This is a genomic window from Glycomyces sp. TRM65418 (genome assembly GCF_019710475.1).
In the GTDB taxonomy this organism is placed as follows: domain Bacteria; phylum Actinomycetota; class Actinomycetes; order Mycobacteriales; family Micromonosporaceae; genus Glycomyces.
Window position 1 is genome coordinate 1 of sequence record NZ_JAJFAX010000006.1, and the last position, 57,671, is coordinate 57,671.

Genomic DNA, 57,671 nt, shown 5'->3' on the forward strand with positions numbered 1-57,671 from the left:
ACCAAAGGCCCGCAACGGAAACCGGCCGCAGCCCGCCCCCGCGGCCCGTGCCCGCGACCCGACAACCGCACGACTGCCCCGACGCTCGGCTCGCCTCGTTGTCGCCGCCTGCCCGAACCTCGACCACCGCTCCGCCCGACAGTCGAGCACCGACACCGACTATCACTCACCCTGTTGTCGCCGCCCGTCTGAACCTCACTCACCGCCCCACCAGGCAGGCAATACGGTTGCAGCGGCCAAGTGCGAGCGCCTCAAGCGCTTCGCCCCCACCGAGCACCTCAACCAGCGCGGTCATCACCGCCAACCCGAACTCCTACGCCCCCTGAAGCCCAATCACATCGGGCACCCGAGCGGCGTGGATCTTGATGTCGAGGGTCGGCATCGCGGGTTGGCCGGACGCTGTCGTTGCGGCGTGGCTAGCGTTCCACCGGCGTCGTAGGAGCCGGGGCGCCTTCCGGAGCGGCCAGGATCTTCTGCCAGATCCCCACGTCGTGCCACTCGCCGTGCTTGTAACCCGCGGCCTTGATCGTGCCCACCAACTCGAACCCGCACGCCGCGTGCAGCGCCTCGCTGCCAGGGTTGGGACTCGTCACCTGCGCCATGACGCTGTGGAAGCCCTGAGCCTCGAGCCGCTTGAGCAGCTCCCGATAGAGCGTCGAACCGACGCGCCTGCCGCGCTGCCCGGCCGCCACGTACACGGTCGCCTCGGCGGTCCAGTCGTACGCCTGCCGGGCGTTCCACGGCTTCGCATAGGCCACGCCGACCGCCTTGCCCCTGACCGTGCCGTCCGCGACAGTCGCCAGCAGCCAGGGATACCGGCTGCCGTATGCCGCGATGTCGTGCTCCCACTCGGCGGGGGTCTGCGCCTCGGTGCGGAAGTTCGCGGTGCTCTCGGCGATGTAGTGGTTGACGATCGCGGCGATCTCCGGGGCGTCCTCGGGCTCGGCGAAGCGAACGGCGACCAGGTCAGTGCTGCTCATGGGCGAACTGTATCCAGCGGCGGGAACCATGCCGGGCCGCGATCCCGCCAGACGGCGATGCACCACACCGAGCTCGCTGCGCCTGCTCCGACAGGCCGTGCTCACCAGACCGTGCTCGGCCGCCACATGCAGATCGCCGGTCGCAGACCGCCCGAGGACCGGAAGTCCTCCACCGCACGCGCCAGCGTGCTCAGCGCGATGTGCGCGTCCGAAGGGAACACGCTGGCCGTGTCCATGTCCCGGTAGAGCGGGATGTCGGGGGACAGCGGCTCCTTCGAGTAGGTGACCCACGCGCCCGGGCCGTAGTCCTCGCCGCCCGGGCCGTAGTACGCCAGCGCGCCGACCTCGTTCGCCTTGTCGGCGACGATCTTGAGCCCGTGGTCGGGCCGTCCTCCCGGTTCGTACCCGGGCCGGTCGCGCACGAGCGCGGTCGCCACCTGCACCAGGTCGGCGGACACGATCGTCGCCACGGCGGCGGCCACGCCGTCCGGGTCCTGGGCGAGCAGCACCTGGGTCCCGTAGTCCCGGGTCTCGAGGGTGAACTCGACGCAATAGCCGGCGACGTGCGCATGTGCGGGTCCGGCGCTCATGGGTGGTTCTCCTTCCGCGTCAGGAGAGGCGGACGTGCGGAACTGGGAGTCGTGGGGATAGTCGAGGCTGATCGCCATGGCGGACACCGCACCTCACATTGTCGGGGTGTTTTGAGCATCGACAGTACGTCCGCCATCGGCCCGTATGGCCGATCAGTCGGGAAGTTGACAGAAAAGCACTGATATGCCGTGACAATCTGTCCATGCAACTGGCAGATTCCAATCAGGAGCGAGCGCGCCACCCCCACCGGGACCGGCTCCCTCCGCGGGGCCCGAGCGCGGCAAGATGGAACCCATGCGTGTAGAGCTGCTGGGGCCGTTGCGGGTGCTCGACGACTCGGGAGCCGAGGTCGCCGTCCCCGCCGGTCGCCAGCGCGCCCTCCTGGCCCGGCTCGCGCTCGAACCGGGGCGCGCCGTCTCGTCCGACGCGCTCGTCGACGCCCTCTGGCCCGCCGCGGCGCCCGTCAACGCCGCCGGCGCGCTCCACACCCAGCTCTCGCGGCTCCGCCGTCGGCTCGGCGACCGCGTCGCCACGGAAGCGAACGGTTACCGGCTCACCGGAGTCGCCGTCGACCTCTCCGAATTCGAACAACTTGCTGCACAAACCGAAGTGGCCTCTAGAGAGGACGCTCCCGCCGTCGTCCGCGACCGGGCCGAAGCCGCTCTCGCGCTCTGGCGCGGTCCGTCCGAACTCGAACGCCACGACTTCGCCGAAGCCGTCCTCGTCAGACTCGCCGCTCGCCGCGAGGCCGTCGCGGCCCTCCGCGCCGACGCCCGCCTCCGACTCGAAGGCGCCGAGGCCGTCTTGGCCGAATTCGCGGCCGGGCACGCCGCCGATCCCATGAACGAACCGCTCGCGGCCCGGTACATGCGGGCCCTGGCCGCGGCCGGCCGCCAGGCCGAGGCCCTCGCGGTCTACGACCGGGTGCGCACGGCGCTCGCCGACGAGCTCGGCGTCGACCCCTCGGCGCAGCTGCAAGAGGCCCGCCTCGACGTCCTCCGCGGCGTCGAACCCGCCCCCGCCCCGGCGAACGCGCGTCGCCTGCCGCAGCCCTTGACCGCCTGCATCGGCCGCGAATCCGAACTGGAGGCCCTGCCCGCGCTGCTGGCCGCCGACCGGCTCGTGACCCTCACCGGACCCGGCGGCACCGGCAAGACCCGCCTCGCCGTCGAGACCGCCCGCCTCCTCGAAGCGCGCGGGACGACGGCGCGCCTGGTCGAACTCGCACCCGTCACGGACGCCGCGCGCCTGCCCGAAGTCGTCCTCGACGCGCTCCGCCTCACCGAATCCCCGACCTCCCGACGCATCGGCGACCCGCTGGACCGGCTCGTCGAAGCCCTCCGCGCCGCCGACATGCTCCTCGTCGTCGACAACTGCGAGCACGTCATCGCCGCGACGGCCGACCTCATCGCGTTCCTCCTGCCCCGCGCCCCCGGCGTCACCGTCCTCGCCACCAGCCGCGAACCCCTCGGCATCACCGGCGAGCACGTCTTCGCGCTCGCCCCGCTCGCCCTTCCCGGCCCGGACGCCGAACCCGGCCCCGCCGTGCGGCTCTTCGCCGAACGCGCCGCCCGAGCCGACCGCGAGTTCACAATGGACGCATCCGGCGCGTCCCTGGTCGCCGAGATCTGCACCGCGCTCGACGGGCTGCCGCTCGCGATCGAGCTCGCCGCCGCACGGCTGCGGACCATGAACCTCGCCGACCTCGCCGCGCGTCTGCACGACCGCTTCGGCCTGCTCACCCGCGGCGACCGCACGGCGGCGCCCCGCCAGCGCAACCTCCGCGCCGTCGTCGACTGGAGCTGGGACCTCCTCGACGACGCCGAACGCCTGGCCCTCGCCCGCTTCTCGGTCTTCAACGGCGGCGCCGACCTCGACGCCGCCTGCGAAGTCTGCGAGACCGATGTGGACATCATCGCGAGCCTGGTCGACAAGTCCCTGGTCCAGCGGCTGCCGAATGGCCGCTACCGGCTCCTGGAGACCATCCGCGCCTACGCCGCCGGGCGACTCGCCGAACTCGGCGAGACCGCCGCCCGCCGCGTCGCGCACGCCCGCTGCTTCGCCCGCCGCGCCGAGCGCGCCGAACGACACCTCATGCGCGCCGAGCAGGTCGCATGGCTCGACCGCCTCGCGCTCGACCACGGCAACTACACCGCCGCGATCCGGCGCATGATCGCCGCCGGGAACACCGAACTCGCCTACCGCACCCTCGCGCCGCTCTCCTGGTACTGGTGGATGCGCGGCCACCGGCGCGAAGGCCAGGAACTCGCCCGGCAGGTGCGGGCCATGCCGATCGACGGGGGGATCACGCCGCTCCAGCGGGCGAGGCTCGCGCTCGCCGGCAACTGGGGCATGTGGTCCGGTTCGCTCGACCCGTCCGTGGTCGGCGCCGAGTACGAAGCGGCCCAAGCGCTCATCGAGGAGCACGACCTCTACGAGGCCGAGCCCGTCCTGAGGATGGTCCCGGTGATCCGGGCGCTGCTGGCCGGGGACGGCGACACGCTGCGCGCGATCGCGGCGGGGCTCGACCCCGATCGCGACGCGTGGGTCAGGGGCATGACCCTGCTGTTCCTCTCCGACGTGTCCGTCAAGGCGGGCGACCTCGACCGGGCGGCCGCCGAGATCGCCGAGAGCCATGCGATCTTCGAGCGGCTCGGCGAGCGGTTCGGCCTGGTCATGTCGCTCCAGTCCCTCGCGGCCGGACGCATGGCCGTGAAGGACTACCTCGGGGCGCGCGGGCTGCTGACCCGGGCGCTCCAGGCGGAGTCCGAGTTCGGGGCCGACCTGGCGGACTCGGTGATCGTGGAGCACCTCTGGCGGCTCGACGCCGAGTACGGTCCGGACCCGGCCGCATTGCTGGAGGAGCTGCGCGAGGCGGCCGGGCGGGCGAGGCGGATCGGCAACATCGAGAACGTCGTCGGCGCGGCCACGGCCGCGTCGATCTGCCTGCGCCGCCTCGGGAAGCTCACCGAAGCGCGCGACCTGCTGCTCGACGCGGAGTCCGAGCTGCCGAGGTACCTGAGCTTCTCGGAGAGTTCGCTGCACCTGTTCCGGCAGGCGGCGGCCGTGGCGCGCGAGATCGGCGACCCGGACCTGGAGGCCCGGGCGGCCGCGCGCCTCGCACAGAGCGCCTGGCCCTTCAGCGCCTAGCGCTCAGTCGCCGAGCCGTCTGCGGTAGGCCCGCAGCGACAGCGGCACGAACACCGCGACGATCGCCGCGCACCAGCCGAAGAGCGCGAGCACCTCTCCGCCCGGCGTGCCCCCGTCGAGGAACACCCGCATCGAGTCGGCGAGCGCCGACAGCGGGTTGATCTCGGCCAGCCACTGCACCGCGCCCGGGAGCGTCTCGATCTCCACGAAGATCGTCGAGGTGTAGGCCAGCGGCATGAGCAGGCTGATCATCCAGGTCTGGATCTGCTCCTCGCTCTTGGCGGTGAGGCCGGCCAGGGCCATCGTCCAGGAGGCGGAGAACAGGAACAGCAGGAGCACCCCGGCCGCCGCGGCGGTGCCGAGGACGCCGCCCTCGGCCCGGTAGCCGATCGCGAACGCGACGCCGCCGACGACGAGCAGCGCCCACGCGTGCTTCGCCATGTCGGCGCCGATCCGCCCGGCGAGCAGCGCGAACCGGGAGACCGGCATGGCCGTGAGGCGGTCGAACACGCCTTCCTTGATGTCGCCGTAGAGTCCCAGGCCCGTGGCGACGATGGCGAAGAACAGGCCCATCGCGATGATCGTCGGCCCGGCGTACTGGAGGAAGTCCTGCCAGGACCCCATCATCTGGCCGCCCATGAAGAACGTGATCGACAGCAGGATCATCAGCGGGATCATGAAGAAGTCGATGAGCTGGGCGGGCTGGTGCCGGATCGAGGCGAGCGAGCGCGCCGCCATCGACGCCGATTGGGCCAGGGCTCCGCGCTTCGTCGTCCAGGTCGTGTCCGTGGCGGCGTTCGTGTGCAAGGCGGTCATGCGGCCGGCTCCTTCGTGCGTTCGTCGTCTCGGGCCTCGGCCCGGTGTCCGGTGAGGGTCAGGAAGACCTCGTCGAGGGTCGGCTCGTCGAGCCCGAAACCCGCCAGGTCGATTCCGGCCTGCCCGACGCGGGCCATGACGGCCTGCGCCTCGCCCGCGTTGGCGACCGGCACGACCACGGTGCCGTCCTCGTTGCGGGCCTTGACGTCGATCGCCCATTCGGCGAGCTGGACCAGGCGCTCGGCCGCCTCGGGCCGGGCGGGGGACAGGCGCAGCACCTGCCCGCCGACGGCCTGCTTCAACTGCGAAGGCGTGCCGGACGCGATGACGCGGCCGGCGTCGATGACCGCGATCGAGTCGGCCAGCTGGTCGGCCTCCTCCAGGTACTGGGTGGTGAGCAGGACCGTCGTGCCCGCGGCGACGAGCTCCCGCACGACCTCCCACAGGCCGCCCCGGCTCTTCGGGTCCAGGCCCGTGGTCGGCTCGTCGAGGAACAGCACCTCCGGGCGGCGCACGATCGAGGCCGCGAGGTCGAGGCGGCGCCGCATCCCGCCGGAGTACTTGCCCGCGGCGCGCGTGGCGGCATGGGCGAGGTCGAACCGCTCGAGGAGCTCGTGGGCGCGGGTCCTCGCCTGGCGGCGCGAGGCCCCGAGGAGCCGGGCGATGAGGACGAGGTTCTGCTCGCCGGAGAGGTTCGGGTCGAGCCCGGCGTACTGGCCGGTGAGGCCGATGCGCTCGCGGACCTGCGCGGCCCGCGTCGTGACGTCGAGGCCGAGCACGTGCGCGGTCCCCGCGTCGGGCCGGGTGAGGGTGGACATGACGCGGACGGCCGTGGTCTTGCCCGCGCCGTTGGGGCCGAGGACTCCGAGCACGGTGCCGGGGGCCGCGGCGAGGTCCACGCATCTGAGCGCCTGGACCTCGCCGAAGGACTTCTTCAGCCCCCGGACTTCGATGGCGTATCGCATGGGGTGCGCCTTTCTGGTTCGCTTCCTGTGGAACCAGCGTGCGGCCCTCGCCTGTCAGTCCGCTTTCACGCGGCTTTCACGGCCCTCGGGCCGGCTTTCACGGCCGAAGGCGGAGTGAACGGTCAGGCCGGGTCCGGGAGGGCGGCGATGAGGCCCGCGGCCACGGTGTTCATCTCCTCAGCGGACTGCTCCTCACCCACCTTGCTCTCGTCCCAGGCGCCGAAGATCGCCGCGATGTAGCGGTGGTCCGGCCCGAGGGTGCCGGTCGAGACCAGGAAGCGGTCCGGTTTGCAGCACCCCCAGCCCTGCTTGACCGCCCAGTCGAGGTCGCCCGCGGCGGTGGGGATGCCGAAGGTCTGGTCGTAGCCGTCGGCTCCGACCGCCGTCGTCGCCTCCATCGCGTCGACGATGACGGTGCGCTCGCTCTCGGGCAGTTCCGCGAGGACGTGTTCGTACATGCGCACCACGTCCGTGGCCGAGATCAGGATGTCGCCCCAGCGTCCCCACTCCGGTGAGGGCGTCGTGTGCCGGAGTCCCATCTCCTCCGCCAGCTCCTCGATGAGGACGGGACCTTCGACGCGGCCCCACAGCTCGTTGGCGATCGGGTCGTCGCTCCAGGAGATCATCTCGGCCACCACGGACGGGTCGACGCCGCGTCGGAGCGCGCCGACGGCGATCATGACCTTCGAGACCGACATCGTGTAATGGACTTCGTCGGGACGGTAGCTGAGCAGGTACCGGTCCTCGACCGAGTCGTAGAGCACGAAGCTGAACTCGCCGGCGAGACCGGCCTCTTCGACGAGCTCCGCAGCGGCCAGTTCGGGGTCCTGCTCCTGCTCCGGGCTGGGCGAGGGGGCCGGCAGGAAATGGATCTCGGCCTTCGGTTCGGGAGTCAGTGCGACGATGCCGACCGTCAGCGACAGGACCGCGATCACGGCGAGCGCCGTGATCGCGAGCGGTTTCCGACGGACGACGGCGCTGAACCGAGGAGGCATGCGGAACCCATTTCCGTCGTAGGGGTGAGCTGAGGGGGCAGTCGGGAGTCTAGCAATTTCGCTCGCCCGGGAAGGAGGTGAAGGGGCCGCCTCCGCGATGCGGAGGCGGCCCTTCTCGGGAGGAGTGCCCGGCCGGTGACGACGACGCTTGCGAGCCGTAAATCAGCCGGTCACGGCGACGCTTGCGGGCCGTAAATCAGCCGGTCACGGCGACGCTTGCGAGCCGTAAATCAGCCCTTGATCGCGCCGGTGATCACGGCCTTCGTGAAGTGCTTCTGGATGAACGGGTACATGATCACGATCGGGATGATGGTGCAGACCACGACGGCCATCTTCAGCGCCGCGGTCGGCGCCGCGGCCGTGGACTGGTACTGGGCCGCCTGCGAGGCCGCGCCGGGCAGGCCCTGGGTCGACATGAGCATCCGCTGGAGCACCACCTGGATCGGCTGGACGTCCTGGCTCGGGATGTACAGCACCGCCTGGAAGTAGATGTTCCAGTACATGACCGCGTAGAACAGCGCGATGACCGCGAGGATCGCCTTCGACATCGGCAGCACGATCTTGAACAGGGTCCGGAACTCGCCGGCCCCGTCCATCTTCGCGGCGTCGAGCAGCTCGCCCGGCACGCTGTTCATGAAGAACGATCGCAGCACGATCAGGTTGAAGGCGTTCATCGCCATCGGCAGGATCAGCGACCAGTAGCTGTTGAACAGGCCCAGCGACTGCACCACCAGGAAACTCGGGTACAGGCCCGGCGCGAACAGGAAGGTGAAGAGGACGAGCATCAGCAGCGGCCGGTGCAGCAGGGTCCCCGGACGCGAGAGCCCGTAGGCCGCGCCGATGGTGATCACCATGCTGATCGCGGTGCCGCCCAGGGTCAGGCCCATGGTCAGCAGCAGCGACTCGGTGAGCGCGCCGCCCGAGAAGATCTCCTCATAGGCCTTCAGGCTCACGTCGGTCGGGATGAGCAGCAGGTTGCCGCCGGCGCGGGAGAGCGCCTCCTCGCTGGCGAAGCTGGTCGCGACGACCGCCCAGATGGGGAGCACGATCGCGGCCGCGTAGCAGACGAGGAAGGCCGCCTTGACGAACTTGCCGAGGAACGAGGGCTCCTCGTCCCAGGAGGGGCGCTTGTCGCCGCGGCGCCGCGGTTGGATCCGAATGTCGGTGGTGGTCATGACTTCTGGTAGATCCCTTGCTCTCCGAGGCGGTGCGCGACGTTGTTGGCGATGAGGATCAGGATGAGCCCGATCACGCCCTTGAACAGACCCGCCGCCGTGCCGAAGGATTCGGACTGGGGCCCGATGATGCTGCGGTAGTAGACGAAGGTGTCGAGCACCTCGGTGGCGCCGAAGCCGACCGAGTCGCGCTGCAGCTGGTACTGCTCGAAGCCGACGGTCAGGATGCCGCCGAGCTGCAGGATGAGCAGCAGCACGATGACGGGCCGGATGCCCGGGAGCGTGATGTGCCACATGCGCTTCCAGCGTCCGGCGCCGTCGACGGCCGCGGCCTCGTACAGGCTCGGGTTGATCGAGGCGAGCGCCGCCAGGAAGATGATCATGCCCCAGCCGGCGTCCTTCCAGGCCCACTGCATCCAGGCCAGGAACACGAAGGAGTCGCCGTCGGTCATGAAGGTCAGGCGGTCGCCGCCGGACTGCAGCAGCAGGTTGGAGACCAGGCCGTCGGAGCCGAGCATCTGGACGAAGACGGTGACGACCAGGACCCAGGAGAAGAAGTACGGCAGGTACACGACCGACTGGAACAGGCTCCGGATCTTGGTCGAGACGACGCTGTGCATCACCAGCGCCAGCACGATCGACAGCGGGAACACGAACGCCAGTTGCGCCAGGGCGAACTTCAGCGTGTTCCCGAGCGCCGGGAGGAAGTACGGGTCGGAGAACAGCCGCCCGAACCAGGCGAAGCCCACGATCGGGTTCTCCCAGAAGGGCCGGTGCGGGCTGTAGTCCATGAACGCGATGACGTTCCAGGCGCTGGGCCAGTAGAAGAAGATCGCGAGCTGCGCCATGGCGGGCAGGGTGAGCAGGAGCAGAGGCCAATCGTGGCGGAACCGCTGGCCCACCGTTCGCTTCCGCTTGACGCGGGGACGCTCCGTGGGGGCCTGCGCGGCTCCCGGAACTGAAGTCTGGAGTGCTGCCATCGTGATTCTTGTATCCGGTCCGGTTCGCAGTCAGAGGGACAGGGAGCGAGTGGCCGGGCGGCCCGCCCGAGCGGGCCGCCCGGCCATCGGATTACTCGCCGTGGAGGGACTCGTAGACGGCCGTGAAGTGCTCGCGGCCTTCTTCGCCGCCGTTGTTGAGGAAGGTCTCGACCATCGCCGGGATCTCCGAGAGTTCGGCGCGGCCGTAGGCCACGTCGTTCTCCTGGTCCTGCAGGTTCTGGGCGGCGGCGGTGAAGGCCGCCGGGGCCTCGACGCGGACGCCCGCCCAGATGTCCTCCTCGAAGTACTCCTTGAGGGCGGCGTTCTGGTCGAACAGGGCCTGGACCATCGCGGGCGGGCCGGTCAGGAACTTCTGGACCTCGCCGGAGAAGGTCTTGTAGTTGACGGGGGCCTGGACCACGCTGACGCCCAGGTCGGTGTAGACCGGGGTGCCGTCCTCGCCGTAGTTGAAGTGCGTGCCCTCGACGCCGTACTCCAGCAGCTCCCACTCCTTGGTGCCGTACGGGGCCGAGCAGAAGTTGGCGACGTCGAGGAGCTCCTCGACCTGCTCCTGGGAGAGGTCCTTGTTGAGGAAGACCCAGCCTTCGACGTCGGCCTTGGCGTGCACCAGCGGGGTGCGGCCCTCGACGGCGATCGCGCCGAGGGTGCCGATGCCGCCGGGGGCCTCGCCGCTGTTGACCCAGTCGGTGTACTCGCTCCAGAAGGTCATGCCGTCCTGCTGGAACAGGCTGGTGCCCGCCTTGAAGAGCTGCTTGGTGTCCAGCGTGCCGCTGGCGATGTCCGGGTGCTGCAGCTTCTCGTCGTGCAGGATGCGGCGGAACTCGAGCCACTCGGTGTACTCGGGGCGCTCGGAGTTGTGGACGAGCTTGCCGTCGATGTAGGCCCAGCCGTCGCCGCTGGCGAGGCCGAACCAGGCCGGGGTGAGCCAGTCGGAGCCCAGGAACGCCCACTTGCCGGCCGCATCGTCGGAGAACGCGCGGGCGACCTCGAGCACTTCGGCGGTGGTGGTCGGGACCTCCATGCCGAGCTGCTCGAGCAGGTCGGTGCGGTAGAACATGGCGTTCTGGGTGCCGCCCAGCATGGAGCCGGGGATGCCGAAGATGCGGGCGGACTCGGGGTCCTCGGGGTCGGTCGACCAGACGGCCCTGGCCCAGACCTCGTCCCCGAGGCTGGCCAGCAGCGGCCAGCGGTCGGAGATGTCGCCGGAGAGGAGGTCGGTCAGATCGTAGAACGAGTTGACGACCGTCTCGCGGAAGTTCGGGTGCGCGTAGAGCATCCAGCTGAAGATCTGGATGGCGTCGCCGAACTCGTTGGCCTGCAGCCACTGCTGCGAGGTCTCCGCGTAGGTGTTGCCGTCCGAGTGGCGAAGGTGCACGACGGTGCCGCCCCAGGCCTCATTGACGGTGGCGTAGTACTCGTCGTCCCTGGAGGGCGCCTCGCCCCACATCGGGACGGTGAGTTCGTACGTGCCCGTCCCGGAGGGCAGGTCGGTGACCGCCTGGACGGTCTCGGGGTAGCTGGTGAACCCGGAGGGGTGGTTCGGCGGCTCGCCGACCAGGTCGGGCTCCAGCGGCAGCTTCCATTCCTTGTATTCGGGGAGGAAGTCGAATCCGGTCTGGACCTGGGCGGTGCCGCTGCCCGACTCGATGTCGCTGCACGCGGCGATGAAGGGAAGTCCCGCGGCGCCGGCCGCGCCGAGGCCGGCCGCCTTGAACAGGGAGCGGCGCCGGAAGATCGACCCGTCTGAGGGAGTAGCCACGTTGCTGGTCCTTTCGGTCGTACTGCGTTGTGAGGGTTTTTGGGAGGGGGTGCGGCCGATAATTAGTTCGGCTATTCGATAAACTAAAGTAGCGCACGGTGACACCCCGCACAAGGCGGGGGTCAGGCGAAACGGATGCGGATTGATCACGATTCGGGAACGGGGCTTGTGGTGCATCACGCGCATGGACCACTGTCAGGGACGGTTCGACGACGGGTTGTCGCCATCCGTGACAATGCTCATTGACGGCTCGCAAGCGTCGCCGAAGGGGCTCATTGACGGCTCGCAAGCGTCGCGGAGGGAGTTCGTCAACGGTTCCCAAGCGTCGCGGAGGGAGTTCGTCAACGGTTCCCAAGCGTCGCCGAGGGGGCCCATTGGCGGCTCGCGAGGTGCCGCCGAGAGCGCCTGTGAACGGTTCGCAAGCGTCGTCGAGAGCCCCTGTCGAGGCCCCCGAAGCGTCGCGGAGAATGCCGGAATACGGTTCGCCCGGGCTGCCGAGCGCGCCGCGTCACGGCCGGCAGACGACACTGAATCGTGCCGAATCACGGTTCGCCGGTGCCACCGGAACCGATCGACGGCCCCAGCCGTCGAGCACGCCCACCGAAGGCCCGCACCCCGGGCCCGAGGCGAGACACGAGAACAGCAGGAGGAAGCATGGCGATGCGCATAGCGTCGAAGGCGGCCGGGGCCGTCGGCGACGAGGATCGAGGCCGCGCCAAACGGGCCGACTTCACCGACGTGCGGGCCAACAACCTCGGCTTCGTGCTGCGCCAGGTCCGCTCCGAAGGCCGCTGCTCCCGCGCCGACCTCGCCGCCAAGACCGGCCTGAACAAGGCCACCGTGTCCTCGCTCGTCGCCGAGCTCATCGAGCGCCGCGTGCTGCGCGAGTCCGGTTCGGTCATCGGCAACATCGGCCGCCCCGCGGTCCTCCTCAGCGTCGACACCGGCTACTACGCCTCGCTCGGCGTCGAGGTCAACGTCGACTACATGACCCTCGTCGCCGTCGACCTGGCCGGGAACCGCCTCCTGTCCTGGCGGCGCGCCCACGACGGCGCCGGCTCCACCGCGGGCCGCTCGGTCTCCGCGCTCGCCGGGCTCGCCAAGCGGGCCGTCGACAAGATGGACTCCGAAGGCCGCCAGATCCTCGGGCTCGCCGTCGCCGTGCCCGGCATGATCGACAACGACGGCGTCGTCCAGCGCGCCCCCATGCTCGGCTGGTCCGAATTCGACCTCACCGGCCGCCTGCGCCAGGCGATGCGCGACCCCAAGTACGCCGTGACCGCCGACAACGACGCGAACCTCGGCGCGGTCGCCGAGCAGCGCTTCGGCTCCTGGGCCGGCGTGTCCAACATGATCTATCTGACCGGCGAGATCGGCCTGGGCGCCGGTCTCATCATCGACGGCGAACTGCGCCGGGGCGCAACGGGGTTCGCCGGCGAGATCGGCAACCTCCTCATCGACGTGGACGGCCGCGTCGGCCGCGTCGAGGACCTGGCCGGCGTCCGCGCAGTCCTCAGTGAACTGTCCGAGTCGGACGACATCGCCGGTGCCGAGGTCGAGGCCGAAGTCGAGGACGTGGTCACCCGCGCCCGCGCCGGCGACCCCCGCGTCCTGGAGTCCCTCGCCCGCATCGGTCGCGCCCTGGGCGCCGGCATCGCCCTCGCCGTGGACCTGATCAACCCCGAAGCGGTCGTCCTCGGCGGCCACTACCAAGCGCTGAGTCCGTGGATCGGGCCCGCCGCGGAGGGGGAACTCGCCGCGCGCACCCACGCCTCGGGGGCGGGCGGAGCCGAGATCGTGGTCTCGGCCCTCGGGCACGAGGCCCCGGCCCTCGGCGCGGCCACCGGCATCCTCAACGACATCGACGCCGGCAAGATGCCGACTCCCCTCGGCAGCTAGCTCGGCCCCCATGCGAAACGGCCCCCGGCGCACCCCTGGATAAGAGGCGTGCCGAGGGGCCGCCGACCGGCTCCGATCCGGTTGTTTCAGAACTGTTACCCCGTTCGTTTCCGCAGGCCACAACCCTGCGAAGCGGGCGAAACCCGTCAATCGCACACGCTGCGCCGCCTCGTCCGCCTTGACGCCGGATGAACTGGGGGTGTAGAAATCTTGCATTCCTCAATCGAAGCGCTTCGACAAGCTTCTTCACTGAAAAAACGGCGCCGCAGGGCCGCCCACGTCATCGAAGCGCTTCGACAAGCCAGCGACAGCGAAGTCCAGCAAGGAAGTCCCACATGTCTGACCCGCGTCCCGCCTTCCGCGACCCCCGCCTCTCTCGCGAGGAGCGCATCGCCGACCTCCTCTCCCGTCTCACGCTGGACGAGAAGATCGGGCTGCTGCACCAGTACCACCGGCCCGTCGAGCGGCTCGGCATGGGTCCCTTCAAGACCGGCACCGAAGCCCTCCACGGGCTCGCCTGGCTCGGCGAGGCCACCGTCTTCCCGCAGGTCGTCGCGCTCGGCGCCACCTGGAACCCCGAACTCGTGGAGCAGGTCGGCGCGGCCGTGGCCGACGAGGTGCTCGCCTTCAACCACGAGGACCCGGTGAAGGTCGGCCGCAACGTTTGGGCCCCCACCGTCAACCCGCTGCGCGACCCCCGCTGGGGCCGCAACGAGGAGGGCTACTCCGAGGACGCGTGGATGACCGGCGTCATGGGCGCCGCCTACGCCCGCGGCCTCAAGGGCGACGACGGCACCACCTGGAAGACCGCGCCCACCGTCAAGCACTTCCTCGCCTACGGCAACGAGGCCGACCGCTGCGTCACGTCCTCGAACATGCCCCCGCGCGTGCTCCGCGAATACGAGTTCGCCGCCCACCGCCCGGCACTGGCGAGCGGCGACGCGGTCGCCGTCATGCTCTCCTACAACCTCGTCAACGGCCGCCCCGCGCACGTGACGCCGCTGGTGAACACCGAGCTGCGGACCTGGACCGCCGACGAGGTCTTCATCGTCTCGGACGCCTACGCGCCCAACAACCTCGCGCAGCTCCAGGGTTACTTCGAGGACCTCCCCACGGCCTACGCCGCCGCCGTCAAGGCCGGGCTCGACTCCTTCACCCAGGACGACGACCGCCCCGACGAGGTCCTCGCCCACCTCGCCGCCGCCATCGACCGCGGCCTGCTCGAGGAGGCCGACATCGACACCGCCGTGCGGCGCAACCTCTACGTGCGCTTCGGACTCGGTGAATTCGACCCCGAGGACGCCTACGCGCACATCGGCCGCGAGGTCGTCAACTCGCCCGAGCACCAGGCCCTCGCCCGCGAGGCGGCGACCCAGTCGATCACGCTGCTCAAGAACGACGGGATCCTTCCCCTGAAGGCCCCTGAGAAGATCGCCGTCATCGGCCCGCTCGCCGACACCCAGATGCAGGACTGGTACTCCGGCACGCTGCCGTACGCCGTCACCGCGCGCCAGGCGCTCGCCGAACGAGCCGAGGTCGTCTACTGCGAGGGCGTCGACCGGATCCGGCTGCGCCACAAGCGCGGCTACGTCACCGCGAGCGCCGACGGCGCCGAGCTCACGCTCACCGACGCCCAGGGCGCGGACGCGCAGTTCGACCTGTTCGACTGGGGCGGCTGGTCCTACACGGCCCGCAACGTCGCCACGGGGAAGTACGTCGACGGCCGCGCCGACGGCACCGTCGGCGCCGACTCGGTCGGCCCGCACGAGTTCGACGTGCACGAGACCTTCAAGATCGTCGAGGTCGAGGGCGGCAAGGTCGCCGTCCAGCAGATCCACAAGGCCGAGGGCGCCGAGACGGGCCGCTGGTTCTCCATCGCGGACGGCCGCGTCGTGCTGACCGACGACTTCACCGAGGCCGCCGAGTTCGACTTCGAGTTCGTCGTCAAGGCCCGCACGGTCGCCGCCGAGCTCGCCCGTGAGGCCGACGTCGTCGTCGCCGTCCTCGGCGACCACCCGCTCGTGAACGGCCGCGAGACCGAGGACCGCACGGACCTCAGGCTCCCCGACGCCCAGGAGTGGCTCCTCCGCGACGTCCACGCCGCGAACCCGAATATCATTCTGGTCATGTCCGCCTCGTACCCGTACGCCGCCAACTGGGCCGCCAAGCACGTGCCCGCGGTGGTGTGGTCCGGCCACGGCGGACAGGAATGGGGCAACGCCCTCGCCGACGTCCTCTACGGCGACCGCGACGCCGAGGGCCGCCTCCCGCAGACGTGGTACACCGACGCCGCCGAACTGCCCGCGCTGCTCGACTACGACATCGTGGCCTCCGACGCGACGTACCTGTACTACCTCGGCCAGCCGCTCTACCCGTTCGGCCACGGCCTGTCCTACGCCGAGTTCAAGTACGCGAACCTGACCGTCGACCGCGAGCAGGCCCGGCCCGGCGACGACCTCGAGGTCACCGTGGAGGTCACCAACACCGGTGACCGCGACGGCGTCGAGGTCGTGCAGCTCTACTCGCACCAGTGCGGCTCGCGCGTCAAGCAGCCCCTGCGCCAGCTGCGCGCCTTCGAGAAGCTCCGCCTCGCCGCGGGCGAGACCCGCACGGTCGCCTTCACGGTCCCCGTGGACGACCTGGCCCACTGGGACAACGTCACCGGGCGCATGGTCTGCGAGAAGAGCCGGCAGCGCCTCATGGTCGGCCGCTCCGCGACGGACATCGTGCTCTCGGCGTCGGTGCGCATCGACGGCGAGGTCGTCGGCCCGCGCGACCTGTCGCGGCCGCTGGAGGCCACTGCGAACGACGCGTACTCCGGCGTGGTGTGGCGCGACGAGAGCCGCACCTCCGGCGACGTGATCGCCGCCGAAGAGGCCGACGGCTGGATCATGCTCGGCGACTGCGATTTCGGCTCCGCCGACCGCGGGCGCGGCGCGGCCGGCCCCACCACCGTCACCGCTCGCGTCGCCGGACAGGCCTCGCAGCTCACGCTGCGCGTGGACGACCCGCTCGACGGGGACGTGCTCGCCAAGATCGACACCCCGACCACCGGCGGCGTTTACGACTACGTCGACGTCACGGTCGAACTCGGTCGCGTCGAGGGCGTCAAGGACCTGTACGTGACCTTCGAGTCCGGCCCGGTCCGCCTGGCGTCGCTCGCGTTCGGGCCGGCCTGATGCCCGGCCCCGGACGCGGTGTCACCATCGCCGACGTCGCGGCTCGCGCCGGCGTGGCGGCCAGCACCGTGTCCTACGTCCTGAGCGGGAAGCGCTCGATCTCCCCCGAGACGGCCGACCGCGTCATGCAGGCCGTGGCCGACCTGGGCTACCACCCGCACGCCGGGGCGCGCTCGCTCGCCTCCCGGCGCGCGGGGGTCATCGCGATGATGCTGCCGCTGCGCGACGGCATGCACCTGCCGGTGCTCATGCAGTTCGCCTCCGGCGCGGTCACCGAGGCGCGCCGCCACGACCAGGACGTGCTCCTGATGACCGCCGACGAAGGCCCCTCGGGGCTGGCCCGCATGGCGGCCTCGGCGATCGTGGACGGCCTCATCCTCATGGACGTGGAGGTCCAGGATCCGCGCGTGGAGACCCTGCGGCGCCTGGGACTCCCGAGCGTTCTCATCGGCTTCCCCGCGGACGCCGAGGGACTGACCTGTGTGGACCTCGACTTCACGGCGGCCGGCAGGGTCTGCGCCGACTACCTGATCGAGCGCGGCTGCGAGGACATCGCGCTCCTCGGCGCGTCGGAGGCGGTGTACGAGCGCCGCACCGGCTTCGCCGAGCGGGTGCGGGAGGGCTTCCTGGGCCGGTCCGGCCCGCGCGGCGAGGTCTGGCCCTGCCCCGACGACGCGGTGGCCGTGCAGCGCACCGTGAAGGAGCTCCTGACCTCCAAGCCCGACCTCACGGGCCTCGCGGTCCACAACGAACCGGCGGTCGGCCACGTCATGCACGCCCTCTCCGACGCGGGCAAGCGCGTGGGGGAGGATTTCCAAGTGGTCGTCATCGGCCCCGACGAGATCGCGGAGCGGGTCCACCCCCAGCTCCCGTCCGTCCTCGTCCCGGCCGAGACGCTGGCGGAGACGGCGGTCCGCCACCTGATGCGCAAGCTCGACGGCCTCGAAGTCGCCGACGCGACCTTGATCGAACCGCAGCTGACCCTGCGCTAGACGGCGGAACGGCGGCCCCGGGGAGATGAGAGCCCGGGGCCGCCGTTCGCTTCTCCAGTTGTCTCTTCATTTGTGAGGAGTGCGGTCTTCAAGGGGCGCTAGCCGACGGCGACGCCCTGCTCTTCGAGCCACGCGAGGGAGTCGACCTTCTCGCCCCTGACCAGGACCTCGAAGTGCAGGTGCGGTCCGGTCGAGTTGCCGGTGGTGCCGGCGAGGATGATCGTCTCGCCCTTGGCGACCTCGTCGCCGACGTTCACGAGCACCTCGGAGGCGTGGGCGTAGCGGGTCTCGACGCCGTTCCCGTGGTCGACGAAGACCACGTTGCCGTAGCCGCCCGCCTCGAACCCGACGTACGTCACGGTGCCCGCGCCGACGGACCAGATCTCGTCGCCCTGGTCGTCGCCGAAGTCGGTGCCGCCGTGCATCGAGCCGTTGCGCATCCCGTAGTACGAGGTGATCGGCGCGTCCGACGGCGCGGTCCACGGCTTGGCGGCCTCGGCCGCCTCCTCCGCGGCGATCCGCGCGGCCTCTTCGGCGGCGGCCTGCTCTTCAGCGGCCTTCGCGGCGGCCTCGGCGGCCTTCCGTTCGGTCTCCGCCGCCTTCGCCTCCTCCTCCGCGGCGGCCGCGGCCTCGGCCTCCAGGCGGGCGGCCTCTTCGGCGGCGTACTCCTCCGCCATGTCGGCGAGCACCGTGTCCACCGGCCAGTCGGCCTGCACCACGGTCTCGTGCTGCTCCGACGCGGATTCGGCGATCTGCGCGGCGGCGGTCTGGCCGGAGATCGTGGCGAGTCCGGCGCCGACGAGGATCGCGGCGGCGAGGCCCCCGTTCACCCAACGCCAACTGTGACGTTCGCGACGGATGCGTCGGCGCCTGACAATGGCGCGGAGCCGGCGGCTGGTCAGTTCGCGGCCTGCGGATTCGCAGGTGTCGTGATGTTTGCCCATAGCGCGGGGAAACCTACCCGACCCGATCCCGACAATCGGTCCGAGACCTGCGGAAACAACGCCCGAACTGGTCCTCTCGCAGGTCAGGTCGAGACCCCGGGGCAACCGCGCCTCCTCCGAAAGGAGGAGCCTCTTCACTGTCAGTGATCACGCGCGCGCAAAAGGTGTTCCCGGTTATATCGGTAGCTCCGTGACGTACGACGCGGCCTAAACTTGGCAAGTCTGCGGCCGTTCCGGCCCCGACATCGCCTGAAGGAGTGCCCCATGATCACCGCTACCGGTCTCGAGCTGCGCGCCGGGTCGCGCATCCTCCTGTCCGGGGCCGATCTGCGGATCCAGCCCGGCGACAGGATCGGCCTCGTCGGACGCAACGGCGCCGGCAAGACCACCACCATGAACGTCCTCGCAGGGCTCACTCAGCCCTACAGCGGCAAGGTCGAGTGCTCCAGCCCGTTCGGCTACCTCCCGCAGGACCCGCGCTTCGCCGACCTCACGCAGACCGCCTCGAACCGGGTCCTCTCGGCCCGCGGCCTCGACCAGCTCCTGTCCGACCTCGCCAAGACCGAGGCCGAACTCGCCGAGGTCGCCGACGACGCGCATCGCGACAAGCTCGTGCGCCGCTACTCCCGGCTCGAAGAGCAGTTCTCGGCCCGCGGCGGGTACGCCGCCGAGTCGACGGCCGCCCGCATCTGCTCCAACCTGGGCCTCGAAGACCGCATCCTCGCGCAGCCGCTGGCGACCCTCTCGGGCGGCCAGCGCCGCCGCGTCGAACTCGCCCGGATCCTCTTCGCCGACGACGGCGACGGCATCCTCCTGCTCGACGAGCCCACCAACCACCTCGACGCCGACTCCATCAACTGGCTCCGCGGCTTCCTCGCCGGGCACAAGGGCGGCCTCGTCCTCATCACGCACGACGTCGACCTGCTCGACGAAGTGGTCAACAAGGTGTGGTTCCTCGACCCGACCCGCTCGGTGATCGACGCCTACAACCTCGGCTGGAAGGCCTACCAGCGCCAGCGCGCCGAGGACGCCGAGCGCCGCCGCCGCGAGCGGGCGAACGCCGAGAAGAAGGCCGCCAGCCTCACCAAGCAGGCCGCCAAGCTCGGCGCGAAGGCCACGAAGGCCAAGGCCGCCAAGGGCATGCTGCGCCGCGCCGAGGAGATGCTCGACAACCTCGACGAGGATCTGCTGCAGGAGAAGGTCGCCGACGTGCGGCTCCCGCAGCCCGCCCCGTGCGGCAAGGTCCCGTTGACGGCCACGGGCCTGTCGAAGTCGTACGGCTCGCTGGAGATCTTCACCGGCGTCGACCTCGCCATCGACCGCGGCTCCCGCGTGGTCATCCTCGGTCTCAACGGCGCGGGCAAGACCACGCTGCTGCGGATGCTCGCCGGGAGCATCGAACCCGACACCGGGGAAGTGGTGCCCGGCCACGGGCTCCGCATCGGCTACTTCGCGCAGGAGCACGACACGCTCGACCACACCGGCACGGTCCTGGAGCAGATGCAGTCCTCCGCGTCGGCATCGGGCGCGGACCTGCCGGACTCGGAGCTGCGCAAGATCCTCGGCGCGTTCCTGTTCCCCGGCGACGACGTGCACAAGCCCGTGCACGTCCTCTCGGGCGGCGAGAAGACCCGTCTGGCGCTCGCCAGCCTGGTCTGCTCGGGAGCGAACGTGCTGCTGCTCGACGAGCCGACGAACAACCTCGACCCGGCGAGCCGCCAGCAGGTGCTCGACGCCGTCGACGGTTTCAGCGGCGCGATCGTGATGGTCACGCACGACCCGGGCGCGGTGGAGGCACTCCGCCCCGAGCGCGCGATCCTGCTCCCCGACGGCGACGAGGACCTGTGGTCCGACGAGCTGATGGAGCTCGTCGAGCTCGCGTGAGCGGTCGGCGGCCGGAGGCCGTGCTCAGCCCGAGTACATGAGGACGATCGCCGCGCAGGCGCCCGCCGCCGTGGCCGCCAGCGGCGCCCGCACCGACCGCTTCCGGTCGCCTCTCGCGGTGACGGCGACGATGAGCCAAGGGCACAAGGCGATCCAGCCGTACTCGGGCCGTTCGGGGTTCGAGCCGCTCAGCGGTGCGATCATCAGCGCCAGCAGCGGGCCGATCATCAAGGGCCACGCCGAGCTCGATCCGAAGCGCCGCAGGCTCTCCACCGCCGCCGGGCCGCACGCGACGAACACCAGCGCCGGCATCAGGGCGAGCCACCACAGCTGGCCGGGGTGCGCCGCGATCTCGCCGATCGCCGCGTCGTACGTGTCGACCAGACCGTGCGGCCACGAGTTCCCGAACGCCGCCGCCACCGCCAGCACGGCCAGGGCGGCCCACGCCGAGACCAGGATCAGCGTCGGCCGCCGCCGCGCGAAGTACAGGCACAGCAGCGAGACCGCGAACCACGCCGCCCCGTACGACAGCAGCGCCGCGGCCCCGAGCAGTCCGCCTGTGGCGGCCGCGCCCCAGAACGCGTCCGAGCCCTTCACCCGCCGCTCCGAGACGACCGCGCCGCACGCGAGCACCGCCGCGCACGCCGCCGCGGCGACGCCGTCGATGCCCAGCGTCGACCAGGCCGCCCACGGCCCCAGGATGAGCACGGGCGCGAGCGCGCGCGCCGCCACCGGACCCGACACCGACTTCACCGCGACGAGCGTCAGCGGCACCGTCAGGCACGACACCGCGACGACGGTGATCGCCAGGCCCGCTTCGGAACCGGTGTACGACACCAGGAGCGCGGTGGCCCCCCGTGCCCCGGCGGTCGCCGTGGACATCGTCGTCGGGGCCACATTGGTGTGCAGCGCCGCCGACCACGTGATCGAGGCCAGATAGGACAGCACCAGCAGCGTGTTCCACGACATGCGCGCCGCCGCCGGCCGCGAGGCCACCGCCAGCACGCCCGCCGCCGTCAGCGGCGCGACCACCATTCCGGCCGTGACGTGCAGCGACAGGTTCTGCGCGGGCCACCAGGGCAGCGTCGTCGGTCCGACCACTTCGGACGTCTCCACCGCGACCGACGCGAGGGTCAGCGTCGCCACCGCGACGGACAGCCAGATGACGATGTCGCGCGACGGGCTCAGGCGCCGCCGGGCCGGGGCGAGGGCGTCCACCCGTTCGGTGAATGAGGTCTGCGGTGCGGTCACGTTACGAAACTATCGGGTATCCGACACAAGCGACCGCCGGGCGAGGAAACTCCGGCAAACTTCACAACACACCTTCATCACCCTCCGTGCGTAGGAAAGGACACATGGCACCAGAGGTTCCACCCCGCAGCGGCGTCGCCCCGAACCCTCACCCGACGCAGGCCGCCAGGACCGATCCGAATCGGCAGGTGCGAGGCGACGAGCGCCGGGAGCTCACCGCATACGTGACCGCCGAGTACGAGCAAGGCCGGAGCATCCGCGACATCGCCTCCGCGATAGGGCGCTCCTACGGCTTCGTGCACCGCCTCCTCGCCGAAGCCGGCGTCGACTTCCGCACCAGAGGCGGGGCCCGCGGCCGTCCCCGGAAATAAAAGCGCACGGGTCGGGCGTTGACGAGCTGACTATTGACAGCAGCTACAGCCCAAGCCCGCCCCTCCGAGACGCCGCAGGCAGCCGACGAGCGAGGCCGACGAACGCACTTGGGCATCTCGACACAGGAGGCCCAGTGTCATCGATGGGACCTGCCGGGTGGGAGGCCATGCGCTCCATGCGGCGCGCGGACGACCTCAAAGGCGTCACACTCTCCCGCGGCGTGAAGCGGCGCATCCTGCGCTTCGCGCGGCCGTACTCCCGCGACATCGGGTTCTTCCTCGGACTCGTCACGCTCATCGCGGCCATCGGGGTCGCCACCCCGGTCCTCGCGGGCGACATCGTCAACGAGCTGACCGCTCCCGGCGGCACCCAGCGCGGCGTCGTCACCCTCGCGGCGGTCATCGCGGGCCTCGCCGCGGTCGAGGGAGTCCTGAACCTCGCGATGCGCTGGTACGGCGCGAAGCTCGGCGAGGGCATCATCTTCGACCTGCGGCGGGCGGTCTTCAACCACGTCCAGTCGATGCCCGTGGCGTTCTTCACCCGCTCGCAGACCGGCGCGCTGGTCTCGCGGCTCAACAACGACGTCATGGGCGCGCAGCGGGCCTTCACGAGCACGCTCTCGGGACTCGTCTCGAACGGCATCGCCGTCGCGCTCATCATCGGCGTGATGTTCTTCCAGTCCTGGCAGATCACGCTGCTCTCGCTCGTGCTGGTCCCGGTGTTCCTGGTGCCCGCCAAGTGGGTCGGCCGCAAGCTCGCGGTGCTCACCAAGGAGAGCTTCGACCTCAACGCCGCGATGAACACGCAGATGGCCGAGCGGTTCAACGTGGGCGGCGCGATGCTCGTGAAGCTCTTCGGCCGCCCCGAGACCGAGTCCGCCGAGTTCGCGGACAAGGCCGACCGGGTCCGCGGCATCGGCATCACGACCGCGATGTACGCCCGCACGTTCATCGTCGCGCTCACGCTCGTGGCCGGCCTCTCGCAGGCCCTCGCCTACGGGCTGGGCGGGGCGCTCGTCTTCGCCGGGCAGCTCGACGCCGGCACCGTCGTGACGCTCGCGCTGCTGCTCACGCGCCTCTACGGGCCGCTGACCGCCCTGTCGAACGTCCGAGTCGACGTCATGAGCGCCCTCGTCAGCTTCCAGCGGGTCTTCGAGGTCCTCGACCTCAAGCCGCTCATCCGCGAGTCGGAGGACGCCCGCGAACTGCCGGAGGGGTCCGCTTCGATCGCCTTCCGCGACGTCGACTTCCGCTACCCGGGCGCCGACGAGATCTCCTTGGCGAGCCTGGAGGACCTGGCCCGGCCCGACCGGTCCGACAACGGCCGCCAGATCCTGTCCGGGGTCTCCTTCACGGTCGAGCCGGGGGAGCTGGTGGCCCTCGTCGGGCACTCGGGCGCCGGGAAGACCACCACCGCGACCCTCGTGCCGCGCCTGTACGACGTGACGGGCGGCGCGGTCGAGGTCGGCGGCGTCGACGTGCGCGAGCTCAAGGCCGCCTCGCTGGCCGCGCGCATCGGCATGGTCACCCAGGACGCGCACCTGTTCCACGACACCGTGCGCGAGAACCTGCGCTACTCGCGGCCCGAGGCCACGGACGAGGAGATCTGGGAGGCCCTGGACCGGGCGCAGATCGGCGACACGGTGCGCCGCCTCGAATCCGGGCTCGACACGGTCGTCGGCGAGCGCGGCTACCGCTTCTCCGGCGGCGAGAAGCAGCGCCTGGCCATCGCGCGGGTCCTGCTCAAGGCCCCGCCGATCGTGATCCTCGACGAGGCGACAGCGCACCTCGACTCCGGGTCCGAGGCGGCCGTGCAGCGGGCCCTCGACACGGCCCTCGAAGGCCGCACCTCCCTGGTGATCGCCCACCGCCTCTCGACGGTGCGGCGCGCCGACAAGATCGTGGTCCTGGAGGACGGCCGGGTCGCCGAGTCCGGCACTCACGCCGACCTGGTGGGCCGCGGCGGCCTCTACGCCGAGTTGTACCGGACGCAGTTCGAGGAGCGGAGCGGGACGCTCGCCGGCGACGAGCGCAGCGACTCGGACGACGAGGCGCTCTCTCCCGTCAACTGAGCGACCTGGGGCGTCCAGCGCCGTCCCGAACAGCGGTGCCCCTGCCCGAATTCCCATATGTGAAGAAGATTTTGCACTGCCAGTTTTCAGCCAGGAGGCGGTACTGTAGGGTCCAGAGGCCACTCCGATATTCACCGGAGTGGTGAAGCGCCAGCAATGGCGGCACACCTCAGGCCGGAACGCCGAGCTGTTCACCAAGGACACCCCTGGAACGAGCAGGTCGGCGGGCCTGAACATCAACATCGCAAGGAAATGCAGTAATGGCGCAAGGCACCGTCAAGTGGTTCAACTCCGACAAGGGCTTCGGTTTCATCGCTCCCGATGACAACGGTCCGGACATCTTCGTCCACTTCACCGCGATCACCGGGAACGGCTACCGCTCCCTGGAGGAGAACCAGCGGGTCGAGTTCGAAGTCGAGCAGGGTCAGAAGGGCCCGCAGGCCGCTAACCTGCGCGCGCTCTAAGAGCCCCCTGAAAGCGAAGCCGCTGCCCTTCCCGCGAAGGACAGCGGCTTTTGTGCTCCCCGGGTTCAGTCGGTGAAATAGCCCCGCAGGACCGTCCCTCCCGAACCGTACCTCGGCAGGGTTCGCTCGGCCCGGATCACGCCTACCGGATCCACCAAGGTCAGCGCGATCGCGTCATGGCGATCGTCGCAGACGATCATCGAGCCCTCCGGCAGGAACACGATCTGCGGCTTCTCGACGTCGACTGGAAACGCCAGCTCCGCGCCGGTCGCGGTGTCCACGTAGCGGTCGCAGCGGACCGCCGGCCCGGGAGCCCGGCCTGCGGCCGTGTCGTCCGCGAACTCCAGGCAGGCGCGGCTCAGGTCCGCCGAGATCGACGACAACCCGACGAATCCCTCCTCCCCGGTCCAGGCGCCGGCGCCTTCGAGTTCGACCCGACCGCTGCCGTCGGGGCGCATCGCGACGCCGCCGTCACTGCTGACGAGGTACTCGCCGTCGGCCGACCACCGAGGCGAGCAGTCGACCTCGGCCGGCACGCCCGACGTCTCGCCGGTGGCGACGTCGAGCAGGTAGGCGCCGTCGGTCTCCTCGTCGGGCAGGTTCAGGACGATCCGGTCCGAGTCGGGGGACCAGGACGGCTCGCAGGGCTGGGGGGAGAAGCCCAGAACCTCGGTCCCCTCGCCGCTGAGCGTCCCCAGGGCGCCTGCGCAAACGCCCTCGTTCGGAACCGCATAGCGGTCGCCGTCGGGCGCGAGCACGTACGCGGGGCCCCCTTGGAGTACGGCCACCGACTCGTCGCCGTACGAGCGTATGATGACCGGCGGCCCGTCGGTCTCCTCCGTGACCTCGAAGAAGCCCGTGACCTCGAAGTAGAGCGTCTTCGGCAGCGCGTCCATGTCGGCCATCGAATTCGAAGAGCCCCAACCGTTCCAGGCGGCGGGAGCGCAGCCTTCCCCCTCGCTGTGCTCCTCCGTCGGGGCCGTCTCGACGTCCTCGGCGGTCGTCGCACCGGTCGGGAGTTCGACCGCGGTCGTTCCGGTCGCGGGCGGCGCCTCCTCGACGCCGTTCGGGTCCACCAGGGCCGCTGTCGTCACGCTCGCGAACGTCAGCCCGATGGTCGCGCCGATCGCCGCGGCCATGAATCGGCGCCTGCCGATCCGGCGGGCGCGCCGGTACGCGCCGGCCGCCAGGTCCCCCGAAGGAGCGGACTCGTCGCCTGCGATGCCTTGCAGCAGCTCGCGGATCGAGTCAGGCATTGGCCTCTCCTCTCACGTGCTGGAACTCCATCTCCCAGCGGGAGACGGGTGTCCCCGGGTCGCCGAGCACCAGCTCGGGGAACCGGGTCCGCAGCCGCCGCAGGCCCCGCTGCACCCGCGCCCGCACGGTCGTGACCGGGCAGTCGAGGATCGCCGCCGCCGCGGTCTCGGTCTGGTCCTCGAAGTACCGCAGCACGATCGCGGCGCGCTGCTTCGCGGGCAGCGACAGCAGCGCCGCGTGGACGGCCACGCGCAGCGCGGTGTCGGGCTCGCCGCCGGGCCGCTCGGGCAGGTGCTCGGTCGCGATCTCCGCCACCTTCGTCCGCCGCCAGCTGCTCACGTGCAGGTGGTACATGGTGCGCCGCGTGTAGGCCTCGGCGTTCGCGGTCAGGTGGAGCCGCTTCCAGGCGCGCCAGGTGCGCGCCAAGGCGTCCTGCACGAGGTCCTCGGCGAACCCCCGGTCGCCCGTGAGCAGGTACGCCGAGGCGTACAGCGCCGTGGACCTGGCCTTGACGAAGTCCTCGAACTCGCTCTGGCTCGTCGGCGACCTCGGCGGGGAAGGCTCGGGCGGCGTCCCTGACGTGTCCGTCGATCCGCTCACGGTGGGTCCGTTCTATCGGAGGGTGTCGGTGGGGGACATCTTCCTAGACGGTTCTCCGGACCCCGCCGCGCCTCCCCCGAACGGCCATTCGTCGCCGACTGAACGGCGGAGGGTCCGAAACCCCGTTGAGCCTCCGAGGCACACCGGTCACACTGAGGCCGTGGAAATCATCGAATTCAAGGCCGGCGACACCGATCTGATCGATCGGGCGTTCGCCATCGCCACCGCGGCGCACCACGCCGACACCCCCGAGAATCCGGCCGTCCCCGAGCGGTTCTTCAGAACCCTGTTCACCCACGTCATGCCCGGGCGGGAACGGTACTGGTTCGCCGCCGTCGAGGACGGCCTCGCCCTGGGCTACATCCGGATCAACTTCTCCACCGACGACAACCTCCACCTGTCCAGGTTCGAGCTCCACGTCCACCCCGACCACCGCGGCCGCGGCGCCGAAGACCTCCTCCTCGGGCAGGCCGAGCGCTTCTGCGCCGAGCACGGCCGCACCTCGCTCCTCACCGACGTCCCGGCGTACTGGGAGGGCGGTCCCGAGCGCGACGCGGCCCCCGCCCGGACTCTTGAGGCGCGCGGCTACAGGCTCTCGCTCACCAGCGTCAACCGCCGCAGCCCGATCGACCCGCTCGGCGCCGACGAGGAGCGGCGACGCTACGAGGAGGCGCTGGCGAAGGCCGGCGACGCCTACGAAGTGCGCCAATGGGTCGGCCCGGTTCCCGAGGACCTCGTGGACACCATGTGCCGCATGGAGACCATGATCCTGGCCGAGATCCCTCTGGGCGACGTCGAAGCCGAGCCCGAGCGGATGGACGCCGAGAAACTCCGCGCCAAGGAGGCCGTGTACACCGCCGAGGGCCGCACCTGGGTCGTCTCCGTCGCCGTCGAGCGCGCCACCGGCGAGGTCAGGGCCTGGACCGAGGTCGCCGTCGACGAGGGCGTCGACCGCGACGGCTTCCAGGGCATCACGATCGTCGACCCGGCCCATCGCGGTCACCGCCTCGGCCTGCTGCTCAAGCTCGCGAACCTCCGTCTGCTGCGCGAGCGCTTCCCGCGCCTCGAATACATCTGGACCGACAACGCCGACGTCAACGCCCCGATGATCGCCATCAACGAACTGATGGGGTACACCACAGTGGATGCTCGAGTCGAGTACCACAAGAAACTCGAAGGCTGACCCCTTGGAGCTCCACCGCGTCCACGCCGACGACCGGGAGGCCCTCCTGCGCGTCCGCGGCCTGTTCGAGCTCGTCCGCGCCACCGAGACCCCTGAGCTCGCACCCGTTCCCGAGCGCGTCTTCACCGGGATGATGACGAACCCGCCGCCGGACACGGCATACCGCTGCTACACCGCCTCCGAGGACGGCACGCTGCTCGGGGCCCTGTGGCTCTCCCTGCCCGGCAAGGAGAACGACCACTACGTCGAGGCGGACCTGATCGTCCATCCGGACCACCGCCGCCGCGGCGTCGGCACGGCCCTGCTCGACCGGCTCCTGGCGCTCGCCCGCGAGCAGTCCCGCAGGGAGGTGGTCGTCCTCGCCCGCATCCAGTGGAACGACGGCCCCGCCCGCCCCGACGCCGGGGTGCGGTTCCTCGAGCGGCACGGGTTCACCGCCGCGCTCACCGAAGTGGACCGCAGCCTCCGGCTCGACGCGATCGATCCCGAGACCGAGGAACGCCTGTGGCGCGAGGCCGCGGCCGCCGCCGAGGACTACGAGCCGGTCTCCTGGATCGGCCGCTGCCCCGAGGCGTACCTCGAAGGGCTGGCCCGGCTCAACTCGATGATCTTCGCGGAGATCCCGCTCGGCGACGTCGAGCTGCATCCCCGCACGGTCGATGCCGAGTCCGTCCGCGCGGCCGAGGCCGGCGCGGCGGCCGTCGGCAACGCCATGATCCGCACGATCGCCGTCCCCAAGGGCGGCGGCGACGTCGTGGCCCACACGGTCATCGCCGCGCACGAAGGCGAGGCCCACGTCGGCCAGGGCATCACGATCGTGGACCCGGCCCACCGGGGGCACCGGCTCGGCCTGCTCGTCAAGCTCGCGAACCTCCGCCGGCTGCGCGAGCACTTCGGGCACGTGACGCACGTGTGGGCCGGCAACGCCGACACCAACGCCCACATGGTCGCCATCAACGACCTGCTCGGCTACCGGCCCGTCGACGCCCGCGTCTGCTACAAGCGCAGGATCGAGGCCTGACCCCCGTTCCGGGCCGGGCGCGCCGGCCCGGAACGGGCATCGGGCGCGTCCGCCCGCCCCGCACCGGACCCGGTCATGCCACGGCTCGGATCGGCGTGCGGAGATCGAAATTCGGTTGCCGCAGGTCACCCCCCATGTCCACACTGTCGACATGGAAATCATCGAACTCGACCCCGCGGACGGCGACCTCGTCTCCGGCGCATTCGACGTCATGCGCGCCACCCACGCGGCCGATCACCCCGAGAACCCCGCCCCCCACCGGAACACCTTCGTCAAGGGCCTCGCCTACCCGCCGCCGGACGAGGACGAGGCCCACTACGTCGCCGTCGAGGACGGCAAGGTCCTCGCCGTCATGGGCATCGGCCTGCCTAACCGGGCCAACCTGCACTTCGCCTGGGCCTGGATCAACGTCCACCCCGACCACCGCCGCCGCGGCATCGGCACGGCCCTCGTCGAGCGCTTCTTCGCGTACGCGCGCGAGCACGGCCGCACCGAGCTGACCCTCGACACCCACATGACCTGGGAAGGCGGCGTCGAACGCGACAAGGCCGGGCAGCTGTTCCTGGAGCGGCACGGCTTCAAGCTGGCGCTCACCTGCATCAACCGCCGCTGCGCCGTGGACGCCCTCGACCCGGCCGTCGAGCAGGAGCTGCTGGAGCAGGCCCAGGCCGCCGCCGGGGACGACTACGAGATCATCTCGTGGATCGGCCGCACGCCGGAGGAACTGATCGAGACCATGGCCCGCATCGACTCCACGATCCTCGCGGAGGTGCCGCTCGGCGACCTCGAGCTCGAGCCCGAGACGATCGACGCGGACCTGAAGCGGGCGAAGGCCGAACGCGGCGAGGCCATCGGCATCGTGCCGATCCAGACGGTCGCCCGCCACCGCGAGAGCGGCGAGGTCGTCGCCAACACGGCCGTGTTCGCGCACGCCGACGACCCCGGCTACACCGACGCCTACCAGGGCATCACCATCGTGGACCCGGCCCACCGCGGCCACCGGCTCGGCCTGCTCCTGAAGCTCGTGAACCTGCGGCTCGTCCGCGAGCGCTACCCGCACCTCCGTGCCATCTGGACCGACAACGCCGACGTCAACGCGCCCATGATCGGCATCAACGTCACCCTCGGCTACGAGATCGTCGACGCCGTCGGCGAGTTTCAGATCAAACTCGACAGCTGACCGAACCCCGGCACCGTGCCACGGTGTCCCCGAACCTCACGGCGCCCCCGAAAATGGTGTCTCCAGGCACAAGCCGACCGTGGTGGTGGCATTCGCCTTCCACGGTCGGCTATTGTCAATAGCCGGCCCTCTTTGTGGCCCGATCAGGCGCGTCCCGCCCCATCACCGTCGGCTCATGGTGAACCAAAGCTCCGCGGAACGTGCGTCACTCACGAAGTCGTTCTCGCGGAAGGCGAACCATGACTCTTGACCAAACTGTGCCCGACGCTGCCATCAATACGGCGGCGACTCCCCTCGAAACCCCCGAAACTCCGGCCGTCGAAGCCCCCGAGGCCGAGCAGACCGAGACCGTCGCCGTGACCGCTGCGGCCGCCCCCGCTGAAGCCGCCCCGGCCGAGGAGTTCACCGTCGAGACCGACGAAGTGGCCCCCTACGACGGCCCCAGCTTCGAAGAACTCGGCCTCGCCGAGAAGATCACCGCCGCGCTGGCCGAGAAGGGCATTCTGACGCCCTTCCCGATCCAGGCCGCGACGATCCCGGACGCGCTCGCCGGGCGCGACATCCTCGGCCGCGGCCAGACCGGCTCGGGCAAGACCCTGGCCTTCGGCCTGCCGGCCCTCTCGCGCCTCGCCGCGGGCGGCCGCACCAAGGCCAAGCGTCCCCGGGCGATCATCCTCACCCCCACGCGTGAACTCGCGATCCAGGTCGCCGAGTCGCTCCAGCCCTTCGGCGACGCCGTGGGCATCGACATGAAGGTCGTCTGCGGCGGCACCGCGTTCTCCCGCCAGATCGACGCGCTGCGCGCCGGGGTCGACATGCTCGTCGCCACCCCGGGCCGCCTGCGCGACCTGATCCGGCGCGGCGAGTGCTCGCTCGACTCCGTCGAGCTGGCCATCCTCGACGAGGCCGACCAGATGGCCGACATGGGTTTCCTGCCCGAGGTCGAGGAGCTGTTCGACATGCTCCCCGTCGGCGGCCAGCGCATGCTGTTCTCCGCCACGCTGGAGAAGGAGATCGACGTCCTCGTCAGGAAGTACCTGAAGGACCCGGTCGTCCACTCGGTCGACCCGTCGGCCGGCTCGGTCACCACCATGACCCACCACCTGCTGCTCATCGGGCCGCGCGACAAGGCCACGATGACCGCGGCCGTCGCCGCCCGCCCGGGTCTGACGATGGTGTTCGTGCGGACCCAGCTCGCCGTCGACCGCATCGCGGACGAACTGCGCCAGGCCGGCGTCCGGGCCGAGGGCCTGCACGGCGGCATGTCCCAGGTCGACCGCTCCAGGGTCCTCGACCGCTTCAAGAACGGCCGCCTGGACGCGCTGGTCTGCACCGACGTCGCGGCCCGCGGCATCCACGTCGACGGCGTCGACATGGTGCTGCACGTCGACCCGCCGAAGACCCACAAGGACTACCTGCACCGCGCCGGGCGCACCGCCCGAGCCGGCCAGTCCGGACACGTCGCGACCCTGGTGCTCCCGCACCAGAACCGCAGCATGTTCAGCCTGATCGAGCGTGCGGGCGTGGAGGCCCAGCGCCACTACGTGAACGACAACTTCGACCCGGAGCTGGCCGCCCTCATGGGCGCGCGCAACTTCACCGACCTGCGCGCCGTGGCGGCCGACCACCAGGCGTCGCAGAACGACGCCGAGGCGGCCCGCCTGGAGCAGCAGATCCAGCGGCTGAAGGAAGACGCCGAAGGCCTTCGGGCCCAGGCGGCCCGGCTGCGCGAGCAGGCCGAGCGCGAGATCCTCGACCCGCCGAAGCGTCGCGACCGCGACGACCGCGGCCCGCGCCGCGAGCGTGACGACCGCGGCGGCGAGCGTCGCGGCGGTCGCACCGGCGGTTACCGGGGCAACCGTGAAGGCGGCAGCGGTGGCGGCGGCTACCGCGGGAACCGTGAAGGCGGCAGCGGCGGCGGCTACCGCGGGAACCGTGAAGGCGGCAGCGGCGGTGGTTACCGGGGCAACCGTGAAGGCGGCGGCTACGCCGGCGGCGGTGAGCGTCGCAGCTACGGCGACCGCGACAACCGCGGCGGCGGCAGCTATGGCGACCGCGGCCGCAGCGGCGGCTACGGCGACCGTGACAACCGCGGCGGCGGCTACCGGGGCGGCAGCGAAGGCGGCCGCGGCGGTTACGGCGGCGGCGAGCGTCGCAGCTACGGCGACCGCGACAACCGCGGCGGCGGCGGCTTCCGCAGCGACGACCGCGGCAGCCGCGGCGGCTTCCGAGGCGACGACCGAGGCAACCGCGAAGGCGGCTTCCGAGGCGACCGCGAGCGCCGCGACCGCTGGTAAGCACTGACGAGCACTGACAAGCCGAGCGGCCCGGGGAACCTTCCCCGGGCCGCTCGGCGTTGTCGACCCGCATTCGCGTCCAACGGGCGTTCCACCCGGCAGGGCGCCGTCGAACCGACGCTCCGAGGCGTGCCGACGCTCTTGAACCCGTCGGCGTCCGCGCCCTGTCACGGCGTCTGGAATCCGAGGCGCGGCCCCGCGCCTTCCTCGCCCAGGGCGTCCTCGCGGTTGTAGATCGCGCATCGGTCGATCGACAGGCAGCCGCACCCGATGCAACCGTCCAGGTCCTCCTGCAGATCGCGCAGGCGGGCGATCCGGTCCTCGATGCGCCGGCGCCAATCCGCCGACAGCCGCTGCCAGTCGGCCCGGTCGGGGACGCGCCGCTCGGGCAGCCGGTCCAGAGCCGCCTTGATCTCGTCGAGCGACAGGCCCACCGTCTGCGCCGCCCGGATGAACGCCACCCGGCGCAGTTCGGCGCGGCGGTATCGGCGCTGGTTCCCGGCCGTGCGCACCGACCGGATCAGGTCGAGCGACTCGTAGTAGCGCAGCGCCGAGGTCGTCACGCCGGCGCGCGCCGCGAAGTCGCCGATGGACAGCATCGCCCCGGGATCATGGGTCGTCATATGGTCCTGCTCACTTCGGCCTTTACTTCAAGTCGACTTGAAGTTACATGATCCTCCGTGTGAACGTCACCTTTGAGCAAGTCCGCGAGCTGGCACAGCGCACCGTCACCGACGTGCGCTACCCGAAGGTCAGCATCTACACCCTCGACGCGATCTGGGTGCTCTACGACCGCGTCCTGCGAGTCGACCCGCACCGCCTCGACGATCCGGCCCGCGACCGGTTCCTGCTGTCCAAGGGCCACGGCCCCAGCGCCTTCTACGCCGTCCTCGCCGCGAAGGGATTCATCCCCGCCGCCTGGCTCGACTCGATCGCCGCCCTCGAGTCGCCGCTCGGCTCCCACCCCGATGCGACGCTGGTGCCGGGAGCGGAGATCTCCTCCGGGTCGCTCGGCCACGGCCTGCCCCTCGGGGTGGGGATCGCGCTGGGCCTGCGCGCCACCGGATACCGCGACGCCCGCGTATTCGTCCTCATCGGCGACGCCGAACTCGACGAGGGCTCGAACCACGAGGCCATGGCCTTCGCCGGCGCCGCGGGCCTGTCGAACCTCGACGTGGTCGTCGCCGACAACGCCTCGGCCTCGCTCGGCTGGCCGGGCGGCATCGCCTCCCGCTTCGACGTGCACGGCTGGAGCAGCGCCACCGTCGATATGCGCGATCACGAGGCCCTCTACCGGTCCTTCACCGCCGCCCACGCCGACCGTCCGCACGTCACCGTCGCCACCGCCCGCTCCTGAGAGCAGAAACCGAGGACCGACCGTGTTCCGTTCCCACCCGTTGAGCGACGACACCCAAGCCCTGACCATGCGCGACGCCTTCGCGGCCCATGCCGCGGACCTGCTCGACGCCGACCCGCGCGTGGCGGTCGTCCTGGCCGACATCTCGGCCGACATGTTCCGCGACGCCGCCGCGGCCCACCCCGACCGGGTGATCAACGTGGGCATTCGCGAGCAGCTCCTGATCGGCGTGGCCGGCGGCCTCGCGCTGGCCGGACTGCGGCCGATCGCCCACACCTATGCGCCGTTCCTCGTCGAGCGGGCCTTCGAGCAGGTCAAGCTCGACTTCGAGCACCAGGGCACGAGCGGCGTCCTGGTGAGCGTCGGCGCCTCGTACGACTGGGCCGAGGGCAGTTTCACCCACTTCAGCCCGCGCGACGTGGCGCTGTTCGACACCCTCCCCGGCTGGCGGGTGTTCGTTCCCGGTCACGCGGCGGAGGTCCCGCCGCTGCTGGACCGGGCGGTGGACGCCGACGAAGGGGTGTACCTGCGGCTGTCGCTACGGCGCAACGCGGCGCCGCACGGCGTCGGCGAGCCCTTCACGGTGCTGCGCCACGGGACGCGCGCGGCGGTGGTCGCGGTCGGTCCGGTCCTCGACAACGTGCTCGCGGCGACCGAGGGCCTCGACGCCACCGTGGTCTACACGAACACCCCGCGCCCGCTCGACACGACGGCCCTGCGGGAACTGGCCGCCGCCGCGGGCGACACGGTGGTCATGGTCGAGCCCTACCTCGAGGGCACCTCGGACTGGCTCGTCTCGCGGGCCCTGTCGGACCGGCCGCACCGGCTGCTGTCGATTGGCGTCGGCCGGGAGGAACTGCGCCGCTACGGCACCGCCGCCGAGCACGAGCGCCTGCACGGCCTCGACGCGGAGGGCGTCGCCGCCCGCCTCCGGGCGTTCCTGGGCTAGACCGGGATTCCGGGCGGACCGGGTCGCAGCCGTTCCGCCCGGAGGTCTCCCGTGCGCGGTCTAGGCCGGCGACTCCGCCGGAGCGGGGTGCTCCTCCGGCTGGTCGTTCTTGTCCTTGTCCTTGAACCACAGCGAGTCGAGCGCCAGCGCTCCGCCGCCGGAGAAGCCGATGGCGATCGAGACCGCGGCGAGCAGGAGCACGTACTCGTAGCCGCCCTCGCGGGAGAAGAACGCGCCGTCGAGCGGGTGGACGAAGTACATCGCGCCGAGCATGACGAAGGTCAAGGCGAGCCCCACCAGAGGTAGGAGCGCTCCCACAATGAGCATCGCGCCGCCGACGAGCTCCGCGGCCACCGTGAAATAAGCCGACAGCGTGGGTGCCGGGATGCCCAAGCTCTCGAAGCCCTCCGCGGTGGCGTCCATGCCCTGGGTGGAGAACTTCTGCCAGCCGTGGGCGATGAAGACGACGCCGAGGACGACGCGTCCGATGAGGAGTGCGATGGGTCTGAGTCTGGCGATCATGTGCCCTCCCTGGGCGAATGCCGAGTCGCTTCCGGCCTGTGGGGGGCACCGGATCGTGGTCGGCACTGGCCGACTGCCAAGCATGGGGCCCGAAGCGATCTCTTCGACGGTTCAACTGTGATCGCAGCATATCAGCGCATATTCATCTATGTAAATATTCATAGGGATTTAATGACGGCGCACGGCCTCTTCCACCAGCTTGAGGATCCGGGTGATGTCGAGATCGTCCCGGCCCGTCGCCAGATAGCGCACCAGGCCGTCGTACATGAGCTGCAGGAAGCCCGCCAGGACCTCGATGTCGACGTCGGTGCGCAGCACCCCGATCTCGCGCTGGTGCTCCAGGCGCTCCCGGCTGGCCTCGGCGATCGCCTCCCGCCGCCGCCCCCACGCATCGGCGAACTCCGGGTCCGTGCGCAGGCGCCGGGCCACTTCGAGCTGCGTGCCCAGCCAGCCCGCGATCTCGGGCTTGTCGGCCCCCGTCGTCAGGTCCTGCATGACGCCCACCAGGCCCCGCTCGGCCACCGTCGCGGCCATCTCCGCCGCGTCCACCGACGCCACGGCCAGGAACAGCGCGTCCTTGTCCCGGAAGTGGTGGAAGATCGCCCCGCGCGAGAGCCCCGTCGCCTCCTCCAGCCGCCGCACCGTCGCGCCCTCGTAGCCGAATCGGGCGAAGCACGAACGGGCGCCGTCGAGGATCTGCTGACGGCGGGAGTCGAGGTGTTCTTGGCTGACGCGAGGCACCCGGCAATCTTGCCACCTGGGATTGGCCGCGGCCCATGGAGTCGCCTACCGTTGTCGCTGACGGACGGCGCACCGAACGGTGCGGGAGGCGGGGAGCGACGCATGCAGTTGAGCGATTTCTGGGACCGGATGGAAGAGACCTTCGGCGCCGGCTACGCCCGATCGGTCGCCGCCGATCACACGCTCGGCCAGCTCGGGGGCCGTACCATCGACCAGGCCCTCGCCGAGGGCGAGAACGCCAAGGCCGTGTGGATGGCCGTCTGCCGCGCCTGGCCCGAACGGATCCCCGCGCGCCTCGTGCGCTGAGGCCGCGGGCCCGCGGCCGCTCGGCAGGCCGGACGCGCCCGCGCGGCGGCTCCGGGCGACGCCCGCCGGTGCGAGATTCGCCCTGTTCGAACAAGCCGTTGTCCTAGGTTGTCGGTGGGGACGGCTACCGTGGTCGGTATGGCTAAGCAGACAGGATCAGGATCCAGGGGAGGCGGGATGAACTCCGCTCAGGACAAGGCTAAGGCGCTCGATCTCGCGCTGGCCCAGATCGACAAGCAGTTCGGCAAGGGCTCGGTCATGCGACTGGGGGAGAAGCCGAAGCAGAACATCAAGACCATCTCGACCGGCTCGATCGCGCTCGACGTCGCGCTCGGCGTCGGCGGGCTGCCGCAGGGCAGGATCATCGAGATCTACGGTCCCGAATCCAGCGGTAAGACCACCATCGCCCTGCACGCCATGGCGAACGTCCAGGCCGAAGGCGGCGTGGCCGCGATGATCGACGCCGAGCACGCGCTCGACCCGATCTACGCCGAGAAGCTCGGCGTCAACGTCGACGACCTCCTGGTCAGCCAGCCGGACACCGGCGAGCAGGCCCTGGAGATCGCCGACATGCTGGTCCGCTCCGGCGCGGTCGACCTCATCGTCATCGACTCGGTGGCCGCGCTCGTGCCGCGCGCCGAGATCGAGGGCGAGATGGGCGACTCGCACGTGGGCCTCCAGGCCCGCCTCATGAGCCAGGCGCTCCGCAAGATCACCGGTGGCCTGAACAACACGGGCACCACCATGATCTTCATCAACCAGCTGCGCGAGAAGATCGGCGTCATGTTCGGCTCGCCCGAGACCACCGCGGGCGGTAAGGCGCTCAAGTTCTACGCCTCGGTGCGCCTGGACATCCGCCGGATCGAGACGCTCAAGGACGGCGGCGAGGCCGTCGGCAACCGCACCCGCGTCAAGGTCGTCAAGAACAAGGTCGGCTCGCCGTTCCGGCAGGCCGAGTTCGACATCCTCTACGGGATCGGCGTGTCCAAGGAGGGCTCGCTCATCGACATGGGCGTCGAGCACGGCATCGTGAAGAAGTCCGGCGCCTGGTACACCTACGAGGGCGACCAGCTCGGCCAGGGCAAGGAGAAGGCCCGGGCGAACCTCAAGGACAACCCGGACCTGGCCCTGGAGATCGAGAAGAAGATCAAGGAGAAGCTCGGCGTCGACGCCGCAGCGGACGCACCGGTCGAGGACGAGATTGAAGAACCCCCGGTCGACTTCTAAGCCGAACGATCCGGAAGCGGCCCGGCAGTACTGCCTCCAACTGCTGTCGGGCCGTCCCCGGACCCGCTCCGAACTGGGCGACTCGATGCGCCGCAAGGGCTTCGAGGAAACGGTCGTGACCGAGATCCTCGAGCGCTACGCCGAGGTCGGCCTCATCGACGACGCGGTGTTCGCCCGCGCCTGGGTCGACTCGCGCCATCGCAGCCGCGGCCTGTCGAAGCGGTCCCTGGCCGGGGAGCTGCGCCGCAAGGGCGTGGACCCCGAGTTCGTGGACGCGGCGGTCGCGGCCGTGAGCGACGAGGACGAACGCGAGGCCGCCCTCGCGCTGGCCCGCCGCCGCTACCGGTCCCTCGCGGGCCAGGCCGACGACGTCGTGCTGCGCAAACTCGTGGGGATGCTCGCCCGCAAAGGCTACGGCTCCGGCATCGCCATCCCGGTGGTCAAGCAGGTCCTGGCCGAAGCCGAGAGCGACGCGGCCGAACTCCTCGACGAGGACGCCCACTTCGAGTGACGCCGCAGCCCCGGCGCTCGCCGGTCTCGCGACGCCCGGCCGTCACTCGAGGGCCTCACGAAACGCTGTGCGGCCCGTGAGGCGTGCGTTGTCACGGCCGTGACCTGTGGGGTCTGACGTGCGCGGGGTGTTCCAGGATGCGGAAAGCGGCAGGTCGGTAAGGAGTCGTTAACGCGTTGGACATACCATTGGCCGCGACGACGCAGCGCCGCGCCCGGTCCTCGTCTCTCTCCTTACCTTTGCGAGGTATCCACATGACCGACCCGAAACCCGTCGTGGTCATTGCCGACCCACTCGCGCCCGCTGCGATCGAGGTCCTCTCCGGAGACTTCGACGTCCGGGAGATCGACGGTACGAACGTGGAGTCCCTCCACGCCGCGCTGCGCGAGGCCGACGCCGTGATCGTCCGCTCCGCGACCACCATCGACGCTCCGGCCCTGGAGGCCGCGCCCAAGCTCAAGGTCGTCGCCCGCGCGGGCGTCGGCCTCGACAACGTCGACCTGCCCGCCGCCACCGAGCGCGGCGTCATGGTCGTCAACGCGCCGACCTCCAACATCGTCTCGGCCGCCGAGCAGGCCATCACGCTGCTGCTCGCCAGCGCCCGCCACATCGCCCGCGCCGACGCGTCGCTGCGGGCCGGCCGCTGGGACCGCAAGAAGTTCACCGGCGTCGAGATCCAGGGCAAGACCCTCGGCGTCGTCGGCTTCGGCAAGATCGGCCAGCTCGTCACCACCCGCATGCAGTCCTTCGACATGGACGTCGTCGCCTACGACCCCTACGCCCAGCCCGCGCTCGCCGCGAAGCTCGGCGTCCGGCTCGTCGACCTCGACACGCTGCTCGCGACTTCCGACTTCATCACCATCCACCTGCCGAAGACCCCCGAGACCGTCGGGATCATCGGCGAGGACGCCCTCAACAAGGTCAAGCCCGGCGTGCGGATCGTCAACGCCGCCCGCGGCGGCCTGATCGACGAGGACGCGCTCGCCGCGGCCCTCCAGGACGGCCGCGTCGCCGCCGCCGGCCTCGACGTGTTCGTCAAGGAGCCGTGCACCGACTCGCCGCTGTTCGCCCTCGACAACGTGGTCGCCGCCCCGCACCTGGGCGCGTCCACCCGCGAGGCCCAGGACAACGCGGGCCTGGCGGTCGCCAAGAGCGTCAAGCTCGCCCTCTCGGGCGAGTTCGTGCCCGACGCCGCCAACGTGCAGGCCGGAGGCGTGGTCAACGAGGCCGTGCGTCCGCTCCTGCCGCTGGCCGAGCGCCTGGGCCGCACCTTCACCGCCCTCGCCGGCGGCGCCGTCCAGTCGGTCACGGTCGAAGTTCGCGGCGACGTCGTCGACCACGACGTGACCGTGCTGCAGCTGGCCGCCTCCAAGGGCCTGTTCGTGGACGTGGCCGACTCGGTCACCTACGTGAACGCGCCCCTCATCGCCGAGCAGCGCGGCGTCGAGCTGGGCCTGTACACCTCGGCCGAGTCGCTCGAGTTCCAGACCCTCGTGACCCTGCGGGGCGCGCTGGTCGACGGCCGGAGCCTCACCGTCTCGGGCACGATCAACCCCGGCCTGCACGGCGGGCTGCGGTTGACCGAGATCGACGGCTTCGAGCTCGACATCGACCTGGACGGCTCGCTGCTGTTCCTGCGCTACACCGACCGACCCGGCGTCGTCGGCCTCATCGGCGGCACCCTGGGCGACCTGGGCATCAACATCGCCGCGATGCAGGTGGCCCGCAAGGCCGCCGGCGGTGAGGCCGTCATGGCGCTCGCCCTCGACGCGCCGGTGCCCACCGAGGTGCTCGACCGCATCAAGGACGCGGTCGGCGCCACCGGGGCCAAAGCGGTGACCCTCAAGGACTGACGCCGCTCCCGGGCTCCACCGGCGTGGAGCCCGGAACCGGTGTCCATCTACTGAGAGTCGTTTGTCGGAATGCGGGACGGGTGCGTTATGGTGAACGCACCCGCCCGCATTCGGCGTTTTCGGCTGTCATTCCTTGAACGCATGCGGCGCACCAGTTCGCGTTCGCGACTGAGGAACGAAACCAGAGAGGCAGCATGAGCAGGATCGCGGTCATCCCGGGCGACGGGATCGGGCAAGAGGTCATCGCCGAAGCGCAGAAGGTGCTCGCCGTGGCCCTTCCCGGCTACGAGTCGACCGAGTACGACCTCGGCGCGCGCCTGTACAACCGCACCGGCGAGACGCTGCCCGACAGCGTCCTGTCCGAACTCGACGGCCACGACGCGATCCTCCTCGGCGCCATCGGCGACCCGTCGGTCCCGCCGGGCGTCCTCGAGCGCGGCCTGCTGCTGAAGCTCCGCTTCGAGTTCGACCAGTACGTGAACCTGCGTCCCAGCCGCCTCTACCCGGGCGCGTCCTCGCCGCTGGCCGACGTCAAGCCCGGTGACATCGACTTCGTGGTCGTCCGCGAGGGCACCGAGGGCCTCTACACCGGCGCCGGCGGCAACCTCCACACCGGGTCCGCGGCCGAGATCGCGACCGAGGAGAGCCTGAACACCCGGTACGGCACCGAGCGGGTCATCCGCGACGCCTTCGAGCGGGCCAAGCGCCGCCGGGGCCACCTCACGCTGGTCCACAAGACCAACGTGCTCATCCACGCCGGCGGGCTCTGGAAGCGCACCTTCGACGAGGTCGCCGCCGAGTACCCGGACGTGACCACCGAATACCAGCACGTCGACGCCGCGGCCATGTTCCTGGTGAACCGGCCCCACACCTTCGACGTCATCGTCACCGACAACCTCTTCGGCGACATCCTCACCGACATCGCCGCGGCGGTCACCGGCGGCATCGGCCTGGCCGCGACGGGGTCCATCAACCCCGACCACACGCACCCGTCGACGTTCGAACCCGTCCACGGCTCGGCCCCCGACATCGCCGGGCAGGGCATCGCCGACCCGGTCGCCGCGATCTCCTCCACCGCGCTCCTGCTCGACCATTTGGGGCGCACCGACGCCGCCGCAGCGGTGAACGCCGCGGTCGAGCGCGAACTGGCCGGACGCGAGTCCGGTGCCAAGATCAATACCGGCGAGGTAGGCGACCGAGTAGCCGCCGACGTCGCCGGACGACTCAGCTGACCAAAGCAGCTTCGACGCCCGGCGGGCCCGCGCTCTGACAAGAGCGCCTCGCCGGGCGTTTTCCGTGTCGTCCCCACGACCGGGCCGCACGCCGCCCGACCACCTGAACGAGCGGTAAGTTAGGCGTCAGGACCACTACAGCACTGCCACACCGAGCCATTCGCACTGAAGGACAGATCCATGACCAGCGAAGGTCTTCCCGACCTGCGGCACGAGCCGCACCCGAACCCGACTCCGGCCTCGACGCGCGAGCGCATCCTGGCCAACCCCGGGTTCGGCACCAACTTCACCGACCACATGTTCCAGATGACCTGGACCGAGGGCCGCGGCTGGCACGACGCCGCGATCAAGCCCTACGGGCCGATCACCCTCTCCCCGGCCGCGGCGGTCCTGCACTACGCCCAGGAGATCTTCGAAGGGCTCAAGGCCTACCGGTACCCCGACGGCGGCATCGGCCTGTTCCGCGCCGAGGCCAACGCCCGCCGGTTGAACCTCTCGGCCCGGCGGATGGCGATGCCCGACCTTCCCGAGCAGTGGTTCCTCGAGTCGATCCGCGAGCTGCTCGCGGTCGACGGCGACTGGGTCCCGAGCCAGGAGGAGGCCAGCCTCTACCTGCGGCCGTACATGTTCGCTTCCGAGGAGTTCCTCGGCGTGCGGCCCGCGAAGGAGTACACGTACCTGGTCATCGCCTCCCCGGCCGCCGCCTACTTCAAGAACGGGCCGAAGCCGCTGACGCTGTGGGTCTCGGAGGAGTACAACCGGGCCGGGCCCGGCGGCACCGGCGCGGCCAAGTGCGGCGGCAACTACGCCGCCAGCCTGCTGCCGCAGGCCGAGGCCATCGAGCACGGCTGCGACCAGGTGGTCTTCCTCGACGCCGTCAAGTACGAGTACGTGGACGAGCTCGGCGGCATGAACCTGTTCTTCGCGTACGAGAACGAGCGGGTGCTCTACACGCCGAAGCTCGGCACCATCCTGCCCGGCATCACCCGCGACGCGATCTTCACGCTCGCGACCGAAGCCGGCTGGGAGGTCCGCGAGACCGACTACTCGCTCAACCGCTGGCGGGACGACGCCGAGTCCGGCATCCTCTCCGAGGCCTTCGCGTGCGGCACCGCCGCGGTCATCACCCCGGTCGGCACCGTGAAGGGCCGCTCGGGCGAGTTCCAGGTCAACGGCGGCGAGGCCGGCAAGTTCACGATGCAGTTGCGCCAGACCATCCTCGACCTGCAGCACGGCCGGGCCGAGGACACCTACGGATGGACCACCAGGGTCGCCTAGCCGCACGGCGGCGCGCGACGGGTCGCAGCGGCACGGACAGGCCGTGCCGCTGCGACCCCTGCGCGTCGGCGGGGCGGGCAGGGCCGTCCGTGGGTTCGACGAATCCCGGCTCCGGCTCGCATTCCTTCCGTAATCTTGAAGCGGCCCACGGCGACCGCTCGTGGAGCCGCACATCAAGACGGCGCGGAGCGCTTGCCGCGCTCCGCGTCTCGTGCGCCAGTGCTTGAGGGAGGGACGTTGGGCGAGGTCACCATCCGACTGAACCGGATCGGCACCGAGCGGGGCCGCATGTGGCAGGCCGTCGTCGCGGCCGTCGCCATCGCCCTGCCGCTCGTCTTCTGGATCGGGCTCGAACGCTCCCTCGGCGAATCGGTCCGGAACATCGACTCCGACGATCCCCTCTACCTGCGCTCCTACCCGGTCTCCGGGGCCAGCCTCGAATTCCGCCTCCCCGGCGACGGCTGGACCTCGTCCGGCATCCACATGGCCGAGCAACGCCAGAACTTCGCCCGCGGGAACCTCTCCGCGGCCGTTGAAGTCGACACCAACGTGGAGAGCCTGGAGAACCTCCTCATCCGGCGCGCCAACCCGATCGCCGCCCAGAGCGGCTACGCCTACAACAACGAACGCCCCTACACCAACCCGGATTCCGGACTCTCCGGTTACCGCGCCGACATCGTCGGCATCGACACCGCCGGGACCATCACCGTCGTCGGCGAGGACGGCGGCGCCGCCGCGATCCTCGTCCTCCTCGCGCCCGGCGACGACCCGGCCGCCGCGGCCGTCGACCCCGACCCCTTCATCGCCGCGTTCGAACTGGAGGGCTCGTGAACGTCCGCACCGAACGCGTCGTCATCGAGAGCCAAGGCGCCTTCGTGCGCCTCCGCCGGCCCGCCTACTGGCTCTTCGTCGCCTGCCTCGTCTACGGCCTGCTCGAACTCGGCCGCGTCCTCTCGCCCGACTACGGCGACATCGCCACCGCGCTGTGGGCCTCCATCGGCGTCAACGCGATCCTCGCCGTGGTCTTCCTCGACCTCCTCGCACGCCTGGACCTGTTCGAGCGCGAACCACCGACGGTCCGCGCCGCCGCCATGTGCTGGGGCGGCCTCGCCGCCGTCCCGTTCGCGATGCTCGCCAACAACGCCGCGCTCAACGTCCTCGCCGAGCTCACCCACGCCCAATGGGCCCGCACGTGGGGCCCGCCGCTCGTCGGCCCCCTCAACGAGGAATGGCTCAAGGCCCTCGGCGTGGTCATGCTCGTCCTCATCGTCCGCGAGCACTTCGACCGCTCCATCGACGGCCTCATCTACGGGGCCCTGGTCGGCCTGGGCTTCCAGGTGGTCGAGAACCTCACGTACGCCATCAACTTCGCCGTCATGAACCCCAACTCCGACGTCACCGGCGCGCTGTCCGTGACCTTCTCGCGGGTGCTCATCGCCGGACCGTGGTCGCACCCGCTCTACACCGGCGCGGCCGGCCTCGGCATCGCGTTCTTCGTGACCCAGACGCGCCGCCGCCTCAGCACCCGCTGGGGCGTGGCGATCGGCCTGTACGCGCTGGCCCTGGGCATGCACGGGCTGTGGAACCTGCCGTTGCCCTCGGGCATGCCCGTGGCGCTGGCGATCCCGTTGAGCTACGGCAAGGGCCTGATCATCCTGGGCCTGTTCTTCGTCCTCTACCACTTCGCGGCGCGCGCGGAGTGGCACTGGTTCGTGATCACGATGTCCGATCAGGACGAGAGCGTGATCACGGCCTCGGACCTGACCGAGATGCGGTCGCTGCGCAGCCGCCGCAAGGCCCGCAGGCGGGCCCACAAACGCTGGGGCAAGCGCTCGGCGAACCTCATCAGGCAGCTCCACGGCGAGCTGGTGAACCTCGCGACGCTCGTCGCCCGCGACCAGCGCCGCGGCGAGACGACGCCCGAGGCCCCCGACGTGGCCGCCGTCAAGCGCAACATCGCCGCGATCCGCTCCGAACTGGCCGAGGTCCAGGCGGAGGCGCGGCCCGGCGCGGCGACGCCGAGCCGCCTCAGCTGAGGATCAGCCGCCGGTCGGGCCCTTCTGCGGCATCGGCACGACCGCGCTCCGCGGGGCCTGCTCGGCGGACACGCTCACCGACTCGCTCGGGCTCGGCTCGGCGCTGCTCGGCGCCTCCGACGTGGGCGCCGCACTCGTGGGCTCGTCGGTCGTGGGCGCCTCGGTCGGCTCCTGCGAGGACGAGGGCGACGGCGACGGCGAGGCCGTGCCGCTCTCCTCCCCGGTGGGACCCGACGACCGGTCTTCGCCCACGGGCACCAGACCCGGCGAACCGGCGGGTCCGCCGCCCGATTCGCCGCCGCGCGCCTGCGACTCCGCTTCGGGCGAGGCGCTCTCGGCGCTCGGATCGGCGGCCTCGCCGCTCGCAGGAGCCTCCGGAGCTGACTCCGAGGCCTCCGCCTCCTGCCCGGTGGTGTCGGCGCCCATGCCGAACCAGCCTTCGATGATGTCGGAGCCGTCGCCGTCGCCGCCCAGGGCCGAGATGCCGGGCACCTGGTCGCCCTGCAGCAGCGCGCCGGCCGCGATCACGCCGCCGGCCATGGTCGCCACGGCGGCCGTGCCGATCCTGCGGAAGCGCCTGGAATGGCGAAGATCGTAGCCGAGCGAACGCATTGCGCCCTTGCTCTCGCGTCCTATGGCACCGAAGAGTCCCACCTGTCACCCACCGTCCATATCGTGTCCTTACTCGTACCAACGAGCGAGGCGACGGGTGGTAACCGTTGGGTCACCCTTGCGTGGGTCATTCGGCACCTTCGGGTGACGCCGCCAGGGGCGATCAGCCGTGTCCAAGGAGGAATATCACGGAATCGCGCCGACTCAGGAGTCCCGCTTGACGGCCTTCACCAGCAGGCCCTCGAAGACCTGGAGGGCCGCCGGGTCCACGTCGGCGCGCGACTCCTCCAAGGCCGCCTCCGCCTCGGCCACCAAGGCCTCGATCCGGTGCTCGGTGTCGGCCAGCGCGCCGGTGTCCATGAGGACCGCCCGCAGCCGCTCCACTCCGGCCTCGTCCAGGTCCGGATCGCCCAGGCCCGCGTCGAGCGCGGCCCGCTGCGCCGCATCGGCCCCGGCCCAGGCCCGCGCGATGAGGAACGTGTGCTTGCCTTCGCGCAGGTCGTCCCCGGCCGGCTTGCCCGTCTGCGCCGGGTCGCCGAACACGCCGAGCACGTCGTCGCGCAGCTGGAACGCCTCGCCCAGCGGCAGCCCGATCGCCGAATAGCGCTCGCGGATCCGCACCGGAGCGCCCGCGAGCGACGCGCCGATCAGCAGCGGCCGCTCGATCGTGTACTTCGCCGACTTGTACCGGGCCACCTTCGCCGCGGTCGCCTCCGAGACGTCCCGCCGGACCTCCGAGAGCACGTCCAGGTACTGCCCGGCGCTCACCTCGGTGCGCATCAGGTCGAAGTCGCGCCGCGCCGCCGCGACCGCCGCCACGGGCATCCCCGCCGAGCACAGCAGCTCGTCCGACCACGCCAGGCACAGGTCGCCCAGCAGGATCGCCGCCGCCGTCCCGAACTCCTCGGGCCGGCCCGACCAGCCCTCGTCCCGGTGCAGGGCCGCGAAGCGCCGGTGGATCGAGGGCATCCCGCGCCGCGTGTCCGAACCGTCGATGAGGTCGTCGTGCATGAGCGCCGACGCCTGCAGCAGCTCCAGCGACGCGACGCACGCGACCAGCTCGTCCGAGTCCGCGAGCCCCGCGCCCCGCGCGCCCCAGTACGCGAACGCCGGCCGCAGGCGCTTGCCGCCGCGCAGCACGAAATCGCGCACGGCGTCGGCGTAGGCGCCGAGGCTCGGGTCGATCCCGCAGATGACGGCGGCCTGCCGGTCGAGGAAGGCGGTGAGGGCGGCGTCGATGCGCTCGTTGAGCTCCACGGTTCGAACCCTAGGCTCCTCCGCGTCCATCCCAACTATTGGGTGGCCCGCAGTGCAGGTCAGAACACGTGTTCCTGAACCGTTACCGTTGTCGGCATGACACTCGGAACGCCCAGCGTGATGCCGCAGCAGGCCGCCAAGATCGGCGACCTGCTCCGCTCGGGCACGCCGAAGTTCTCCTTCGAGATGTTCCCGCCCCGCTCCGAGAAGGACGAGCAGATCCTGTGGCGCACGGTCCGCGCCCTGGAGGGCCTCGGCGCCGATTTCGTGTCCGTGACCTACGGCGCGGGCGGCTCCACGAGGCAGAAGACCGTCGAGACGACCGAGCGGATCAACGCCGAGACGACGCTGCTGACGATGGCGCACTGCACCGCCGTCGACCACTCCGTCGCCGAGCTGCGCAACCTCATCGGCCACTTCGCGAACGTGGGCGTGCGCAACATCCTCGCCCTGCGCGGCGACCCGCCGGGCGACCCGCGCGCCGAATGGGTCCGCCACCCCGAAGGGCTCCATTACGCCCGCGAGCTCGTCGAGCTCATCAAGCACTCCGGCGACTTCAGCGTGGGCGTCGCGGCCTTCCCCGAAGGCCACCCGCGCGACGCCGACTGGGAGACGGGCGTGCGCTACTTCGTGGAGAAGTGCCGCGCGGGGGCCGACTTCGCGATCACGCAGATCTTCTACCGGGTCGAGGACTACCTGCGCCTGCGCGACGCCGTCGCCGCGGCCGGATGCGACATCCCGATCCTGCCGGGCATCATGCCCGTCACGAACATCAAGCAGATCGAGCGGTTCGCGATCCTGACCGGCATGGACTTCCCCGAGGACCTGGCCGCGCGCCTGCGCGCCGTCGAGGGCGACCGGGACGCCATCCGCGACATCGGCGTCGAGGTCGCCACCGACATGGGCTCGCGGCTCCTCGCCGAGGGCGCCCCGGGGCTGCACTTCACCACCCTGAACCACTCGCGCTCCACCAGGCGCGTCTGGCAGAACCTCCGCCGCTGAGGACCATCCGCCGACCCTCCGAACCCGACACCGCCATGCCGCGGCCCGCGGTGTCGTCTACCCGATCGAGGGCTTGCGGTCACGTTTCGCACCCGTAGAGTCCTCTGCTATGTCCGATGCTGCGAAGGCGCGTTCGGCGCCGTCTGCTACAACAAGATCCATGCGCACCCCAGTGCCCACTCACCCCTCGACGTATGGAGCCACCTTGCGAACGCGCGTGCCCGCGGACTCCCTCGTAGGCAGGGTCATCCTCTCGGCTCGGTTCCAGCCGGGGGCCCTCGTCGGCGTCGGCCTCCTCGCGAGCCTCCTCGTCCCCCTCTGCGTCCTCGTCGGCGGACCGGTCATCCTGGCCGCGCTGCCGCTCATCGGCATCGGCGCGCTGGCCGAGGCCTCGTACATGCTCCTCGCCGCGCGGTCGGCGAACCTCTCCCGGCGGGTCATGGTGTTCGAACCGCTCGCCGCCCGCATGGCGGAGGCTGCCTGGCTGCTCGCGCTGTGGCTCCTCGGCGCGCCCGGATGGGCGGTCACGGTCACCGGGGCGCTGTGCTGGATGTACGTGCTCACACGCGCGCGGGCGCGGCAGGTCGGCCTCAACGACCTCGGCATGGTCACCCTGGGGGAGCGGTCGGTGCGCGAGGTCGTGGTCGCGCTCGGCTTCGGCGCGGCCGGGGTCATCGCCGTAGCGGGCGGCGGCCAGTACGAGGATTGGATCGGCGGCGCGGTCACGGTGGCCGTCACGGCGTGGATGCTCCTCGCGGCGCTCGGCCTGCTGCAGCTCGTGATCGTCGTCTCCACCGCCCTGCGCAACGACTGACCGGAGGAATGCTCGGGCGTGTCGCCGTGTTGACCGGTGAATGCGCTACGAAGACATCACCGACGACCAGATCGCCGCCTTCATCGACTCCGCCTCCCGGGACCGCCAGGTGCCCGAGGAGACCCAGCGGCTGCGCGACGCCGAGGAGATGCTCGCGCTGAAGGACCCGCTCGCCGCCCTGCAGTTCCTCGCGCCCCTGCTGCGCGACCACCCGGACCACCCGGACGTCATGCTCACGGCCGCGCGCGCCTACTTCAAGTCGGCGCAACTGAACAAGGCGCTGGAGCTCTCGGAGAAGATGGTCGAGGCCAACCCGGCGGACTTCTACGCCCGCCGGCTCCTCGGCCGCACGCTCCAGCGACTGGGCCGCACCGACGAGGCCCGCGGCCACCTGCGACTGATCGACGAGATCACCGAGTAAGCGGCCGCGCGGGCCGCGAAGCGCAGCGGGCCGCACGTTCTTTCGAACACCCGGTGTGATCCAGGCGAATTCTCGGGGTCGTGAACCGAACGGTTCACGACCCCTTTCCCGTTGCCGCGCAATGACAGCACTGTCGGATGGACGACAATCCGTAGTGATCTCCTGATTCTGCGCGAAGTTGGGGGTTGGAAATGTCGTACCCCTGTGGTTCCATATTCCTCGAACGCAAGTTCGAACAGGTTTAGGAGGCCCGCAATGGCTGCTTCTCGACTGAACTCATCACGACCTGGGACCACCCGGTCCGGTTCGCCCGCGTCGATCCGCGGAGCGAGCTCGCCCCGACTGGTGCAGGCCGGCACCGTGCAGAACTCCCGCCTGCGCATCCCCGCCGACCAACTTCCCAACCGCTCCCCGCTGCAGCTCCTCGCCGCCGCCCGGGTCGACCTCGACGACGCGGCCGAACGCACCCGACCCGGCGAGCGCTACGCGGAGGCCCACATGGCCGCCCTCCGAGTGGCCGTGGCCGTACTCGCCGTGCGGGCGGGCGACGCCACGAGCCGAAGGCGTCCCGGACGTCCGTCGAGCACCTGGGAACTGCTCCGCGGCGTCGCTCCCGAGCTGGAGGAATGGGCCTCGCACTTCGCCCGCACCGCCCGCAAGCGGGTCCTGGCGCAGGCGGGCATCCCCGACATCGTCACGCCCGACGAGGCCGACGCGATCGTCGCCGACGCCCGCCGCTTCCTCGACGTGGTGATCCGACTCCTCGGCTTCAGCGCGCTCGCGCGCTGAAGATTGAGCACGGTGGCGCGCTCGCGCGCTGAAGAGTGGGCCCGGTAGCGCGCTCGCGTGCTGAAGGATGAGCACGGCAGCGCGCTCGTGCGCTGCAGGTTGGGCGCAGGACCGCGCTCACGCGCTGAAGGGCCGAACGAAGGCGCCGCTCGCGCGCTGACGGCGACCGCAGCGCACGACCGCCGGTCAGCGCAGCCTCCATGAACCACTGCGCCGGCCCGACGGCGATCGCCTCCGCACAGGCGCGGAACGATGCCGGCGTCCGCAACCGCCGGAACCGACTCATCGAGGTCCGGTCGATCCGCGATTCGCGTGACCCCGGCCGTGCCCCTCGGAACGCCCTCCCATCTGCGGAACGGGCGGTTATACGATTGCGGCTGGTGCTGGGCGTTCGCGAGAATGGACCCGGCCGCGGAGATGCCCACCAGCAACACACGGGCATCGCCGTTCCAACCGCCGATCGTTTCCTCCGAGGAGCTTTGAACCCGTGTATCGGACACACCTCGCCGGCACGCTGAGTGCCGCTGACGTCGACCAGCAAGTCACCCTCGCCGGATGGGTGGCGCGTCGCCGCGATCACGGCGGGGTGGAGTTCGTGGATCTTCGCGACGCCTCGGGCGTCGTCCAGGTCGTCTTCCGCGACTCGGAGGCCGCCAAGGTCGCGCACGAGCTGCGCAACGAGTTCTGCGTCTCCGTCACCGGCACCGTCGTGCGCCGCCCCGAAGGCAACGAGAACCCCGAGCTGCCGACCGGCGAGATCGAGATCAACGCGACCGTCCTCGACGTGCTCTCCGAGTCCGCGCCGCTGCCGTTCCAGATCGACGACCACGTGGACGTCTCCGAGGACATCCGGCTGCGCCACCGCTACCTCGACCTGCGCCGCACCGGCCCGAACCAGGCGATCCGCCTGCGCTCCAAGGCCAACCACATCGCCCGCAACCTCCTCGTCGAAGACGGCTACGTCGAGATCGAGACTCCGACGCTGACCCGCTCGACTCCCGAGGGCGCCCGCGACTTCCTGGTGCCCGTGCGCCTCCAGCCCGGCACCTGGTACGCCCTCCCGCAGTCGCCGCAGCTGTTCAAACAGCTGCTCATGGTCGGCGGCTTCGAGAAGTACTTCCAGATCGCCCGCTGCTACCGCGACGAGGACTTCCGCGCCGACCGCCAGCCCGAGTTCACCCAGCTCGACATCGAGGCCTCCTTCGTGACCCAGGAGGACGTCATCGACCTGGGCGAGCGCATCGTCCAGGCCCTCTGGTCCGAGCTCGCCGGCTACGAGATCCAGCGCCCGCTGCCGCGGCTGACCTGGCACGACGCCATGGACCGCTACGGCTCCGACAAGCCCGACCTGCGTTTCGGCCAGGAGCTCGTGGAGCTCACCGACTACCTGCGCGGCACCGAGTTCCGCGTCTTCGCGGGCGCGATCGACGCGGGCGGCTACGTCGGCGCGGTCGTCATGCCCGGCGGGGCCTCCCAGACCCGCAAGGAACTCGACGGCTGGCAGGACTGGGCCAAGGCGCGCGGCGCCAAGGGCCTCGCCTACATCACCTTCAACGCCGAGACCGGCGAGCCGAAGGGCCCTGTCGCCAAGAACCTGTCCGAGGAGCACCTCGCCGGGCTCGCCGACGCCGTTGGGGCCAAGGCCGGCGACGCGGTCTTCTTCGCCGCCTCCGCCGACCGCCGCGACGCCCAGGAGCTGCTCGGCGCGGCCCGCCTCGAAGTCGGCCGCCGCTGCGGCCTCATCGACCCCGAGGCCTGGGCGTTCTGCTGGGTCGTCGACGCCCCGATGTTCGAGCGCACCGACGACGGCGGCTGGACCGCGATCCACCACCCCTTCACCTCGCCGAACCCCGAGTGGATCGACAAGTTCGAGACCGACCCCGCGAACGCGCTCACCTACGCGTACGACATCGTCTGCAACGGCAACGAGCTGGGCGGCGGTTCCATCCGTATCCACGACCCGAAGGTCCAGAGCCGCGTCTTCGACGTGCTCGGCCTGACGCAGGAGGACGCCGAGGAGAAGTTCGGCTTCCTCCTCGAAGGCCTCAAGTACGGCGCTCCGCCGCACGGCGGCATCGCCCTCGGCTGGGACCGCGTCTGCGGGATCCTCGCCAAGGCCGACTCGATCCGCGACGTCATCGCCTTCCCGAAGTCCGGCGGCGGCGCCGACCCGCTGACCTCGGCTCCGACTCCGATCACGCCCGAGCAGCGCGCCGAAGCCGGGATCGACTTCGTGCCCGAGGAGGAAGCGGGTACCGACGCCGTAGCCGGTTAGCCCTACGATGTCGTAGTGGGCGGCCCGAGCCTGCGGCTCGGGCCGCCGCTCGTACGATGTGCCAGGTTGCCCCTCGATCACTCCGGCCCGGCAGGAGCCCATGAGCGGCGGCTGTGGTCCGTTAGCGGCCGATATATGTAACATGCGGCCGACGCAGGAGTAAGAGGAGCGGGTTCGACGTGCAGAGCGGGACCTTGGTGGCGGGTCGCTATCGACTTGATGAGCGGCTCGCCGCTGGCGGCATGGGGGAGGTCTGGAAAGGCACCGACACCCGTCTGCAGCGCGACGTCGCCATCAAGATACTCCACGCAGGACTGTCAAGCAACGACAAATTCCGCGCCCGGTTCCAACTCGAGGCCCGAGCCGTCGCCGCCCTCCAGTCGCCCGGCATCGTCGCCCTCTACGACTACGGCGAGGAGACCGGCGACGACGGCCTGGTCTCCTATCTGATCATGGAGCTCGTGCGGGGCCGCTCACTCGCCGAGATCCTGCGCGAGCGCGGGACCCTGCCCCCCGCCGAGGTCATGACGATCGTCGCGACCGCCGCCGACGCCCTCGAAGTCGCCCACCGCGGCGGCATCATCCACCGCGACATCAAACCCGCGAACCTCCTCGTCGACGAGGACACCGGCTCGACCAAGATCGTCGACTTCGGCATCTCTGCAGCCCGGGGGGCCTCCGGCCTCACCGAGACCGGCACGGTCATGGGCACCCTCGCATACGCCTCGCCCGAGCAGCTCAACGGCGCGGAACTGACCGGCGCGAGCGACGTCTACTCGCTCGGGATCGTCGCCTACGAGGCCCTCATGGGCCGCGCGCCGTTCGTCTCCGAAACGCCCGTCGCGGTCATGAACGGCCACATGACCCAGGCCCCGCCGCCGCTCTCCCGCGAGATCCCGGCGGGCATCGCCCAAGTGGTGCTCCAGGCGCTCCAGAAGGACCCGAAGTCCCGCTACACCTCCGCGGCGGAGATGGCCCGCTCGGCCCGCGAGGGCCGCGTCGTCACCGGCGGCATCCCCATCGGCGCCACGCCGCCGGCCGGCCAGACCCAGTACTTCGGCTCCGACCAGACCGCCCTGATGGGCGCGGCCGCGGCCGGGGCCGCGGGAGCCGGGAACACCGCCGAACAGCCGACCGGCCAAATGGCGCAGGAAGGCGAGAAGTCGAAGGCCGCCCCGTGGCTCATCACCGCCGCGGTGGTCGCGGCGGTCGCGCTCATCGGTGCGCTGATCTATGCGAACTGGAACCAAGACCGGAACACGAAGATCAGCGACGACGGCACGTCCAGCTCTTCCGCGCCGACTTCTCAGCAGGAGACCACCTCGGAAGAGGCGCCCACCACCGAGGACGACGACGACGGCAACGACGATGATTGGCAGCGGACCTCCGAGGCCCCCACCTCCGAGGAGCCGACCGAGACCGCCACGGCGAGCGAGACCCCGACAAGCGAGCCGACCACAAGCCAAGAGCCCACCACGGAAGAGGAGCCGACCACGGAGGAGGAACCCCCGAGCCCCACGGATCCGATCTCCGAGGCCACTGGCGGCGGCGGCGGTGGTGGTGGCGGCGGCGGGGGCGAAGGCGCCCAGTAAGAAGCTTTGACGGCCCGCGGATGCACTCCGCGGGCCGCGCTGCGGCTTCCTAACCGCCGATGGGCCGGTATCGCACCACCCTGTCCTGCTCCGAACCGTTCGAAGTGGTCACCCACAGCCAGCCGTCAGGGCCGAGCTCGACCGTCCGGATCCGGCCGAGCGTCGACTCCAGCACGGCGACCGGGTCGCCTGCCTCGCCGCCGGACACGGGCACCGTCCACAGGCGCTGGCCGCGCAGGGCCCCGATGTACATGGTGTCGCCGACGACCTCGGCCCCCGAAGGCGAGGCCTCCGAGGTCCTCCACGTCACCAGCGGATCGACGTACTCCGCCCCGCCGCCGGCCCCTTCGACCACCGGCCAGCCGTAGTTCGACCCGGCCTCGATGTGGTTGAGCTCGTCCCACGTGTTCTGGCCGAACTCGGTCGCGTACATCTCGCCGTCGGGGCCCCACGAGAGGCCCTGGACGTTCCGGTGCCCGTAGCTGTAGACCGGTGAGCCCTCGAACGGGTTGTCCTCGGGCACCGACCCGTCGGGCTCGACCCGCAGGATCTTCCCGCCGAGGCTGTCGAGGTCCTGCGAGTTGGCGGTGTCGTTCGCGTCGCCGGTGGTGATGTAGAGCATCCCGTCCGGCCCGAAGGACAGGCGACCACCGTTGTGGTTGAGCGCCACCGGAATGCCGGTGAGGACCGGTTCGGGTTCGAAGCGGTCGAGGGTGAACCGGACGACCCGGTTGTCCTCCGGCGTGGACAGATACGCGTAGATCCAGCCGTCGGTCGCGAAGTCGGGGGAGACCGCCAGGCCGAGCAGGCCGCGCTCGTCCCACTGCCCCTCGCCGCCGACGACGTCGAGGTTGCCGAGGACCACGGTGGCGGCGTCGGCGCCGACCCGCAGGACGTCCCCCGAATTGCGTTCGGCCACGATCCCGGAGCCGTCCGGGAGGAACGTCAGCCCCCACGGGATCGTGAGCCCCGTGGCGACCGTGTGCCCGGTGTTGAAGTCGAATGCCGGCTGCTGGGCGGGCTCGACCGTCGAGCCCTCCTCGGCCGCCGCGGTGGCCGTGCCCACGGCCAGGATCATTCCGGCGAGCGCCGCGCCGATGGCGGGCAGTCTGCGTCGCATGGCTGCTCCTTGTCTCTCATGGTGCCGGGTACAGAAAGCGAAGAAAGTAGTATATAGAGGCATATCGATTGAATTGCCATCCTAGGCACGGATCGGCTCGGATGTCCAGGCGCTCTCTGCCGGCGAAATCGATCAAGAATCGTGACATTCACATGTTCACTTATGCCGATGGTTGGAATAAGCTGACCGGTGTCCTCTTGGTTATCGCTCACTCAGGCCCCGACCTGTGCGATCGGTCGAACGTAGATAGGTTGGACAATGACGTCTCATCGATTCATCGGCGCCCTCGTCGCGATTGCGGCGGTGGCGCTTCCGGCGTCGGCGGCGGTGGCCGCGCCCGCCGACGGCCCCCTGCTCTGGTACCAATTCGACGAGACGAGCGGCACCGTCGTCGCCGACGCCTCCGGCAACGGCCGCGACGGCACCCTCGTCGGCGGCGGCTGGGGCGAGGGCCCGGATCTCGGCAGCGTGCGACTGGACGGCGTCGACGACTACGTCGACCTGCCCGACGACCTGCTGGCCGGCCTCGACGCGATCACCGTGACCGCCGAGGTCTACATCGAGCCCGACCAGGCGAGCCCCTACTTCATCTACGGCCTCGGCAACTCCAGCGGTTCCTGGGGGAGCGGCTACCTCTTCACCACCGGCAACGGCTACCGGACCTCGATCTCCACCTGCCACTGGACCTGCGAGCAAAACGCCTCCACCGGCTCGAACCTCGCCCGCGGCACCTGGAACCACCTCGCCTACACCCTCGAAGGCGGCACCGCCGTCCTCTACCTCAACGGCCAGGAAGTCGCCCGCAACGAGGCCGTCACGATCACGCCCGGCGACATCGGCTCCGGCGCCACCACGGCCAACTACCTCGGACGCTCCCTCTACAGCGGCGACCGGTACCTCCACGGGAAGTTCGCGGACTTCCGCATCTACGACGGCGCGCTCACCGGCGCCGAGATCGGCGAGCAGGCCGCCCACATCAGCGCCGACAAGGCCGCCGAGGACGCCGCCGCCATCGACCTCGGCGACACCGCCGCCGTCACCGCCGACCTCGACCTCCCCGCCACGGGCTCGAACGGCTCCCGGATCACGTGGGCCTCCAGCGATCCCGCCGTCATCGACCCCTCCGGCGCGGTCGCCCGCCCCGCGATGGAGGACGACGACGCCACCGTCACCCTCACCGCCACGGTCACCCTCGGCACCGTCCGAGAGCGACGCGACTTCCCGGTGACCGTCCTCGCCGAATACGACGACGAGGAGGCGGTCGACCTGGACGCCGCCGCCGTCGCGATCCCGAACCTCGACGACGTCCGCTCGGCGATCCACCTGCCCACCGAGGGCGCCAACGGCTCCACCATCACCTGGAGGTCCAACAAGCCCGACGTCATCGACGCCACCGGCGTCGTCGACCGCGAGGAACCCGGCGGCAAGACCCGGAAGGTCAAGCTCACCGCCACCGTGACCCGCGGCGGAGAGAAGCGGCGACTGCACTTCACCGCCACCGTGCCGCCGATGCCGACGCCGGCCGACTACACCGGCTACTTCTTCACCTACTTCACCGGCGAGGGCACCGCCACCGGCGAGCAGGTCTACGGCGCGCTCAGCGACGGCAACGACCCGCTCGCCTTCACCGAGCTCAACGACGCCCGTCCGATCCTCACCTCCGACCAAGGCGAGCAGGGCGTCCGCGACCCGTACATCATCCGCTCGCCCGAAGGCGACCGATTCTTCCTCATCGCCACCGACCTGAAGATCAACGGCAACGGCGACTGGAACCGGGCCCAGCGCCACGGCAGCCTCTCGATCATGGTCTGGGAATCCGACGACCTCGTGAACTGGAGCGACGGCCGCCTCGTCGAGGTCTCGCCCGAGAACGCCGGCGCCACCTGGGCCCCCGAGGCCTACTGGGACCCCGAGCAGCGGGCCTACGTCGTCTACTGGGCCTCGCCGCTGTTCACCACCCCCGACCACTCCGAAGGCTTCTACCACCGCATGATGTACGCGACCACCCGCGACTTCGTGCACTTCTCGGACGCGCGGGTGTGGGTCGACCAGGGCTACTCCACGATCGACTCGACCATGATCGAAGCGGACGGCGCCTACTACCGCTTCACCAAGGACGAGCGGTCCAACTCGTCCTCGACGCCGTGCGGCAAGTACATCCTCGCCGAGACCGCGACCTCGCTGGCCCCCGACGCCGAATGGGCGTTCCTCGCCGAGTGCATCGGCTCGGGCGCCATCGGCGCGGGTGAGGGCCCGCTGGTCTTCAAGTCCAACACCGAGGACAGGTGGTACCTCTTCATCGACGAGTTCGGCGGCCGCGGCTACGTCCCCTTCGAGACCACCGACCTCGCCTCCGGGGAATGGACCCCTGTGGCCGAGTACGATCTGCCGTCGAGCCCCCGCCACGGCACCGTCCTGCCGGTGACCGCCGCCGAGTACGCGCGGCTGCAATCGGCTTGGTAACCGTCGCGACATGAGCGGGCCTCCGCACACGTGGAAGTGGAGGCCCTCCTTTATGCTCGAACCGGAAGCAGATCCCCCCGAAACCAGGAGCAATCATGTCCTCCCGTACCGCAACCCGCCTGCTCGGCGCGCTGGCCGTCCCGGCCCTCGGCTTCGGTCTCGCCGCGTGCGGCTCCGACGAGCCCGCGAACGAGTCCAACGACACCGCCGGCGACCAAGAGGCCGTCGCCGCGCTCAGCCCCCAGGAGGCCGTCCTCGCCTCCGTCGAGGGCCTGAACGCCTCCTCGTACAAGATGGAGTCGAGCATGACCGTCAACGGTCTCGACTTCATGACGATGACCGGCGAGTACGACGGCGAGAGCTCGCACGCCAGCGCCGACATCCTCATGAGCGCCATGCTGGACGCCTCCGGCGAAGAGATGACCGCCGAGGAGCGGGCGATGATGGAGAGCATGTTCGGCGACATGCACTCCGAGACCATCGTCGTCGACCAGACGCTCTACATGCAGATGACCGGCGGCATGTTCGACGCCATGGCCGAGAGCTACGGCGAGGACGCCTGGTTCACCATGGACCTCACCTCCGACGCGGCCCTCAGCGAGGTCTACTCGCAGTACGGCGGCATGGACCTCGGCCAGCAGACCGAGCTCATCCTCTCCGAGCTGGAGAACGTCGAAGAGACCGCCGACAACACCTTCACCGGTACGCTCAGCGCCGACTCCGAGGCCATGTCGTCCCTGGCCGACGCCTCCGGCAGCGACGCGGCCGCGATGGTCGAGGGCACCGAGGTGACCGTGGTGCTCGACGACGAGGGCCTGCTCAAGACCATGACCATGACGATGCCCGAGGTCGACGGCATGGCCATGGAGATGACCTCCGAGATCGTCGAGATCGGCGGCTCGTACGACATCGCGGCCCCCGAGTCGACCAACCTGCACGATTTCGAGGAGCTCATGGCCGGCATGGGCGGCATGTAGTCCCCATACGCACGAGGCCGCCGCACCGGATCGGTGCGGCGGCCTTTTCGCGTGCGCTGCCCGCTGCTCAGTCCGCGGCCTTCTCGGTCGCCGCCTCCTCGGACTCCTCGGAGGGGGCCGTGCGGGCCGGGCCCTGCCGGTCGTTCCAGGCGAGGACGAGGCCGCGGGCGGCCTCCGCGATCATCCAGACCGCCAGCACGAAGATGAGCGCGTCGAGCGGCGCGAGCACCCACTCGCCCTGTTCGATGAACTTGCCGAGGTTCACGATGAGCGCCCAGGTCGTCATCGCCACCAGGAACACCAGCGGGACG

At 70.6% G+C, this 57,671-nt stretch carries 49 protein-coding genes (1 of these 49 running past the window's edge); 30 read left to right on the top strand and 19 right to left on the bottom strand.

What is annotated here, in order from left to right:
- Positions 1-416: 416 nt before the first annotated feature.
- Together K3N28_RS14340 and K3N28_RS14345 are read right to left on the bottom strand one after the other, a co-directional pair.
- Positions 417-980 carry a GNAT family N-acetyltransferase gene (locus K3N28_RS14340; protein WP_228093230.1) on the bottom strand — a complete coding sequence of 188 codons (564 nt, stop codon included), beginning with the start codon at positions 978-980 and terminating at the stop codon, positions 417-419.
- A gap of 101 nt (positions 981-1,081) precedes the next feature.
- A complete protein-coding gene (locus K3N28_RS14345) occupies positions 1,082-1,570 on the bottom strand; it encodes an Imm1 family immunity protein (protein ID WP_228093231.1) in 489 nt (162 codons plus the stop codon).
- A gap of 295 nt (positions 1,571-1,865) precedes the next feature.
- On the opposite strand from K3N28_RS14345, the gene K3N28_RS14350 reads away from it, so the two are divergent.
- On the top strand, positions 1,866-4,721 hold the full coding sequence (locus K3N28_RS14350; RefSeq protein ID WP_228093232.1) for a BTAD domain-containing putative transcriptional regulator: 2,856 nt from the start codon (positions 1,866-1,868) through the stop codon (positions 4,719-4,721).
- Positions 4,722-4,724: 3 nt separating this feature from the next.
- On the opposite strand, the gene K3N28_RS14355 is transcribed toward K3N28_RS14350, so the two are convergent.
- The 6 genes from K3N28_RS14355 to K3N28_RS14380 all read right to left on the bottom strand — a co-directional run bounded on the left by K3N28_RS14355 (position 4,725) and on the right by K3N28_RS14380 (position 11,432).
- Positions 4,725-5,537 carry an ABC transporter permease gene (locus K3N28_RS14355; RefSeq protein WP_228093233.1) on the bottom strand — a complete coding sequence of 271 codons (813 nt, stop codon included), beginning with the start codon at positions 5,535-5,537 and terminating at the stop codon, positions 4,725-4,727.
- Positions 5,534-6,502: an ATP-binding cassette domain-containing protein gene (locus K3N28_RS14360; RefSeq protein WP_228093234.1), complete on the bottom strand. Its 969-nt coding sequence runs from the start codon at positions 6,500-6,502 to the stop codon at positions 5,534-5,536. Before K3N28_RS14360 ends, K3N28_RS14355 begins: the two co-directional genes overlap by 4 nt.
- Positions 6,503-6,624: 122 nt before the next feature.
- Complete coding sequence (locus K3N28_RS14365; protein WP_228093235.1) at positions 6,625-7,497, bottom strand: hypothetical protein; 873 nt, start codon at positions 7,495-7,497, stop codon at positions 6,625-6,627.
- A 230-nt stretch (positions 7,498-7,727) separates the two neighbouring features.
- Positions 7,728-8,672: a carbohydrate ABC transporter permease gene (locus K3N28_RS14370; RefSeq protein WP_228093236.1), complete on the bottom strand. Its 945-nt coding sequence runs from the start codon at positions 8,670-8,672 to the stop codon at positions 7,728-7,730.
- Entirely contained in the window at positions 8,669-9,652 is a 984-nt protein-coding gene (locus tag K3N28_RS14375) for a sugar ABC transporter permease (RefSeq protein ID WP_228093237.1), read from the bottom strand. The genes K3N28_RS14370 and K3N28_RS14375 overlap by 4 nt, the downstream gene beginning before the upstream one ends.
- A 91-nt stretch (positions 9,653-9,743) precedes the next feature.
- Positions 9,744-11,432, bottom strand: coding sequence for an extracellular solute-binding protein (locus tag K3N28_RS14380; protein WP_228093238.1), 1,689 nt, complete (start codon positions 11,430-11,432; stop codon positions 9,744-9,746).
- A gap of 654 nt (positions 11,433-12,086) precedes the next feature.
- On the opposite strand from K3N28_RS14380, the gene K3N28_RS14385 reads away from it, so the two are divergent.
- The 3 genes from K3N28_RS14385 to K3N28_RS14395 all read left to right on the top strand — a co-directional run bounded on the left by K3N28_RS14385 (position 12,087) and on the right by K3N28_RS14395 (position 17,502).
- Positions 12,087-13,331: an ROK family protein gene (locus K3N28_RS14385; RefSeq protein ID WP_228093239.1), complete on the top strand. Its 1,245-nt coding sequence runs from the start codon at positions 12,087-12,089 to the stop codon at positions 13,329-13,331.
- 335 nt (positions 13,332-13,666) lie between these two features.
- On the top strand, positions 13,667-16,510 hold the full coding sequence (locus K3N28_RS14390) for a glycoside hydrolase family 3 protein (protein ID WP_228093240.1): 2,844 nt from the start codon (positions 13,667-13,669) through the stop codon (positions 16,508-16,510).
- Positions 16,510-17,502: a LacI family DNA-binding transcriptional regulator gene (locus K3N28_RS14395; protein ID WP_228093241.1), complete on the top strand. Its 993-nt coding sequence runs from the start codon at positions 16,510-16,512 to the stop codon at positions 17,500-17,502. The genes K3N28_RS14390 and K3N28_RS14395 overlap by 1 nt, the downstream gene beginning before the upstream one ends.
- A gap of 98 nt (positions 17,503-17,600) precedes the next feature.
- On the opposite strand, the gene K3N28_RS14400 is transcribed toward K3N28_RS14395, so the two are convergent.
- Positions 17,601-18,332, bottom strand: coding sequence for a M23 family metallopeptidase (locus tag K3N28_RS14400; RefSeq protein ID WP_228093242.1), 732 nt, complete (start codon positions 18,330-18,332; stop codon positions 17,601-17,603).
- Between the two features lie 378 nt (positions 18,333-18,710).
- Here K3N28_RS14400 and K3N28_RS14405 point away from each other — a divergent pair, with 378 nt between their 5' ends.
- Positions 18,711-20,330, top strand: a complete 1,620-nt coding sequence (locus K3N28_RS14405) for an ABC-F family ATP-binding cassette domain-containing protein (RefSeq protein ID WP_228093243.1) — start codon at positions 18,711-18,713, stop codon at positions 20,328-20,330.
- Between the two features lie 24 nt (positions 20,331-20,354).
- On the opposite strand, the gene K3N28_RS14410 is transcribed toward K3N28_RS14405, so the two are convergent.
- Entirely contained in the window at positions 20,355-21,581 is a 1,227-nt protein-coding gene (locus tag K3N28_RS14410) for a hypothetical protein (protein ID WP_228093244.1), read from the bottom strand.
- Between the two features lie 104 nt (positions 21,582-21,685).
- On the opposite strand from K3N28_RS14410, the gene K3N28_RS14415 reads away from it, so the two are divergent.
- From K3N28_RS14415 to K3N28_RS14425, 3 genes are all read left to right on the top strand, one after another.
- Positions 21,686-21,952, top strand: a complete 267-nt coding sequence (locus K3N28_RS14415) for a helix-turn-helix domain-containing protein (RefSeq protein WP_228093245.1) — start codon at positions 21,686-21,688, stop codon at positions 21,950-21,952.
- Positions 21,953-22,095: 143 nt separating this feature from the next.
- Positions 22,096-24,024, top strand: coding sequence for an ABC transporter ATP-binding protein (locus K3N28_RS14420; protein WP_228093246.1), 1,929 nt, complete (start codon positions 22,096-22,098; stop codon positions 24,022-24,024).
- 260 nt (positions 24,025-24,284) lie between these two features.
- Complete coding sequence (locus K3N28_RS14425; RefSeq protein WP_228093247.1) at positions 24,285-24,488, top strand: cold-shock protein; 204 nt, start codon at positions 24,285-24,287, stop codon at positions 24,486-24,488.
- Between the two features lie 65 nt (positions 24,489-24,553).
- On the opposite strand, the gene K3N28_RS14430 is transcribed toward K3N28_RS14425, so the two are convergent.
- Both K3N28_RS14430 and K3N28_RS14435 read right to left on the bottom strand, forming a co-directional pair.
- Positions 24,554-25,744 (bottom strand): hypothetical protein, encoded by a 1,191-nt coding sequence (locus tag K3N28_RS14430; RefSeq protein ID WP_228093248.1) that lies wholly within the window; start codon positions 25,742-25,744, stop codon positions 24,554-24,556.
- Entirely contained in the window at positions 25,737-26,345 is a 609-nt protein-coding gene (locus K3N28_RS14435; protein ID WP_228093249.1) for a SigE family RNA polymerase sigma factor, read from the bottom strand. The genes K3N28_RS14430 and K3N28_RS14435 overlap by 8 nt, the downstream gene beginning before the upstream one ends.
- Positions 26,346-26,505: 160 nt before the next feature.
- On the opposite strand from K3N28_RS14435, the gene K3N28_RS14440 reads away from it, so the two are divergent.
- From K3N28_RS14440 to K3N28_RS14455, 4 genes are all read left to right on the top strand, one after another.
- Positions 26,506-27,528 (top strand): GNAT family N-acetyltransferase, encoded by a 1,023-nt coding sequence (locus K3N28_RS14440; protein WP_228093250.1) that lies wholly within the window; start codon positions 26,506-26,508, stop codon positions 27,526-27,528.
- A 4-nt stretch (positions 27,529-27,532) separates the two neighbouring features.
- The gene (locus K3N28_RS14445) at positions 27,533-28,549 is read left to right on the top strand and encodes a GNAT family N-acetyltransferase (RefSeq protein ID WP_228093251.1); all 1,017 of its coding nucleotides are present in this window, start codon (positions 27,533-27,535) and stop codon (positions 28,547-28,549) included.
- A gap of 151 nt (positions 28,550-28,700) precedes the next feature.
- Positions 28,701-29,729: a GNAT family N-acetyltransferase gene (locus K3N28_RS14450; RefSeq protein WP_228093252.1), complete on the top strand. Its 1,029-nt coding sequence runs from the start codon at positions 28,701-28,703 to the stop codon at positions 29,727-29,729.
- A 239-nt stretch (positions 29,730-29,968) separates the two neighbouring features.
- Positions 29,969-32,026 (top strand): DEAD/DEAH box helicase, encoded by a 2,058-nt coding sequence (locus K3N28_RS14455; RefSeq protein WP_228093253.1) that lies wholly within the window; start codon positions 29,969-29,971, stop codon positions 32,024-32,026.
- 167 nt (positions 32,027-32,193) lie between these two features.
- Here the strand turns inward: K3N28_RS14455 and soxR are convergent, their stop codons facing one another.
- Positions 32,194-32,649 (bottom strand): redox-sensitive transcriptional activator SoxR, encoded by a 456-nt coding sequence (gene soxR, locus K3N28_RS14460; RefSeq protein ID WP_228093254.1) that lies wholly within the window; start codon positions 32,647-32,649, stop codon positions 32,194-32,196.
- A gap of 59 nt (positions 32,650-32,708) precedes the next feature.
- On the opposite strand from soxR, the gene K3N28_RS14465 reads away from it, so the two are divergent.
- Complete coding sequence (locus K3N28_RS14465) at positions 32,709-33,383, top strand: transketolase (protein WP_228093255.1); 675 nt, start codon at positions 32,709-32,711, stop codon at positions 33,381-33,383.
- A 67-nt stretch (positions 33,384-33,450) separates the two neighbouring features.
- A complete protein-coding gene (locus K3N28_RS14470; protein ID WP_374209793.1) occupies positions 33,451-34,332 on the top strand; it encodes a transketolase family protein in 882 nt (293 codons plus the stop codon).
- Between the two features lie 60 nt (positions 34,333-34,392).
- Here the strand turns inward: K3N28_RS14470 and K3N28_RS14475 are convergent, their stop codons facing one another.
- Both K3N28_RS14475 and K3N28_RS14480 read right to left on the bottom strand, forming a co-directional pair.
- Positions 34,393-34,854, bottom strand: coding sequence for a DoxX family protein (locus tag K3N28_RS14475; RefSeq protein WP_228093257.1), 462 nt, complete (start codon positions 34,852-34,854; stop codon positions 34,393-34,395).
- Positions 34,855-35,022: 168 nt separating this feature from the next.
- The gene (locus K3N28_RS14480; protein WP_228093258.1) at positions 35,023-35,595 is read right to left on the bottom strand and encodes a TetR/AcrR family transcriptional regulator; all 573 of its coding nucleotides are present in this window, start codon (positions 35,593-35,595) and stop codon (positions 35,023-35,025) included.
- 102 nt (positions 35,596-35,697) lie between these two features.
- Between K3N28_RS14480 and K3N28_RS14485 the strand changes: the two genes are divergently transcribed.
- The 8 genes from K3N28_RS14485 to K3N28_RS14520 all read left to right on the top strand — a co-directional run bounded on the left by K3N28_RS14485 (position 35,698) and on the right by K3N28_RS14520 (position 44,038).
- Positions 35,698-35,901, top strand: coding sequence for a DUF3046 domain-containing protein (locus tag K3N28_RS14485; protein ID WP_228093259.1), 204 nt, complete (start codon positions 35,698-35,700; stop codon positions 35,899-35,901).
- A gap of 177 nt (positions 35,902-36,078) precedes the next feature.
- A complete protein-coding gene (gene recA, locus K3N28_RS14490) occupies positions 36,079-37,128 on the top strand; it encodes a recombinase RecA (RefSeq protein ID WP_228093260.1) in 1,050 nt (349 codons plus the stop codon).
- A complete protein-coding gene (locus tag K3N28_RS14495) occupies positions 37,103-37,639 on the top strand; it encodes a regulatory protein RecX (protein ID WP_228093261.1) in 537 nt (178 codons plus the stop codon). Before recA ends, K3N28_RS14495 begins: the two co-directional genes overlap by 26 nt.
- A gap of 254 nt (positions 37,640-37,893) precedes the next feature.
- Entirely contained in the window at positions 37,894-39,492 is a 1,599-nt protein-coding gene (gene serA, locus K3N28_RS14500) for a phosphoglycerate dehydrogenase (RefSeq protein WP_228093262.1), read from the top strand.
- Positions 39,493-39,686: 194 nt separating this feature from the next.
- Complete coding sequence (locus K3N28_RS14505) at positions 39,687-40,724, top strand: 3-isopropylmalate dehydrogenase (RefSeq protein ID WP_228093263.1); 1,038 nt, start codon at positions 39,687-39,689, stop codon at positions 40,722-40,724.
- A 180-nt stretch (positions 40,725-40,904) separates the two neighbouring features.
- A complete protein-coding gene (locus K3N28_RS14510; protein WP_228093264.1) occupies positions 40,905-42,002 on the top strand; it encodes a branched-chain amino acid aminotransferase in 1,098 nt (365 codons plus the stop codon).
- 237 nt (positions 42,003-42,239) lie between these two features.
- Positions 42,240-42,833: a hypothetical protein gene (locus K3N28_RS14515; protein ID WP_228093265.1), complete on the top strand. Its 594-nt coding sequence runs from the start codon at positions 42,240-42,242 to the stop codon at positions 42,831-42,833.
- A complete protein-coding gene (locus tag K3N28_RS14520) occupies positions 42,830-44,038 on the top strand; it encodes a PrsW family intramembrane metalloprotease (RefSeq protein ID WP_228093266.1) in 1,209 nt (402 codons plus the stop codon). The genes K3N28_RS14515 and K3N28_RS14520 overlap by 4 nt, the downstream gene beginning before the upstream one ends.
- 3 nt (positions 44,039-44,041) lie before the next feature.
- Here K3N28_RS14520 and K3N28_RS14525 read toward each other — a convergent pair whose 3' ends face one another.
- Positions 44,042-44,650, bottom strand: coding sequence for a hypothetical protein (locus K3N28_RS14525; protein ID WP_228093267.1), 609 nt, complete (start codon positions 44,648-44,650; stop codon positions 44,042-44,044).
- Between the two features lie 204 nt (positions 44,651-44,854).
- The gene (locus K3N28_RS14530) at positions 44,855-45,937 is read right to left on the bottom strand and encodes a polyprenyl synthetase family protein (protein ID WP_374209784.1); all 1,083 of its coding nucleotides are present in this window, start codon (positions 45,935-45,937) and stop codon (positions 44,855-44,857) included.
- A gap of 66 nt (positions 45,938-46,003) precedes the next feature.
- Between K3N28_RS14530 and metF the strand changes: the two genes are divergently transcribed.
- The 6 genes from metF (at position 46,004) to K3N28_RS14560 (ending at position 52,800) form a co-directional block, all read left to right on the top strand.
- The gene (gene metF / locus K3N28_RS14535; RefSeq protein ID WP_228093269.1) at positions 46,004-46,909 is read left to right on the top strand and encodes a methylenetetrahydrofolate reductase [NAD(P)H]; all 906 of its coding nucleotides are present in this window, start codon (positions 46,004-46,006) and stop codon (positions 46,907-46,909) included.
- 205 nt (positions 46,910-47,114) lie between these two features.
- On the top strand, positions 47,115-47,723 hold the full coding sequence (locus K3N28_RS14540) for a hypothetical protein (protein ID WP_228093270.1): 609 nt from the start codon (positions 47,115-47,117) through the stop codon (positions 47,721-47,723).
- A 40-nt stretch (positions 47,724-47,763) separates the two neighbouring features.
- Positions 47,764-48,144 carry a tetratricopeptide repeat protein gene (locus tag K3N28_RS14545; protein WP_228093271.1) on the top strand — a complete coding sequence of 127 codons (381 nt, stop codon included), beginning with the start codon at positions 47,764-47,766 and terminating at the stop codon, positions 48,142-48,144.
- Between the two features lie 255 nt (positions 48,145-48,399).
- Entirely contained in the window at positions 48,400-48,933 is a 534-nt protein-coding gene (locus tag K3N28_RS14550; protein WP_228093272.1) for an SAV_6107 family HEPN domain-containing protein, read from the top strand.
- A 487-nt stretch (positions 48,934-49,420) separates the two neighbouring features.
- A complete protein-coding gene (gene aspS, locus K3N28_RS14555; protein WP_228093273.1) occupies positions 49,421-51,208 on the top strand; it encodes an aspartate--tRNA ligase in 1,788 nt (595 codons plus the stop codon).
- Between the two features lie 179 nt (positions 51,209-51,387).
- Entirely contained in the window at positions 51,388-52,800 is a 1,413-nt protein-coding gene (locus K3N28_RS14560) for a serine/threonine-protein kinase (RefSeq protein ID WP_228093274.1), read from the top strand.
- Between the two features lie 49 nt (positions 52,801-52,849).
- On the opposite strand, the gene K3N28_RS14565 is transcribed toward K3N28_RS14560, so the two are convergent.
- Complete coding sequence (locus tag K3N28_RS14565) at positions 52,850-53,920, bottom strand: sorbosone dehydrogenase family protein (protein ID WP_228093275.1); 1,071 nt, start codon at positions 53,918-53,920, stop codon at positions 52,850-52,852.
- Positions 53,921-54,178: 258 nt separating this feature from the next.
- On the opposite strand from K3N28_RS14565, the gene K3N28_RS14570 reads away from it, so the two are divergent.
- Together K3N28_RS14570 and K3N28_RS14575 are read left to right on the top strand one after the other, a co-directional pair.
- The gene (locus tag K3N28_RS14570; protein ID WP_228093276.1) at positions 54,179-56,383 is read left to right on the top strand and encodes an immunoglobulin-like domain-containing protein; all 2,205 of its coding nucleotides are present in this window, start codon (positions 54,179-54,181) and stop codon (positions 56,381-56,383) included.
- Between the two features lie 95 nt (positions 56,384-56,478).
- Positions 56,479-57,360: a hypothetical protein gene (locus tag K3N28_RS14575; RefSeq protein WP_228093277.1), complete on the top strand. Its 882-nt coding sequence runs from the start codon at positions 56,479-56,481 to the stop codon at positions 57,358-57,360.
- 67 nt (positions 57,361-57,427) lie between these two features.
- On the opposite strand, the gene K3N28_RS14580 is transcribed toward K3N28_RS14575, so the two are convergent.
- Positions 57,428-57,671 carry the final stretch of a carbon starvation protein A gene (locus tag K3N28_RS14580; RefSeq protein WP_228093278.1) on the bottom strand. 1,505 nt of this gene lie beyond the right edge of the window, so 244 of the gene's 1,749 nt are visible here — the last part of the coding sequence; its start codon lies beyond the right edge, outside the window; the stop codon is at positions 57,428-57,430.

Excerpts from the sequence above, each read along its gene's own strand:
- K3N28_RS14340 (WP_228093230.1), bottom strand. The coding sequence starts at position 980 with ATGAGCAGCACTGACCTGGTCGCCGTTCGCTTCGCCGAGCCCGAGGAC.
- K3N28_RS14345 (WP_228093231.1), bottom strand. The coding sequence starts at position 1,570 with ATGAGCGCCGGACCCGCACATGCGCACGTCGCCGGCTATTGCGTCGAG.
- K3N28_RS14350 (WP_228093232.1), top strand. The coding sequence starts at position 1,866 with ATGCGTGTAGAGCTGCTGGGGCCGTTGCGGGTGCTCGACGACTCGGGA.
- K3N28_RS14355 (WP_228093233.1), bottom strand. The coding sequence starts at position 5,537 with ATGACCGCCTTGCACACGAACGCCGCCACGGACACGACCTGGACGACG.
- K3N28_RS14360 (WP_228093234.1), bottom strand. The coding sequence starts at position 6,502 with ATGCGATACGCCATCGAAGTCCGGGGGCTGAAGAAGTCCTTCGGCGAG.
- K3N28_RS14365 (WP_228093235.1), bottom strand. The coding sequence starts at position 7,497 with ATGCCTCCTCGGTTCAGCGCCGTCGTCCGTCGGAAACCGCTCGCGATC.
- K3N28_RS14370 (WP_228093236.1), bottom strand. The coding sequence starts at position 8,672 with ATGACCACCACCGACATTCGGATCCAACCGCGGCGCCGCGGCGACAAG.
- K3N28_RS14375 (WP_228093237.1), bottom strand. The coding sequence starts at position 9,652 with ATGGCAGCACTCCAGACTTCAGTTCCGGGAGCCGCGCAGGCCCCCACG.
- K3N28_RS14385 (WP_228093239.1), top strand. The coding sequence starts at position 12,087 with ATGGCGATGCGCATAGCGTCGAAGGCGGCCGGGGCCGTCGGCGACGAG.
- K3N28_RS14390 (WP_228093240.1), top strand. The coding sequence starts at position 13,667 with ATGTCTGACCCGCGTCCCGCCTTCCGCGACCCCCGCCTCTCTCGCGAG.
- K3N28_RS14395 (WP_228093241.1), top strand. The coding sequence starts at position 16,510 with ATGCCCGGCCCCGGACGCGGTGTCACCATCGCCGACGTCGCGGCTCGC.
- K3N28_RS14405 (WP_228093243.1), top strand. The coding sequence starts at position 18,711 with ATGATCACCGCTACCGGTCTCGAGCTGCGCGCCGGGTCGCGCATCCTC.
- K3N28_RS14415 (WP_228093245.1), top strand. The coding sequence starts at position 21,686 with ATGGCACCAGAGGTTCCACCCCGCAGCGGCGTCGCCCCGAACCCTCAC.
- K3N28_RS14420 (WP_228093246.1), top strand. The coding sequence starts at position 22,096 with ATGGGACCTGCCGGGTGGGAGGCCATGCGCTCCATGCGGCGCGCGGAC.
- K3N28_RS14425 (WP_228093247.1), top strand. The coding sequence starts at position 24,285 with ATGGCGCAAGGCACCGTCAAGTGGTTCAACTCCGACAAGGGCTTCGGT.
- K3N28_RS14430 (WP_228093248.1), bottom strand. The coding sequence starts at position 25,744 with ATGCCTGACTCGATCCGCGAGCTGCTGCAAGGCATCGCAGGCGACGAG.
- K3N28_RS14450 (WP_228093252.1), top strand. The coding sequence starts at position 28,701 with ATGGAAATCATCGAACTCGACCCCGCGGACGGCGACCTCGTCTCCGGC.
- K3N28_RS14455 (WP_228093253.1), top strand. The coding sequence starts at position 29,969 with ATGACTCTTGACCAAACTGTGCCCGACGCTGCCATCAATACGGCGGCG.
- soxR (WP_228093254.1), bottom strand. The coding sequence starts at position 32,649 with ATGACGACCCATGATCCCGGGGCGATGCTGTCCATCGGCGACTTCGCG.
- K3N28_RS14470 (WP_374209793.1), top strand. The coding sequence starts at position 33,451 with ATGCGCGACGCCTTCGCGGCCCATGCCGCGGACCTGCTCGACGCCGAC.
- K3N28_RS14475 (WP_228093257.1), bottom strand. The coding sequence starts at position 34,854 with ATGATCGCCAGACTCAGACCCATCGCACTCCTCATCGGACGCGTCGTC.
- K3N28_RS14485 (WP_228093259.1), top strand. The coding sequence starts at position 35,698 with ATGCAGTTGAGCGATTTCTGGGACCGGATGGAAGAGACCTTCGGCGCC.
- recA (WP_228093260.1), top strand. The coding sequence starts at position 36,079 with ATGAACTCCGCTCAGGACAAGGCTAAGGCGCTCGATCTCGCGCTGGCC.
- serA (WP_228093262.1), top strand. The coding sequence starts at position 37,894 with ATGACCGACCCGAAACCCGTCGTGGTCATTGCCGACCCACTCGCGCCC.
- K3N28_RS14505 (WP_228093263.1), top strand. The coding sequence starts at position 39,687 with ATGAGCAGGATCGCGGTCATCCCGGGCGACGGGATCGGGCAAGAGGTC.
- K3N28_RS14510 (WP_228093264.1), top strand. The coding sequence starts at position 40,905 with ATGACCAGCGAAGGTCTTCCCGACCTGCGGCACGAGCCGCACCCGAAC.
- K3N28_RS14525 (WP_228093267.1), bottom strand. The coding sequence starts at position 44,650 with ATGCGTTCGCTCGGCTACGATCTTCGCCATTCCAGGCGCTTCCGCAGG.
- K3N28_RS14530 (WP_374209784.1), bottom strand. The coding sequence starts at position 45,937 with ATGGACGCGGAGGAGCCTAGGGTTCGAACCGTGGAGCTCAACGAGCGC.
- metF (WP_228093269.1), top strand. The coding sequence starts at position 46,004 with ATGACACTCGGAACGCCCAGCGTGATGCCGCAGCAGGCCGCCAAGATC.
- K3N28_RS14545 (WP_228093271.1), top strand. The coding sequence starts at position 47,764 with ATGCGCTACGAAGACATCACCGACGACCAGATCGCCGCCTTCATCGAC.
- K3N28_RS14550 (WP_228093272.1), top strand. The coding sequence starts at position 48,400 with ATGGCTGCTTCTCGACTGAACTCATCACGACCTGGGACCACCCGGTCC.
- K3N28_RS14565 (WP_228093275.1), bottom strand. The coding sequence starts at position 53,920 with ATGCGACGCAGACTGCCCGCCATCGGCGCGGCGCTCGCCGGAATGATC.
- K3N28_RS14570 (WP_228093276.1), top strand. The coding sequence starts at position 54,179 with ATGACGTCTCATCGATTCATCGGCGCCCTCGTCGCGATTGCGGCGGTG.
- K3N28_RS14575 (WP_228093277.1), top strand. The coding sequence starts at position 56,479 with ATGTCCTCCCGTACCGCAACCCGCCTGCTCGGCGCGCTGGCCGTCCCG.